56 protein-coding genes and 1 tRNA gene (1 of these 57 running past the window's edge) are annotated in these 57671 nt (G+C 33.5%); 15 read left to right on the forward strand and 42 right to left on the reverse strand.

The features are described 5' to 3' along the window. Positions 1–260, forward strand: a 260-nt coding sequence (locus LX95_RS09230) for a T9SS type B sorting domain-containing protein (RefSeq protein ID WP_146240762.1), incomplete at its 5' end; no start/stop codon positions are given. A gap of 148 nt (positions 261–408) precedes the next feature. Here the strand turns inward: LX95_RS09230 and LX95_RS09235 are convergent. Continuing rightward, on the reverse strand, positions 409–1266 hold the full coding sequence (locus LX95_RS09235) for a diacylglycerol/lipid kinase family protein (protein WP_111541172.1): 858 nt from the start codon (positions 1264–1266) through the stop codon (positions 409–411). A 69-nt stretch (positions 1267–1335) separates the two neighbouring features. Between LX95_RS09235 and LX95_RS09240 the strand changes: the two genes are divergently transcribed. Further along, entirely contained in the window at positions 1336–2298 is a 963-nt protein-coding gene (locus LX95_RS09240; protein WP_111541173.1) for an App1 family protein, read from the forward strand. A 59-nt stretch (positions 2299–2357) separates the two neighbouring features. Here LX95_RS09240 and LX95_RS09245 read toward each other — a convergent pair whose 3' ends face one another. Both LX95_RS09245 and LX95_RS09250 read right to left on the reverse strand, forming a co-directional pair. Next, positions 2358–2642, reverse strand: a complete 285-nt coding sequence (locus LX95_RS09245; protein ID WP_111541174.1) for a YtxH domain-containing protein — start codon at positions 2640–2642, stop codon at positions 2358–2360. Positions 2643–2784: 142 nt separating this feature from the next. Beyond that, positions 2785–4545, reverse strand: coding sequence for a mechanosensitive ion channel family protein (locus LX95_RS09250; RefSeq protein WP_111541175.1), 1761 nt, complete (start codon positions 4543–4545; stop codon positions 2785–2787). A 149-nt stretch (positions 4546–4694) separates the two neighbouring features. On the opposite strand from LX95_RS09250, the gene LX95_RS09255 reads away from it, so the two are divergent. The 3 genes from LX95_RS09255 to LX95_RS14770 are packed head-to-tail and all read left to right on the forward strand — an operon-like array spanning position 4695 to position 5960. Then, the gene (locus tag LX95_RS09255) at positions 4695–5207 is read left to right on the forward strand and encodes a hypothetical protein (RefSeq protein WP_111541176.1); all 513 of its coding nucleotides are present in this window, start codon (positions 4695–4697) and stop codon (positions 5205–5207) included. Positions 5208–5210: 3 nt separating this feature from the next. Beyond that, the gene (locus tag LX95_RS09260; RefSeq protein WP_245924755.1) at positions 5211–5750 is read left to right on the forward strand and encodes an LVIVD repeat-containing protein; all 540 of its coding nucleotides are present in this window, start codon (positions 5211–5213) and stop codon (positions 5748–5750) included. A gap of 3 nt (positions 5751–5753) precedes the next feature. Beyond that, the gene (locus LX95_RS14770) at positions 5754–5960 is read left to right on the forward strand and encodes a hypothetical protein (protein WP_245924756.1); all 207 of its coding nucleotides are present in this window, start codon (positions 5754–5756) and stop codon (positions 5958–5960) included. 78 nt (positions 5961–6038) lie between these two features. Here the strand turns inward: LX95_RS14770 and LX95_RS09265 are convergent, their stop codons facing one another. The 10 genes from LX95_RS09265 to LX95_RS09310 all read right to left on the reverse strand — a co-directional run bounded on the left by LX95_RS09265 (position 6039) and on the right by LX95_RS09310 (position 23329). Beyond that, positions 6039–7844, reverse strand: coding sequence for an acyl-CoA dehydrogenase family protein (locus tag LX95_RS09265; RefSeq protein ID WP_111541177.1), 1806 nt, complete (start codon positions 7842–7844; stop codon positions 6039–6041). A 27-nt stretch (positions 7845–7871) separates the two neighbouring features. After that, complete coding sequence (locus LX95_RS09270) at positions 7872–9062, reverse strand: acetyl-CoA C-acyltransferase (RefSeq protein ID WP_111541178.1); 1191 nt, start codon at positions 9060–9062, stop codon at positions 7872–7874. A 55-nt stretch (positions 9063–9117) separates the two neighbouring features. Then, a complete protein-coding gene (locus tag LX95_RS09275; RefSeq protein ID WP_111541179.1) occupies positions 9118–9483 on the reverse strand; it encodes a four helix bundle protein in 366 nt (121 codons plus the stop codon). Positions 9484–9536: 53 nt separating this feature from the next. Further along, positions 9537–11942 carry a 3-hydroxyacyl-CoA dehydrogenase/enoyl-CoA hydratase family protein gene (locus LX95_RS09280; RefSeq protein ID WP_111541180.1) on the reverse strand — a complete coding sequence of 802 codons (2406 nt, stop codon included), beginning with the start codon at positions 11940–11942 and terminating at the stop codon, positions 9537–9539. Positions 11943–11944: 2 nt separating this feature from the next. Further along, positions 11945–12397: a MarR family winged helix-turn-helix transcriptional regulator gene (locus tag LX95_RS09285; RefSeq protein WP_111541181.1), complete on the reverse strand. Its 453-nt coding sequence runs from the start codon at positions 12395–12397 to the stop codon at positions 11945–11947. A 457-nt stretch (positions 12398–12854) separates the two neighbouring features. Continuing rightward, entirely contained in the window at positions 12855–14636 is a 1782-nt protein-coding gene (locus tag LX95_RS09290) for an AMP-dependent synthetase/ligase (RefSeq protein WP_111541182.1), read from the reverse strand. A 129-nt stretch (positions 14637–14765) separates the two neighbouring features. After that, on the reverse strand, positions 14766–16205 hold the full coding sequence (locus LX95_RS09295) for a glycosyltransferase (RefSeq protein WP_111541183.1): 1440 nt from the start codon (positions 16203–16205) through the stop codon (positions 14766–14768). 250 nt (positions 16206–16455) lie between these two features. After that, positions 16456–20118: a phosphoribosylformylglycinamidine synthase gene (gene purL / locus LX95_RS09300; protein WP_111541436.1), complete on the reverse strand. Its 3663-nt coding sequence runs from the start codon at positions 20116–20118 to the stop codon at positions 16456–16458. A 110-nt stretch (positions 20119–20228) separates the two neighbouring features. Beyond that, positions 20229–22109 (reverse strand): endonuclease, encoded by a 1881-nt coding sequence (locus tag LX95_RS09305; protein ID WP_111541184.1) that lies wholly within the window; start codon positions 22107–22109, stop codon positions 20229–20231. Between the two features lie 8 nt (positions 22110–22117). Then, entirely contained in the window at positions 22118–23329 is a 1212-nt protein-coding gene (locus tag LX95_RS09310) for an RsmB/NOP family class I SAM-dependent RNA methyltransferase (protein ID WP_111541185.1), read from the reverse strand. A gap of 75 nt (positions 23330–23404) precedes the next feature. Between LX95_RS09310 and LX95_RS09315 the strand changes: the two genes are divergently transcribed. Further along, positions 23405–24484, forward strand: coding sequence for a sialidase family protein (locus LX95_RS09315; RefSeq protein ID WP_111541186.1), 1080 nt, complete (start codon positions 23405–23407; stop codon positions 24482–24484). A gap of 31 nt (positions 24485–24515) precedes the next feature. Here the strand turns inward: LX95_RS09315 and LX95_RS09320 are convergent, their stop codons facing one another. The 7 genes from LX95_RS09320 to LX95_RS09350 are packed head-to-tail and all read right to left on the reverse strand — an operon-like array spanning position 24516 to position 31153. Further along, complete coding sequence (locus LX95_RS09320; RefSeq protein ID WP_111541187.1) at positions 24516–24944, reverse strand: hypothetical protein; 429 nt, start codon at positions 24942–24944, stop codon at positions 24516–24518. Continuing rightward, a complete protein-coding gene (locus LX95_RS09325; protein WP_111541188.1) occupies positions 24941–25453 on the reverse strand; it encodes a hypothetical protein in 513 nt (170 codons plus the stop codon). Before LX95_RS09325 ends, LX95_RS09320 begins: the two co-directional genes overlap by 4 nt. An 18-nt stretch (positions 25454–25471) precedes the next feature. After that, complete coding sequence (locus LX95_RS09330) at positions 25472–26035, reverse strand: RNA polymerase sigma factor (protein ID WP_111541189.1); 564 nt, start codon at positions 26033–26035, stop codon at positions 25472–25474. 10 nt (positions 26036–26045) lie between these two features. After that, positions 26046–27875, reverse strand: a complete 1830-nt coding sequence (locus LX95_RS09335; protein ID WP_111541190.1) for an ABC transporter ATP-binding protein — start codon at positions 27873–27875, stop codon at positions 26046–26048. 12 nt (positions 27876–27887) lie between these two features. Next, entirely contained in the window at positions 27888–29600 is a 1713-nt protein-coding gene (locus LX95_RS09340) for a phospho-sugar mutase (protein ID WP_111541191.1), read from the reverse strand. 53 nt (positions 29601–29653) lie between these two features. Beyond that, positions 29654–30607, reverse strand: a complete 954-nt coding sequence (locus tag LX95_RS09345; protein ID WP_111541192.1) for a glycosyltransferase family 2 protein — start codon at positions 30605–30607, stop codon at positions 29654–29656. Positions 30608–30619: 12 nt separating this feature from the next. Then, the gene (locus tag LX95_RS09350) at positions 30620–31153 is read right to left on the reverse strand and encodes a DUF4199 domain-containing protein (protein ID WP_111541193.1); all 534 of its coding nucleotides are present in this window, start codon (positions 31151–31153) and stop codon (positions 30620–30622) included. 171 nt (positions 31154–31324) lie between these two features. Here LX95_RS09350 and LX95_RS09355 point away from each other — a divergent pair, with 171 nt between their 5' ends. Next, the gene (locus LX95_RS09355; RefSeq protein WP_111541194.1) at positions 31325–31576 is read left to right on the forward strand and encodes a type B 50S ribosomal protein L31; all 252 of its coding nucleotides are present in this window, start codon (positions 31325–31327) and stop codon (positions 31574–31576) included. Positions 31577–31730: 154 nt separating this feature from the next. On the opposite strand, the gene LX95_RS09360 is transcribed toward LX95_RS09355, so the two are convergent. From LX95_RS09360 to LX95_RS09385, 6 genes are all read right to left on the reverse strand, one after another. Beyond that, on the reverse strand, positions 31731–33953 hold the full coding sequence (locus LX95_RS09360) for an NADP-dependent isocitrate dehydrogenase (RefSeq protein ID WP_111541195.1): 2223 nt from the start codon (positions 33951–33953) through the stop codon (positions 31731–31733). A 181-nt stretch (positions 33954–34134) separates the two neighbouring features. Beyond that, a complete protein-coding gene (rplS, locus tag LX95_RS09365; RefSeq protein ID WP_111541196.1) occupies positions 34135–34491 on the reverse strand; it encodes a 50S ribosomal protein L19 in 357 nt (118 codons plus the stop codon). A gap of 113 nt (positions 34492–34604) precedes the next feature. Further along, entirely contained in the window at positions 34605–35282 is a 678-nt protein-coding gene (gene trmD, locus LX95_RS09370; protein ID WP_111541197.1) for a tRNA (guanosine(37)-N1)-methyltransferase TrmD, read from the reverse strand. Between the two features lie 17 nt (positions 35283–35299). Next, positions 35300–35890, reverse strand: coding sequence for a hypothetical protein (locus tag LX95_RS09375; RefSeq protein WP_111541198.1), 591 nt, complete (start codon positions 35888–35890; stop codon positions 35300–35302). A 162-nt stretch (positions 35891–36052) separates the two neighbouring features. Then, positions 36053–37498, reverse strand: coding sequence for a glyceraldehyde-3-phosphate dehydrogenase (locus LX95_RS09380; protein WP_111541199.1), 1446 nt, complete (start codon positions 37496–37498; stop codon positions 36053–36055). A 128-nt stretch (positions 37499–37626) separates the two neighbouring features. Then, positions 37627–39042 carry a S1C family serine protease gene (locus LX95_RS09385; protein ID WP_111541200.1) on the reverse strand — a complete coding sequence of 472 codons (1416 nt, stop codon included), beginning with the start codon at positions 39040–39042 and terminating at the stop codon, positions 37627–37629. A 124-nt stretch (positions 39043–39166) separates the two neighbouring features. Here LX95_RS09385 and dapF point away from each other — a divergent pair, with 124 nt between their 5' ends. From dapF to mltG, 3 genes are read left to right on the forward strand one after another with little or no spacing between them, the layout of a single operon-like run. Further along, positions 39167–39946 (forward strand): diaminopimelate epimerase, encoded by a 780-nt coding sequence (gene dapF, locus LX95_RS09390; RefSeq protein ID WP_111541201.1) that lies wholly within the window; start codon positions 39167–39169, stop codon positions 39944–39946. Further along, entirely contained in the window at positions 39940–40473 is a 534-nt protein-coding gene (locus LX95_RS09395; protein WP_111541202.1) for a GNAT family N-acetyltransferase, read from the forward strand. The genes dapF and LX95_RS09395 overlap by 7 nt, the downstream gene beginning before the upstream one ends. Beyond that, positions 40463–41506: an endolytic transglycosylase MltG gene (gene mltG, locus LX95_RS09400; RefSeq protein ID WP_111541203.1), complete on the forward strand. Its 1044-nt coding sequence runs from the start codon at positions 40463–40465 to the stop codon at positions 41504–41506. Before LX95_RS09395 ends, mltG begins: the two co-directional genes overlap by 11 nt. 97 nt (positions 41507–41603) lie before the next feature. On the opposite strand, the gene LX95_RS09405 is transcribed toward mltG, so the two are convergent. From LX95_RS09405 to LX95_RS09415, 3 genes are read right to left on the reverse strand one after another with little or no spacing between them, the layout of a single operon-like run. Beyond that, complete coding sequence (locus LX95_RS09405) at positions 41604–41987, reverse strand: DUF3037 domain-containing protein (RefSeq protein WP_111541204.1); 384 nt, start codon at positions 41985–41987, stop codon at positions 41604–41606. Beyond that, a complete protein-coding gene (locus LX95_RS09410) occupies positions 41965–42759 on the reverse strand; it encodes a HipA family kinase (RefSeq protein WP_111541205.1) in 795 nt (264 codons plus the stop codon). Before LX95_RS09410 ends, LX95_RS09405 begins: the two co-directional genes overlap by 23 nt. A gap of 44 nt (positions 42760–42803) precedes the next feature. Then, entirely contained in the window at positions 42804–44420 is a 1617-nt protein-coding gene (locus LX95_RS09415) for an ABC transporter substrate-binding protein (RefSeq protein ID WP_245924757.1), read from the reverse strand. 106 nt (positions 44421–44526) lie between these two features. Here LX95_RS09415 and mtaB point away from each other — a divergent pair, with 106 nt between their 5' ends. Further along, entirely contained in the window at positions 44527–45861 is a 1335-nt protein-coding gene (gene mtaB / locus LX95_RS09420) for a tRNA (N(6)-L-threonylcarbamoyladenosine(37)-C(2))-methylthiotransferase MtaB (protein ID WP_111541206.1), read from the forward strand. Here the strand turns inward: mtaB and LX95_RS09425 are convergent. Beyond that, positions 45858–46163 (reverse strand): GNAT family protein, encoded by a 306-nt coding sequence (locus tag LX95_RS09425; RefSeq protein ID WP_111541207.1) that lies wholly within the window; start codon positions 46161–46163, stop codon positions 45858–45860. The genes mtaB and LX95_RS09425 overlap by 4 nt on opposite strands. Before the next feature lie 160 nt (positions 46164–46323). Here LX95_RS09425 and LX95_RS09430 point away from each other — a divergent pair, with 160 nt between their 5' ends. From LX95_RS09430 to cls, 3 genes are read left to right on the forward strand one after another with little or no spacing between them, the layout of a single operon-like run. After that, the gene (locus LX95_RS09430) at positions 46324–47022 is read left to right on the forward strand and encodes an alpha/beta fold hydrolase (protein ID WP_245924758.1); all 699 of its coding nucleotides are present in this window, start codon (positions 46324–46326) and stop codon (positions 47020–47022) included. An 11-nt stretch (positions 47023–47033) separates the two neighbouring features. Next, complete coding sequence (locus LX95_RS09435; RefSeq protein ID WP_111541208.1) at positions 47034–47987, forward strand: lytic transglycosylase domain-containing protein; 954 nt, start codon at positions 47034–47036, stop codon at positions 47985–47987. Next, positions 47988–49442, forward strand: a complete 1455-nt coding sequence (cls, locus tag LX95_RS09440; protein ID WP_111541209.1) for a cardiolipin synthase — start codon at positions 47988–47990, stop codon at positions 49440–49442. Here the strand turns inward: cls and LX95_RS09445 are convergent, their stop codons facing one another. The 11 genes from LX95_RS09445 to LX95_RS09495 all read right to left on the reverse strand — a co-directional run bounded on the left by LX95_RS09445 (position 49443) and on the right by LX95_RS09495 (position 57022). Next, positions 49443–50141 (reverse strand): TlpA family protein disulfide reductase, encoded by a 699-nt coding sequence (locus LX95_RS09445; RefSeq protein WP_111541210.1) that lies wholly within the window; start codon positions 50139–50141, stop codon positions 49443–49445. Positions 50142–50243: 102 nt separating this feature from the next. Next, positions 50244–50759 carry an SEL1-like repeat protein gene (locus LX95_RS09450; RefSeq protein WP_111541211.1) on the reverse strand — a complete coding sequence of 172 codons (516 nt, stop codon included), beginning with the start codon at positions 50757–50759 and terminating at the stop codon, positions 50244–50246. Between the two features lie 85 nt (positions 50760–50844). Further along, positions 50845–51615: a class I SAM-dependent methyltransferase gene (locus tag LX95_RS09455; RefSeq protein WP_111541439.1), complete on the reverse strand. Its 771-nt coding sequence runs from the start codon at positions 51613–51615 to the stop codon at positions 50845–50847. Further along, positions 51615–52202, reverse strand: a complete 588-nt coding sequence (locus LX95_RS09460; protein WP_111541212.1) for an HNH endonuclease — start codon at positions 52200–52202, stop codon at positions 51615–51617. Before LX95_RS09460 ends, LX95_RS09455 begins: the two co-directional genes overlap by 1 nt. Next, on the reverse strand, positions 52177–52980 hold the full coding sequence (gene map, locus LX95_RS09465) for a type I methionyl aminopeptidase (RefSeq protein ID WP_111541213.1): 804 nt from the start codon (positions 52978–52980) through the stop codon (positions 52177–52179). Before map ends, LX95_RS09460 begins: the two co-directional genes overlap by 26 nt. 6 nt (positions 52981–52986) lie before the next feature. Further along, a complete protein-coding gene (locus LX95_RS09470; protein WP_111541214.1) occupies positions 52987–53397 on the reverse strand; it encodes a BT0820 family HAD-type phosphatase in 411 nt (136 codons plus the stop codon). Positions 53398–53403: 6 nt separating this feature from the next. Further along, positions 53404–53973, reverse strand: coding sequence for a TlpA family protein disulfide reductase (locus LX95_RS09475; RefSeq protein ID WP_111541215.1), 570 nt, complete (start codon positions 53971–53973; stop codon positions 53404–53406). Further along, complete coding sequence (gene gpmI, locus LX95_RS09480; protein WP_111541216.1) at positions 53970–55481, reverse strand: 2,3-bisphosphoglycerate-independent phosphoglycerate mutase; 1512 nt, start codon at positions 55479–55481, stop codon at positions 53970–53972. The genes LX95_RS09475 and gpmI overlap by 4 nt, the downstream gene beginning before the upstream one ends. A 68-nt stretch (positions 55482–55549) precedes the next feature. Further along, on the reverse strand, positions 55550–56290 hold the full coding sequence (locus LX95_RS09485) for a M15 family metallopeptidase (protein WP_111541217.1): 741 nt from the start codon (positions 56288–56290) through the stop codon (positions 55550–55552). Continuing rightward, complete coding sequence (locus LX95_RS09490) at positions 56287–56730, reverse strand: GNAT family N-acetyltransferase (RefSeq protein WP_146240773.1); 444 nt, start codon at positions 56728–56730, stop codon at positions 56287–56289. The genes LX95_RS09485 and LX95_RS09490 overlap by 4 nt, the downstream gene beginning before the upstream one ends. A gap of 4 nt (positions 56731–56734) precedes the next feature. Continuing rightward, positions 56735–57022 carry a GNAT family N-acetyltransferase gene (locus LX95_RS09495; protein WP_111541219.1) on the reverse strand — a complete coding sequence of 96 codons (288 nt, stop codon included), beginning with the start codon at positions 57020–57022 and terminating at the stop codon, positions 56735–56737. A 161-nt stretch (positions 57023–57183) separates the two neighbouring features. Between LX95_RS09495 and LX95_RS09500 the strand changes: the two genes are divergently transcribed. Continuing rightward, positions 57184–57256, forward strand: a tRNA-Gly gene (locus LX95_RS09500). Positions 57257–57289: 33 nt separating this feature from the next. On the opposite strand, the gene LX95_RS09505 is transcribed toward LX95_RS09500, so the two are convergent. Then, positions 57290–57671, reverse strand: partial view of a glutaminase gene (locus tag LX95_RS09505; RefSeq protein ID WP_111541220.1) — the final stretch only. It continues 530 nt past the right edge of the window; only the last 382 of its 912 coding nucleotides appear in the window; its start codon lies beyond the right edge, outside the window; the stop codon is at positions 57290–57292.

A 57671-nucleotide genomic window follows, 5' to 3' on the forward strand; every position in this document is an offset into this window, starting at 1 on the left:
CAGCTTTTTTCACGCCTAATGAAGATGGTTATAATGACCGTTGGAACATTCAAGGGATCTCAAACCAGTTAGACGCTAAGATTTATATTTTTGATCGTTACGGAAAGCTTTTAAAGCAGTTGAGTCCAAGCAGTGAAGGTTGGGACGGAACCTACAATGGTAACCCTATGCCATCTAATGATTATTGGTTCAGAGTGGAGTATACCGATACAGATGATAAACGCAAAGAGTTTAAGGCTAACTTCACCTTAAAGCGCTAAAAAGTTTATTTCCGCGAAAGCGAAAAACATCAAAATAAAACCCCACTACATCTTACAAGGTGTAGTGGGGTTTTTTGTTAATAAATGATTGTGAAATTGGGTGGAAGGAAAAGTTTATATGATGAAGCTCAAGAGTAAAAAGCTGATACTATCGAACAAAAACGGTCAAAGCTTGAGGCTCAATTATAGCCTCTACCTCACTTAAAGTTTTGCAGTATTCGCCATCTATTTGAAAATCTATCTTCTTTTTAGATTTAATAATGGCTTTTTTAGAAGGAATAACCTCTAGGAATTCTGGGGAAAATTTAGCTCCTTTATTGAATGTCTTAAAAACTTCGATAACATCTAATTTTTTAAATAAGAGAAGTTCGAATATACCATCGTCCATTTTTCCATCGGCATTTACAATGGCACCGGTTCCAAATTTTTTAGAATTTGCAATGGCCAACATAATTCCTTTTTTATTAAGGGTTTCGCCATTTACCTCTATAGTAAAATCGTAAGGCCCTTCTGTACTAAAAAGTGTAGGGATAGTTTGTATAGCATAACCAAATTTACCTCTAAAGCTTCCTTGTTCGTATTCTCGAATCAATTCCGCGTTAAGCCCAAGATCACTAATGTGTAAGCAGAGCTCACCATTAATTTTAATTGCATCAATAGATTTTTTGTGATCCCCTAATGCTATTTTAATAAACTCTTCTGGTTCTAAGGGAAGATCAAGATCATTTGCTAATCCATTGGCAGAACCCGCGGGTAAAATCCCGATAGGTAATGATTCTTGTTTTTTCATGGCTTCGGCAACTAATTTAATTGTACCATCACCTCCCGCTACCAGAATTCTTTCAAATTCATTAGAAGTAATAAGGTTTTGAATTTTTTTTATATCACCTTCTCCCGTAGTTTTAAAAATTTCAAAACCGGTTGTAATGTTTTCTCTTAATAAGTTTAAGATAGGACCTTTATCTGAATCACCACTTATAGGATTTATTACCAATAAAATTTTCATAACGACCTGTTTGTTGCGAGCTAATTTATTTATTTTTAAAATTATTATCTGTTATCGTTTTTATAATTTATGGCATTAGCATTAAAAATATATAGAGGTTACGCAAACGAAAGAAAAATTATGGTCTTTGGTCACGTCTTTGAAAAAGATGCGCCAGATGTTTTTAAGTTAGATAAAAAGTGGTACAAACACGCCTGGCAAGTTTTGCGGATTTTTAGAATCAAAACCGAAAGTAACGCAAGTGTAGTTTTTAAATTTAGAAACTTAGAGGTAAAAACGAAAACCTTAGATGATGGTCATTTTAGAATGATGATTCCATATGAAGATGATATTGAACCTGGGTGGCATAATTTTAAAGTGGAAGTTATTGATGATGAATCTAGACAAGAAGAAGTTGGGGAGTTTGTAAAACCTTACCCCGGAGAATATGGGGTGATTTCTGATATTGATGATACTTTTTTAGTTTCTCATTCTGGGAACATCTTTAAAAAACTTTATGTAATGTTGACGCGCAATGTCAATAAGAGAAAAGTGTTTGATAATGTGGTGGAGCATTATAGATTATTGAATCAATTGGGAAGAAAAGAGAGGTCTAAGAATAATGCCTTTTTTTATGTAAGCAGTAGCGAATGGAATTTATATAATTTTATTATTCAGTTTACTGAAATTCACCAATTCCCAAAAGCTGTTTTAAAGTTAAAGAAAATAAAATCGGGACTTCGAGATTTTCTGAATACTGGCGGAGGAGACCATAATCACAAATTTTTTAAAATAAGACATATTGTTGAGTTTTACCCAGAACTTCATTTTATTTTACTGGGTGATGATTCGCAGCAAGATCCTTATATCTACAGAGATATTTCTAAAATTTTCCCCCAGAATATAAGCACGATTTATATTAGACAAACTCAAAAAAGAAAAAAAGAGAAGGTAAAACAAATTCTATTAGAAATGAACATGAGTGGTTTTAAAACTTGTTATTTTAAAGGTAGTAGTGAGGCGATGAAGCATAGCTTGGATAACCTAAAATAAAAAAAACGCCAATTTTATTAGGCGTTTTTCTTTAATTCTATACTTTAAGCTTATTTATTTTAGCTTACTGCTTTATGTAAATCAGCTTTAGTGTTATAAGCAGCCTCTTCTACTTTGTTATTTGCTGTTGCAGCATTTTTCTTAGCTTTTAAAGATTCAAGCTTGTGCTCTAAAGAATTTTTTACACTATCTACTTTATTTTTAGCTCCGCTAACATAATCATTTGTAGAGTCTACAATTTCTTTTCTTGTTTCTGAACCTTTTTTAGGTGCAAACAATAACCCTGCTGCTGCTCCTGCAACTGCTCCAGATACTAAACCAACAATCAATTTTCCTACTTTCATAATCTTTTTAGTTTTTAAGTTTATAGCTTTTTTTGTTATTGTAAAGATATAAACTAGCTTTATTCAAAAACTAAGTTGCTAGTTAAGCTATTGATAAACTTTTGTTTAAAAACTTAAAGATTTAACAGTTGGTAATTAATAATTATTTTTCTTCATTTTCAGGTGAGTTCTTAATTACTACTCTAGATTTAGATAGGTGCATACCATCTTCCAGTTCACTAATAAATTTCACCAATTTTTCTCTGAGTACACAGTGCAAATCCCAAGTATGGCTAGCATCTTTAGAACTACAAAGCGCTCTTATTTGTATGGCTTTCTCGGTTACGTCTACCACTTGTACAACGGGAGGATGATCTTTATCCCAGCTTTCCTCTTGCTCTAAGAGTTCTTTAAATTTTTTTCTGACTTTTTCTACATCAATTCGATAATCTGCATACAAGTTAATAGGCCTTATTTGGTGTGCGCTTGTCATAGACCAATTTTCGAATGTATTAGAAATAATAAATTTAAGCGGAACTATAAGTCGGCGTAAATCCCAAGTTCTTACCACCATATAGGTAAACCGAATATCTTCTACGTAACCCCAATCGTCTTCAATAATTATGGTGTCCCCAATTCTTGCAGGTCTTGTAATTGCAATTTGTATACCTGCTATAATATTTCCTAATGTACTTTGCGCAGCAATACCTAAAATTACGGTGGCAACTCCGGCGGAAGCCAACAGAGAAATCCCTAATTTTTCTAATGACCTAAACTGTGATAATATAATACTAGCCCCAACAATAATAACTACAAAGGTGACAATTCTCCTAGCTACAGAAATATAAGTAAGCATCATTCTAGCTTCAGAGTTTTCTTCGGGATTGGTATCACCAATTTTATTTTCGGCTACGTGCACCATTAAAAAATCTATAAGTCTCATGATTAACCAAGTAATAGAGCCTATGACGATAATGAGAAGGATAGCGTATAAAGTTGTTGCAAAAGAACCGGTAAAAGATATTAATTCATTTAAGAGAATGTAAAAAATGAGTATCCCAAACGTAATACCTGCCGGCTTAGATAAGCGGTTAGAGATATTATTAACCCACATTTTATCTGATTTTAAAAATAATTTCCTAAATGCATATATAAGGCACTTTCCTAAAAAGTAAGATAATAATATTAAAACAAGAGTGCCTACGGGTTTCCAAATAGGCATTCCTAATATCTTTATTCGAGCCCAGTGGGGCATCATTCTATCTAGTTTTCTAGGACCATAAAACTCATAAAGAGGTTCGATATTCTCTACAGTATTCGCAGAAATCAGCCAAAAAGCTCCATAGTCTTTAAATTTTACCCGTTGTAACCTTAAAACAATATCCTTATTATTTAAATCAATTTCTCCAAATACGATGCTCCTTCTAGGCTTACCAGCAACAGCTTGATTGGTAGTAGTGCTTATGTCTATTTGACCATCGGGACGATCCGATAAGTCACTCCAATTAATTTTGACCCTTTGATTAAGTACAAAGTATAATTTTTCAGCTAAAATACCAGCGTCTTTTTTTGAGAGGTTGCTAGGAAATAAATTAAAATTGAGAGCATAAGCAGCTTCCTCATACTTTTCATTTCTAGCGTGGGCTACAAAATGTTCTAAAGTAGCTTGCGGAGTTTGCAAATTGTATTCACTCGCAGGCAAACCAATGCTTTCATTTAACCTTCCCAAAACATAATAGGCTTCGTTATATTCTTCTATAGGGTTAGACCTATAGTTTTCCTTATCGGAATTAATAACGCTTTCCTTTTTGGGGAGGTTTGTTTTTTCGAGATGAGTAGAATCTTCTTCCTGGTGTGCTTGTATATGAATACTAAATACAACAAAAATGATTGTTAATAAGATAGAAAAGTAAGAATGCTTCATAGAAACGTAATTTACAAGCTTTTAAAAAAGTAGATTCTTAGGAATTTGTTAAATATATATTTTATCGCACATTATTATAATGTAAACATTTTAAGAAAAAAGCAACCCTTTTTAAAATGAATCATCTACTTAATAAACCTATCTAATTTATGAAAACTATAAAAATTCTTTTATTTTCTATTATTGCCTTTTGTTTTTCATCTTGTATTTATTGGAATAACGATGATGACATTCCTAGTCAAGAAAGTCAATATGAACCTATAACACAAACTAGGTCTTTTTTTGAGAATGACATAGAACTTCAAACTTCTAGGCCCATTAGTGATGCAGGTAAAATCTATATAAAAGACGAGTATATTTTAATAAATGAGAATGAAGAAGGTTTCCATTTATATGATAATACAAACGCTGAATCTCCAGAACCTATAGCTTATTTGAAGGTAAAAGGCGCAACAGACTTAGCCATTCGAGAAAACACCATGTATATACACCATTTAGTAGATTTGGTAGCAATAGATTATAATTTTCATACCAATTCTATCGAAAATATAAACAGGTCTCCTAATGTTTTTCCACGTTTAATTTCTCCAGATGGTTTTCAAGCCGAGTATTTTAATGTACCAGAAAATGAAGTCATTACAGGTTATCAACTTAAAAACTAAATCATGAAAAAAATTATATTATTCTGTTTAATTGTTATAGCAGCTTCATGCAGCTCAGATAGTAATAGTAGTTCCGCTAATTCTGCAGATTCTGGAGGAGATGGAATGGGAGGGAGTTTAGCTAGATTTGCCCTTGCAGGAAATTATTTATATACTGTGGGAGAAGAATCGCTTAGTGTTTTTGAAATTACCAACCCCAATCAGCCTATTTTTAAAGGAAGTACCTATATAGGATTCGATATTGAAACTTTATTCGCTTTAAATGATAAATTATATGTAGGGAGTAGATTGGGAATGTTTATTTATGATATATCAGCTCCAGAAAATCCTTTGCAATTAGCAGAGGTAAGCCATATTAGAAGTTGTGATCCTGTAGTTTCATCGGGAGACTTTACGTATGTCACTTTGCATACCAATGCAGCATGTCAGGGAAATATTAATCAATTAGAAATTTATAAAACAGAAAATCCTTTGTATCCTGAATTATTAACTACAGTACAAATGAATCAGCCTATCGGATTAGGGCTTTACGGAAATTATTAGTTAGTGGCCGATTTAAATGTGGTTAGAGTTTTAGATGTATCAGAACCTCAATATCCAAATTTCGTTTCTTCAATTCCCATTACCGGATTTGATTTGATCATAAGAGAAGACGAACTTTTTGTAATTGGAGAAGAACAGTTAACGCAATATGAATTAGGAGTATTTAACGATGAGTTCACCTCTACGGAAATAAGCGAAATCACTTTTTAAAGTTTTACCTGAAATAAAAAAGCCACATCTATTTAAATGATGTGGCTTTTATCAACTAACTTAACCTAACTTAAATTTTTAAAAACAATATTCATTTTCTGAAGTAAGTTTTTCTGCAATCGTATTTCTAAGTGCCACGACATTAGACATATTTTGATATTTTGTAAAACGCTTAAGTCCCATTAACATCATACGCTGCTCATCGCCTGTAGCGAAAGAAACTATACCTTCTTTTGCTTTTTGAGTTACGATATCTACAGCATTGTATAAGTAAAGTTTACTCATCGCAATTTGTTCTTTTTGAGATTCCTCACCGTTTCTTTTTGCATTCTTTTCGGTTCTTAAGATAGTAGATTCTGCCATATAAACCTCAATAAGAATATCAGATGCAGCCAATAATAGCTGTTGGTGCTCTTCTAAATCTGGTCCAAATTTTTGAACAGCGCTTCCAGCCACCATTAAAAATACTTTCTTTAAATTGGCTACCATCTCTTTTTCTTCAGCAAACAACTCAGAATAATCTGGCTTGTCGAAAGAAGGAATTCCTGTTAATTCATCGGCTACAGCTTGAGCTGGACCTAATAAATCTACGTGACCTTTCATCGCTTTTTTAACGAGCATTCCCACGGCTAGCATTCTGTTAATCTCGTTGGTTCCTTCGTAAATTCTAGAAATACGAGCATCTCTCCAAGCAGATTCCATTGGAGTATCTGCAGAGAATCCCATACCACCATAAACTTGTATTCCTTCATCACTACAGTTTTGTATGTCTTCAGAACAAGCTACTTTTAATATAGAACATTCTATAGCATATTCCTCTACACCTTTTAATTCCGCTTCAGCGTGAGAGCTTCCTTCCGCTTGACGGATAGCAATACGATCTTCCACATTTTTAGCAGCTCTGTAAGATGCTGATTCTCCTGCATAGGCAGAAGTAGCCATTTCAGCTAACTTATATTTTATGGCACCAAAATTGGCAATAGGCGTTTTAAATTGAACACGATCGTTAGCATATTTAACTGCGCTATTGGTTACTCTACGTTGCGCATCTAAACAAGCCGCAGCTAATTTGATTCTACCAACATTTAAGGCGTTCATAGCGATTTTAAAACCGTTGCCTCTTTCTGAAAGCATATTTTCTACCGGAACTTTTGTTTCGTTAAAAAATACTTGTCGGGTAGAAGAGGAGTGAATTCCTAACTTCTTTTCTTCTTCTCCAAAAGAAATTCCGTTCTCTTTATCGTTTTCTACAATGAAACCCGTAATATTTTTATCATCTTCAATTCTGGCAAATACAATGAATACGTTAGCGAACCCTGCATTAGAGATCCACATTTTTTGCCCAGAAATACTGTAGTACTTTCCATCGTCTGAAAGTACTGCTTTTGTTTTACCAGAATTGGCGTCACTACCTGCTCCAGGTTCAGTTAAACAATAAGCACCAAACCACTCACCAGTTGCTAATTTAGGAACGTATTTTTTCTTTTGCTCGTCATTACCATAAAGTGTTATAGGCATTGTACCTATTCCTGTGTGTGCTCCAAAAGCGGTGGCGATAGAACCTGTTGCTCCAGAAATATAATCACATACCAGCATAGTAGATACAAACCCCATCCCTAAACCATCATATTCTTCGGGAACTGCTATGCCTAAGAAACCAAGTTCTCCAGCTTTGCGCATAACCTTCTCGGTTAGATCATAATTCTTATTTTCGAACTCCTCTTTTTTTGGCCAAATTTCACGGTCTACAAACTCTTTTACCGAGTCTTTCATCATTTTCTGCTCCTCATTAAAATCTTCTGGAGTAAAAACGTCTTCACATTTGGTTTCCTTTACAAGAAACTGTCCGCCGCGAAGGATATCTTTTTTATTTTCTGTGCTCATTTTTATTTAGTTATTGTGTTGTGTTTTTTAATTTAAGAATTCATAAACTCCAGCTGCACCTTGTCCTGTACCTACGCACATGGTAACCATAGCGTGTTTATTTTGAAGATTACGCTTACGCATCTCATCAAAGATTTGAACAGAAAGTTTAGCTCCCGTACAACCCAAGGGATGTCCCATAGAAATGGCTCCTCCGTTAACGTTAAGTCGGTCTGTGTTAATGCCTAGTTCTCGAATTACAGCTAATGACTGAGAAGCAAATGCTTCATTCAACTCAATAAGCTCCATATCGTCTAATTTTAATCCAGCTTGTTTTAAAGCTTTTGGAATGGCTTTTACAGGTCCGATACCCATAATTCTAGGCTCTACACCTACTGCGGTAAAACTTACCAGTCTTGCAATAGGTTCTAGCTTAAGTTCTTTTACCATTGCTTCACTCATTACTAAAGTAAAAGCAGCACCATCACTCGTTTGTGATGAATTACCCGCAGTTACGCTTCCGCCTTCAGCGAATACAGGACGTAATCGAGCTAATGCTTCTATAGAAGTATCGGCACGAGGTCCTTCATCTTTAGTTACCGTATAAGAACGCGTTTTCTTTTTCCCATCTTCTACATAAGTCTCGTCTATGTTAATGGGTACAATTTGATCTTGAAAACGATCTTCAGCTTGAGCTTTTAAAGACTTTTGATGCGATTGAAAAGCAAATTCATCTTGATCTTCACGAGAAACTTTATACTTGTTGGCTACAGCTTCTGCCGTTAATCCCATTCCCCAATAATAATCTTCGTTACCCTCTTTCGCTACTTTATAATCAGGAACTGGCTTGTAACCTCCCATAGGGATGTAACTCATACTTTCAACACCTCCAGCGATAATACATTCGGCTTGACCGCTTTGTATTTTTGCTGAAGCGATGGCGATAGTTTCTAATCCAGAGGCACAGTAACGGTTAACAGTTACACCTGCTACATCTTCAGTCTTTAATCCCATAAGAGAAACTAGACGTCCCATATTTAAACCTTGTTCGGCTTCGGGCATCGCGTTTCCTACAATAACATCATCGATTCTTGTTTTGTCAAAATCTGGTAACTGCTCCATCATATACTGAATGGTTTCTGCAGCTAATTCATCTGGTCGTTTGAACCTAAAAACTCCTCTAGAGGATTTTCCTACAGCGGTTCTATATGCTTTTACTATATATGCGGTTTTATTCATCGTTTTGTTTTTTGACTTAAGATGATAGGACTTATGAGATAAGACTTTCTCCTGTTTATGAGTTCTTTATCTTTTCCATAAATCTTGTAATCATCCCTTGAATTATTTGAATTTTATTTTCTAAATGTTTAAATGTATTTTCGGAAATATAATTAATTTCAAATGCGATAATTAACTGTGTTTCCCACTCAAAAGCTGAACCCAAAGCGGTTTCTAAATATTGTAAAAAATGCTTATTAGTACTTTTACTTGTTCCCTCAGCAATATTAGAGGGAATGGAAATTGCAGAACGTTGAATTTGACTTATAAGTGAATATGTTTCTGTTTTAGGGAATTTTTTAGTTATAGAATAAGTTTCTTTAACTAGTTCTATTGTTTCCGTCCAGATCATCAATTTTCTAAAGTTATGATTTGCAGCCATAATATTAATTATCTTAAGTCATAAGTCATTTTTTCAATAGTCTACTTTAAAGATTAATTTCTAAGCGGTTTCCCTTTTTTCAACATATGTTGTAATCTCTCTAGAGTTTTTCTTTCTCCCGTTAGTGATAAGAAAGCTTCCCGTTCTAGATCTAATAAATATTGCTCACTTACGTGTGATGCAGCAGATAGATCTCCTCCTGCCATTACATAAGCCAATTTATTAGCGATTTTTTTATCGTGTTCACTAATATATTTTCCAGCATACATTTGGTCTGTACCTACATAAAAAGCTCCGAGTGCTTGTTTTCCTAATACTTTAATATCTGTCCGGTGGATTGGTTTTGTATATCCATTTTCAGCCATTAATAAAGCGTGTTTTTTAGCCATAGCTAATTGCCTTTCTTTATTTACTACGATTATATCTTTTCCTTTTTGAAGAATATTCGTGTCAAAAGCTTCGTATGCCGAAGTTGATACTTTAGCCATTCCAATAGTTAAGAAATGTTCTCTAAGTCTATTAAGTTCTACATCATCTTTTTGAAAAGTATCAGCCGCTCTCACCGTCATTTCTTTAGAACCACCACCACCAGGGATCACACCAACACCAAACTCTACTAGGCCAATATAAGTTTCGGCATGAGCTACAACTTTATCCGCGTGAAGCGAAAGTTCACAGCCACCTCCTAAAGTCATATTGTGAGGAGCCGCTACGGTTGGTATCGAGGAATAACGCATACGCATCATCGTGTCTTGGAAATATTTTATCGCCATATTGAGCTCATCATACTCTTGCTCTACGGCCATCATAAAAATCATCCCAATATTGGCACCTACAGAGAAATTTTGTCCGTCGTTGGCAACTACTAAACCTTGATAATCTTTTTCGGCTATATCGATGGCTTTATTAATTCCGTCAAGGACATCTCCTCCAATAGAATTCATTTTACTGCGGAATTCTACGTTTAAGATTCCGTCTCCTAAATCTTCTACAACAACACCACTGTTTTTGAAAACTTCTTTAGATTCTCTAATATTATCTAGAATGATAAAAGCATCTTGTCCAGGAACTTTTACTTGTTCTTTTTGAGGGATGTCGTAATAGTAAGTGTTACCTTCCTTTACGGAATAAAAAGACTTGCTACCTGTTTCTAGCATTTCATTTACCCAAGCTGCAGGTTCGTACCCTTGCTCTTTCATCATTTCGATTCCTTTCTCTACGCCAATTGCATCCCAAATTTGAAAAGGACCGTGTTCCCATCCAAAACCAGCTTTCATAGCATCATCTATTTTGTAAAGCTCATCTGATATTTCTGGAATACGATTAGATACATAAGCAAAAAGAGCAGAAAAGTTCTTACGGTAGAATTCTCCTGCTTTATCTTTTCCTTTAATAAGAACTTCAAAACGATCGCTTACATTATCAATTGTCTTAGTGAGTTCTAACGTAGCAAATGATGCACTTTTTCTTTCTCTATATTCTAAAGTATTTAGGTCTAGTGATTTTATTTCGCTAGAACCATCTTTCTTTTTTTCTTTTTTATAGAAACCCTGTCCCGTTTTACTTCCGAGCCATTTGTTCTCCATCATCGTATTAATGAAACCAGGCAACTTAAAGAGGTCGTGCTGCTCATCATCGGGTACATTTTCATAGAGACCATTGGCAACGTGAACTAGCGTATCTAAACCAACAACATCTACTGTACGGAAAGTGGCTGATTTTTGTCTACCAATTACTGGTCCTGTAAGTTTATCAACTTCTTCAATAGTCATATCCATATCTTTTACCATATGGAAAAGGCTCATAATACTAAAAATACCAACTCTATTTCCAATAAATGCAGGAGTATCTTTCGCTACTACAGATTTTTTTCCAAGGAATTTTTTTCCATAGTCATTTAAGAATTCTAATACATCAGTAGAAGTTTTAGGTCCGGGTATGATCTCGAATAATCTTAAATACCTTGGCGGATTAAAAAAGTGAGTTCCGCAAAAGTGTTTTTGAAAATCTTCACTTCTACCTTCATTCATAAATTTAATTGGAATACCAGAAGTATTTGAAGTAATTAAGGTTCCAGGTTTACGATGCTTTTCTAAGTTATCAAAAACCTGTTTTTTAATATCTAATCTTTCTACAACAACCTCTATAATCCAATCTACTTCAGAAACTTTATGAATGTCATCTTCTAAGTTACCTGTAGTAATTCTATTTGCGAATTTTTGATGATAGATAGGAGAGGGTTTTGATTTTAAAGAAGCTTGTAAAGCTTCGTTTACAATCCTGTTTCTTACCGTCTTATCTTCTAGGCTTAAACCTTTTTTCTTTTCTTTATCATTTAATTCTCTAGGAACAATGTCTAGTAACAGGACTTCTACACCAATATTGGCGAAATGACAAGCGATACCGCTTCCCATAATTCCTGATCCTATGACAGCTACTTTATTAATGTTTCTTTTCATAATTATTTTACAGGAGTTTCTGATTTATAAATTTTTTTGTTGTTGATTAATTCCATAATTGTATTGGCTACGCGATTAAAAGTCTTAAGATCTTCTTGCGGAATAACTTCATTTACAGCTTCATCAAAAGTGAGAACTACTTCTTTAGAAAAAGCTCTCATTTCTCGTCCAAATTCAGTCAGCTGGATGATAACACTTCTCCCATCTTCTGGGTTTCGTTGTCTTGTAATTAAGCCCTTATCTTCCATAGTTCTTAAGGTTCTAGACAAACTTGTTGCTTCCATTCCCATTTTTGGACCCAAAGAAGTAGAAGGAGTACCTTCATCTGGATCTATATTCAATAAGGCAAATCCTGTAGCCATAGTGCTACCTTTTCTGCTTGCTTCTTCATTATACATTTTAGCAACTGCAATCCAAGTAGCTCTTAGTACATAATCTATTGTTTTCTCTTTCATATATTATACTTGTCATCCAAATATAATGAATTTTATTATGCACGCATAATGTTATCGTGTTAAATTTTATATCGAGATGCAGAAATGGAAAAATTTTAACAAAAAATAGAGTTATAATGAATATAAATATAGGAATAAATAAATAATAAAATGTTATTTGTAATTTATATTAAAAGAATAAACTACTGAAAATATGTATATACTGTACAATTATAGAGTAGAAGAATTGTGGTGTTTAGCTTTGTTTTTTGATGAAGAAAATTGGGGATCTAAATGTGATGAGTGATTAAAAAATAACCTTAGTATTAAATGAGAAAAGATCATTTACACTCAAGTTGTAATTTTAAATTAAAGTGTCGTAATTAAAAATTAGAAAAGATGAATTTTTAAATCGTATTAATTTCAAATAAAAAGCTCTAGAGTTTATCTAGAGCTTTTTATTAAAATTTTAAATTATTTATGATTGAACCTCATAGATTTTATTGTACAGGTCTAAATATTTCTCTTTAATTATTTTTCTCTTCATTTTCATGGTAGGAGTAAGGTGGTTATCATCTACGGACCACACATCTGGAGTTAATTCGAATTTCTTAACCCTTTCCCATTTTCCAAATCGTTCATTGTAGAAATCTACTTCTCTTTGAATTCTATTAATAACCTCATTAGAGTTACATAATTCTTCTGTAGATGAACCAATATCTATGTTTTTTCTGCTAGCCCAATCTTCAATAAATTCAAAATTTGGTTGAATTAAAGCTGCAGGCATTTTTTGGCCTTCACCAATCACCATAATTTGTTCGATAAAACGAGATTGTTTCATCGTATTCTCAATCATTTGTGGAGCTACATATTTTCCACCAGATGTTTTAAACATTTCTTTTTTACGATCGGTAATTTTTAGGAAACCTTCGTTGTCAACTTCGCCAATATCACCTGTATGAAAATAATTATTTTTTAAGACTTCATCAGTTTTTTCTTGATCTTTATAATAACCAATCATCACCTGAGGTCCTTTTATTAGAATTTCTCCGTCTTCCGCAATTTTAACTTCAGTTTCTGGTAGAGGTTTACCAACTGTCCCTACTTTAAATCCTTTATTACGCATATCATTAACCGCTATAACAGGCGATGTTTCTGTAAGACCGTAACCTTCCATTACGCCGATTCCGGCTGCATTAAATACACGTGCTAATCGAGGTTGAAGCGCGGCACTACCAGAGGCAATTACTCCTAAATTTCCGCCAAGGGCTTCTTGCCATTTACTAAAGATTAATTTACGAGCTAATTTGAGTTTAGTTTCATACCACCAGCCATTTTGTCCGTAGGGTTCCCATTCTAGACCTAATTCTACCGCCCAGTAAAATAATTTCTTTTTAATCCCTTCTAAAGCGGTCCCTTTTGCAATAATCTTATCGTATACTTTTTCTAAGAGTCTAGGAACTGCAGACATAACATCAGGTTTAACCTCTTTTAAGTTTTCACTGATTTTATCTATAGATTCAGCAAAATAGATGCTTACTCCAGTGTATTGATACATATAAAGTAACATGCGTTCGTAAATATGACACACGGGTAGAAAGCTAATGGCAACACTTTCTTTTTCTTCTAGCGGAAGTCGAGTGGCACTATTAACAGCGTTACTCACTATATTTTTGTGAGATAACATCACTCCTTTAGGTTTTCCTGTAGTACCAGAAGTATAAATGATGGTAGCTAAATCATCTTCAGAAATTTGAGATTTAATATCTTCTACTTCTTTTTGATTACTGTCATCTTCTCCTAATTCTAGTAACTCTTTCCAGCTTTTAGCTCCTTCAATATCATCAAAACTATAGACCTCCTTTAACGAAGGAACTTGATTTTTAATTCTATTTACTTTATCTAAAACTTCTTTATCTGAAACAAAACAGTATATTGATTCGCTATGATTTAAAACATAGGCATACTCTTCTTCAGAAATGGTAGGATAAATAGGAACATCTTGTGCACCTGTTTGTAAAATACCAATATCCATAATATTCCACTCTGTGCGATTGCTGGTAGAAATGATGGCTATATTATCTTTTTTATTAACGCCTAAACGTAATAAAGCTCTACTAATTTTATTGGCTTTGTTGATATATTCTTCCGTAGAAGTGGCAATCCATTCGTTTCCGTACTTGGTTACCAGTGATTTTTGTAATTTGAAATTCTCTAATTGATAGTATGGAAAGTCAAAAAGGCGTTTTACTTCTGTCATAAGAAAAAGGAGTTATTATTATGCAAAATATAAAAATAACTCCTCTTTTTCTATTAAATTTTTACAAAAACTATTTATTTGTAAGATAAATGTTTGTCACACAGTTAAATATTAATAAAATATACTTTTTTAAACTTTTGGGGTAACTAAAGTAGCTTTAGTCTTGGGCAACTCTCTAGTTAACCACCCGCTTCTACTTGCAGTTGCGATAGCATAAGGAGTTATCCAGAATAAAGTAAATGTGTAAAATAAACTATAAGGATAAGCCCAAAAAGATTCGATAACCGTGTGTTTCTTAGCATAAAACAAAGCTTGAAAACTAGAGAATACTAAAATACTTACTAAAGCAGAAGTAATAAATAATAAGGGATAAGTAACAATGAAGAATAACATTAATAATAACATTGGGTAAGATAGTAATATCTTAGACCACTGGTTTAATAATAAAATTCTAGTTCCTGTCTTAGGTCCTTTTCTAAAGTCGCCAAAAGCAAATCTACTCATTGCAATATTCTCTCTTACATTACTTCTTTCCCAACGAATAAACATTTTGTATAGGTTTTTGTATCGCTCAGGAATATTAGTATACACAAAAGCATTTCTTTGAAATAATACTTTATAGCCTTGTTTTAAAATCATATTGGTCATCGCTCTATCTTCTCCAATATCTGAAGGTTGACCATTAAAGGTTTGATTAATCCATTCTGGTAAACAGTTTAAGACAGCATCTTTACGATATGCAGCCAAAGCACCAGGTGTACATAAAACCGATCCTAAAACACTTTGTGCAGATCTTACAAACTCAAAACTAAAAGCAAAACTAACATTTAGCATTTTCGGGATAAGAGCTTTTTTATTATTTAGTACTCTTACATTTCCAGCCACAGCTCCACATTCATCATTATTCACAAATGGACTTGCCATATTTCTCAAAGTGTCTTTTCTTACAATAGAATCACTATCCACAGTAATAAACACATCTCCTGTAGCTAGATGAAATCCGCGGTAAAGAGCGTGTCTTTTCCCTTTATTTTCAGGTTGTTGATAGATAGCTAAACGATCGCCTAATTGTTCTTTGGCTTTTTTCATCCATTCCCATGTATCATCTTTACTACCATCATCAATAGAAATTAATTGAATTTTTTCTTCAGGATAATTGCTTTCAGCTAAACTAATAAGTGTTTTCCATACCAGTTTACCTTCATTATAGGCCGGTACGATAATGGTGCAATTTGGTAATTCTTCATCTGAAACAGATTTAACTACTTTGTATTTAAAATATAAAACGATTAGATATACTAAAAAACCAATATGTGTTGCTAACAAAGCAATACCACCAATTCTTAAAGCTTTACCCCAAGCATTGTTCATTCTCTCTAAATGAATCGCTTCGAAATATGGGTAAAATAAAAAAGTAACCACTACAGCGCTGACTAATAGCAGAAACGTTCCTGCAAGAATTAATAACTTGGTTGAATTTGACTTGTCATTATCTGGTAATGACTTTTTTTGAGAACTTAAAAAATCGTGAGATTCAGTTGCTGAGTATTTTCTTGCTGTATTGCTCATATTCGTTTTTTTGGTTTACTCTTTATAAGCCAATATTGATGCCACGAGCTTAAACCTTGATAAACAATACTATTCTAAAGGATCGGTTTTATAATGTGTAGAAATTTTCTACAATTGTGTGGAATCTAATCTCATAAAAACCACATAAATTCTAATATTTAGGTCTAAAAAAACACTTCTAGAATTGACTAAAACAAAAAAGCTTGAAGTTGAAAAACTTCAAGCTTTTCTAAAAAATATAAATTTTACCTTATTTGTTTTCTAGCCACTTGCGTGCATTTACAAAGGCTTCTAACCAAGGTGTAACTTCATCATTACGATCTTTAGGGTAGTTAGCCCAATTCCACGTAAAAGTAGAACGCTCTAAGTGCGGCATCATCACTAAATGTCTTCCTGTATCGTCTGTTAACATAGCGGTATTAAAATCTGAGCCATTTGGGTTTGCAGGATAATTCTCGTAGCCATATTTACCCACAATATTATACTTTTCTTCTCCATAAGGGAAGCTAAACTTTCCTTCACCGTGAGCTGCCCAAATTCCTAATTTACTTCCGGCAAGACCAGATAACATAATAGATTTATTCTCTTTAATTTCTACCGATGTAAAATTACATTCAAATTTATGAGAATCATTGTGAAGCATTTTAGGCTTTTCGGTATGATCTGGGTTAATTAAGCCTAATTCTATAAATAGTTGACAGCCGTTACATACTCCTAATGAAAGCGTATCTTCTCTATCAAAGAATTTTTTAAGTGCAATATTAGCTTTTTCATTATATAAAAATGCACCAGCCCAACCTTTAGCACTTCCTAAAACATCTGAATTTGAGAAACCACCTACAGCCGCAATAAACTGAATGTCTTCTAGATTTTCCCGACCTGTAATTAAATCGGTCATATGAACATCTTTTACGTCAAAGCCAGCAAGGTGCATAGCACGAGCCATTTCACGCTCAGAGTTAGATCCTTTCTCTCTAATAATTGCCGCTTTTATTTTCGGTTTACCCGAATCAATTACAGGTAGTTTTCCTGTAAATTCTTTAGGGAATTGATAAGAAAGAGGTTGTTTTTTATAATTATCAAAACGCTCTTTTGCTTTAGTTTCTCCGCTTTGTTTCTGGTCTAATAAATAAGAAGTTTCAAACCAAGCATCACGATAAGTGGCAATATCAAACTCAAACTTATCAGTTTGGTTGGTGATTTCTAAGCTTCCTTTGCTTGTTACTTCACCTACTTTGAAAAACGAAACGTTAAGCTCTTCTAATATTGTTTCCGCGGAAGCGTCTTTAGTCTGAAATACAATTCCGCTATTTTCATTAAATAATACTTTAGCAGAGTCTTTTTCATTTAAAGCGCTTAAATCTATAGTAGCACCTAGATCTACATCAGCAAAGCACATTTCTAACAAAGTAGTGATCAATCCTCCTGAAGCAACATCGTGTCCAGCTAAAATATGATCTTCTTTAATTAATTTTTGTATCGCATTAAAGGTCTTGGCAAATTGCTCATCATCTTTAATCGTAGGAACTTCAGTCCCCACTTTATTTAAAATTTGAGCAAAAGAAGAACCTCCTAATTTAAAATTATCTTGAGATAAGTTGATGTAATAAATGTCACCGCCATTTTTTTGTAAAACTGGTTCTACTACTTTGGTGATTTGATTACAATTTGCTGCTGCGGAAATAATCACTGTACCCGGAGAAATTACCTCTTTATCTGGGTATTTTTGCTTCATCGATAAAGAATCTTTCCCTGTTGGGATGTTAATTCCTAAATTGATAGCAAAATCTGAAACCCCCTTTACAGCTTCATATAAGCGCGCGTCTTCACCTTCGTTATTACAAGGCCACATCCAGTTGGCAGAAAGAGAAACCGATTTTAATCCTTTTTCTAATGGTGCCCAAACTAAATTAGTCAATGACTCAGCTATTGAGTTTTTAGCTCCCGCAACCGGATCTACCAAACCAGAAATAGGGGAGTGCCCAATAGAAGTGGCCACCCCTTGATTTCCATTATAATCTAAGGCCATTACACCTACATTGTTTAAAGGTAATTGTAGAGGTCCTGCATTTTGTTGTTTGGCAACCCTTCCTGAGACACAACGGTCCACTTTATTGGTTAGCCAATCTTTACAAGCAACAGCTTCTAATTGTAATACTTGTTTTACATAATCGTAAATTTTATCTGTCTTATATTCTAAAGCAGAATAATTTTGTTGAACGGTTTTGTCGTTCATAATGGTTTGAGGCGAACTACCAAACATATCGGCTAGAGCCAAATCCATTGGTTTTTGTTTAGAAGTGCTTCCTTCAAAGGTAAATCTATTGTCATTCGTAACTTCACCTACTTGGTACATAGGAGAGCGTTCTCTATCTGCTACTCTTTTTAGGGTAGCAATTTGATCTTTACCAATCACTAATCCCATACGTTCTTGAGATTCGTTCCCAATAATTTCTTTGGCAGAAAGCGTAGGGTCACCTACGGGTAATTGGTCTAAATCTATTTTCCCTCCTGTTTCTTCGACTAATTCACTTAGACAATTTAAGTGACCTCCAGCGCCGTGATCGTGAATAGAAACAATAGGGTTTTCATCTGCCTCTACCATACCGCGAATTGCATTGGCAGCACGTTTTTGCATTTCTGGGTTAGAACGTTGTATAGCGTTAAGCTCTATACCGCTACTAAATTCTCCTGTATCTGCAGAAGAAACTGCAGCTCCTCCCATTCCAATTCTATAATTTTCACCTCCAAGAATAACAATTTGATCATCTTTCTTTGGAACATCTTTTAAAGCTTGGTCTTTTTTCCCGTAACCAATTCCGCCTGCGAGCATAATCACTTTGTCGAAACCTAAGTCACGATCATTCTCGGTATGTTCGAAGGTAAGAACAGATCCCGTAATAAGTGGCTGACCGAATTTATTTCCAAAATCTGAAGTTCCATTAGAAGCTTTGATAAGGATATCCATAGGAGTTTGATATAGCCATTTACGTTCTTGCATTCCTTTCTCCCAAGGTCTATCTTCATTAAGACGGCTGTAAGAAGTCATATAAACAGCAGTTCCTGCTAATGGTAAAGAACCTTTACCACCTGCAAGACGGTCTCTAATTTCTCCTCCGCTTCCAGTTGCAGCTCCGTTAAAAGGTTCTACAGTGGTAGGGAAGTTGTGAGTTTCTGCTTTAATAGAAATCACAGAATCGTAATCTTTATTTTGGTAATAATCTGGCTTGTCGGCCGATTTTGGAGCAAATTGCTCTACTCTGGGTCCGTTGATGAAAGCTACATTATCTTTATAAGCCGAAACGATTTCGTTAGGATGTTTTTCTGAAGTTTTTCTAATAAGTTTAAAAAGTGATGAGGGTTTTTCTTCCCCGTCAATCACAAATTTCCCATTAAATATCTTATGTCGGCAATGTTCTGAATTAACCTGAGAAAATCCAAAAACTTCTGAGTCGGTTAGCTTTCTTCCCAATTTTTCTGATAGTTCTTCAAGGTATTTTACCTCTTCTTCATTTAACGCTAAACCTTCTTGTTGGTTGTAAGCGTTAATATCATCTATACTTTTAATTTCTTCGGGTTGTATATGAATCTCAAAAATATCTTGATGCAATTCGTGATATTTTTGAGAAAGCATAGGATCAAAATCAGTAAAGTCTTTTTCTACTTCATGAAATTCTTCGATACGTAGAATGCCTTCGATTCCCATATTTTGAGTGATCTCTACCGCATTTGTACTCCAAGGAGTAATCATCGCTGCACGCGGACCTACAAAATCTCCTTTTAAAGATTCTTTATTGATTTGTTGAGCGTCACCAAAAAGCCAATTGAGTTTTTGTATGGCGTCCTCTTGTAATTTTTGTTGTGTTTGTACGGTATAAACCGTTTTTGAAGAGTTTCCGAAGAAAAGAATCATAATCGGGTGGTTTGTGTTGTGTTGAGCTGCAAATTTACTTTTTTCTTTCAATTATAGCTATAAAAAAAAGCGGCAATTAAAGCCGCTTTTTTTTGTAGTCTATTTAGAAATTAATGATTGATCACTAATTTTTTTGTAGCTGTTTTTCCTTCCGAGGTAAGCTTTAATAAATATAAGCCATTGCTAATGCTACTCACATTAATACTAGAAGTAGAAACTTGTTGAGCTTGCTGAATCAATCTTCCGTTAAGGTCATAGATTTCATATGAAAAATCAACATTATTATTCATTTGAACATTTAGGTTATTTCCTTTAACTGGGTTAGGATAAAAACTAAAATCTAATTCTTTGGTGTTAATCCTTAAATTGTCTTCACCAGTAATTTCGAAGCTATCTACCGTCCATCGAGTTGCATCATCTCCGTTAGAAGTATCATATTTGAAAGCTATATAAACAGAACCAGATATAGAGCTAATATCAATATTAGAATAAATGTTTTCTTCAATTGTACCAGATCCATCAGAATGTAAAGCGATATTTACATTAGGAACAGGTTGCCACGTAAAATTAGAAGGAGTTGCGCTTCCATCATAATCAGTTGAATATAAAAGCTGAAGCTCTGAGTCTCCATATGCAGCTGCAGTAAAGAATCTCAATTTTTCGTCTTGATACAAATCAAAATCTATAGCGTTGTAGGTGATAAGCCAATCTGTGCTAGGAACTTGTCCTTGAGAAAAACCGTTCATTTGAAAGCTCCCTGTGTTATTTTCTCCATATTGAGGTGAACATTCCCAATCTAAATCACTTAGCTCTGAAATCGCATTGAAAAGAACAGAATTACAACCTTCAAAATCTTCACTAAAAATAATGGTAGGGGCAGCTAGTGTTGTGACGTTAACCGTGTTGCTTAACGCTGATATATTTCCATAAGCATCTAATGCTTTTACAGCGAAAGAGTAATTGGTTTGTGGAGATAATCCTGAAATAGTAGTTTGTAGAGTAGTTACATTTTTAACTACTACACCGTCTTGTTCTACTTCATAAGAAACCACACCTACATCATCTGTAGCAGCATTCCAATCTAAATCTACAGAAGAAAAAGTGGTATTGGTTGCAACTAAATTTGTTGGAGCAGTTGGAGCTTGAGTGTCTGGATTAGGATTCCAAATTACGGCAACCCAAGATGGATTGTCAATATACGGGTTTCTGTTTCCTTGAAAACTATATGCAGCATTGTTACGATCGATTTCTTTTTGAGAAACAGGATCGTTATTGTGCCACTGGATAAGCATTTCTAACATCCAGTCTTCAAATACTTGATCTGAACTTCCATCTAATGTATTTTGACTTCCGTCGTTTACAGACTCCCATCCACCAATTTGATTTTGGTATCTTGTAGCCATGTAAAAATAAACTCTAGCAACATCACCTTTAAACTCATCTATAGGTTCAAAAACAGTCCCGTTATAAGCATTTGGGTGTGAATATACATTACTTCCTTTTTTAGATCCGTTGTTAGACGTGTAAGAAGCACTATTTACTTCACCAAAAGGAAGGTGTCCTCTTTGTCCGTTTACATAACCATCTGTAGGGTACACGTGGTGAATATCAGATTTCATAGGAGAAGCAGAGTTAAACCAGCTTTGAGGCATTAAATGCTCACGGTTATAACAAGATCCTTCTCCAGAATAATTTCCACATTGATCAGAACCTAGAGTAAAAGTGTAAGTGTCTGTTCCTGATGGGTTTTCAGAATAAATATCTAAAATTGTACCATCATTTTCATAATAATTGTCTATATCTGAAGAGCTGTACCCCGTCCATAAATCACCATAACTTTGAGAATTGTGACCACTGGTAATAATGTCTCTTAATTCTGACTTTAAAGTGTAACCACTTAAACCTTGCGCACTATTATAATAACCAGCAGGGGCTTGTGCGAAAGTAAATAGAGTTGCAAGTAGACAACCTAATAAAGTAATTTTTTTCATTTCTTATTTTAATTTTTAATTAATCGCGCCATATAAAAACCATCGTAGCCAGATTCGTGACTTAAGACTATTTTTTCATCTTCAAGTGAAAATTCTTGTCCAGCTTCTGAAGCTAAAAAGTTTTTTACCTGATTTTGATTCTCTGATGGTAGAATAGAACAAGTGGCGTATACCATTTTACCACCTTTCTTTAAAATTTTAGAATATTGATTTAAAATTTCTTGCTGCGTCTTTCTAATCTTATCTAAAAATTCTGGTTGAAGCTTCCATTTAGCATCTGGATTTCTACTTAAAACCCCTAATCCGCTACATGGAGCATCGATAAGAACTCTGTCGGCAGAGTTATATAATTTTTTAATCACTTTCGTACTGTCTATCTCCCGTGTTTCAATATTGTGAGCTCCAGCACGTTTAGCTCTTCGTTTTAGTTCTTTTAGTTTATTTCCGTAAATATCTAAAGCAATAATTGCTCCTTTGTTTTCCATTAAGGAAGCTAAATGCAAAGATTTTCCTCCAGCACCAGCACAAGTATCTACCACTCGCATTCCTGGTTCTACTTTTAAAAATGGTGCTACTAATTGAGAAGATGCATCTTGTACTTCAAATAACCCATCTTTAAATGTAGTGGTAGAAAATACATTTGCACGCTCATCTAATTGAATCGCAGAAGGATATTTTTTTAAGGAATGAGTTTCAACAGTTTCAGAAAATAAACTATCTATCAATTTTTTTGGTGTTGTTTTTAAGGTGTTAGTCCTTAACACTACAGGAGCAGTATGATTTAAAGCAGCGATCTCTTTAGTCCATTTTTGTTCACCTAATTCTTGAACTCCGAGCTCATCCATCCAATCTGGAATAGATTCTCTGTATTTTCTTATCTTAGAAAGTTCATCAAATCTTCCTTTAATTCTTCGAGTAGGAGTTTCTTCTAATTGTTTCCAATCTGGAAGCTGAATTCCCTTAAGTGTGGCCCAAACAGCAAAGAGTCTAAACAAGTTAGCTCTAGAAAAAGGTTCTTTTACTTCGGCTATTTCAGCATAAAGTCTTTTCCAACGTACAATGTCGTAAACTGTTTCAGCAATAAAACCACGATCTCTAGCACCCCAGCGTTTATCTCTTTTTAAAGCTTTTGATATTTCTTTATCGGCATATTTTCCTTCATTAAATATATAGTTTAATGTATCAACTACCGCAAAGACAAGATTTCTGTGTAAACGCATGTATAAAAAATTTAGCGCGCAAAGTTAATGAATTTTATGGGGGATTAATGTTATATTTGAATTTAAATCTATTTCATGAAGTGCCTAATTTCTATTTTGTTTTTATTTCTTTTTTGGGGATGCGTTAATGTATCGCAAAATGATAACTCTTTAAAAGATTTTAATGCTGTAAAAATAGAAACCATTTTAAAAAGACCAGAGAGTATTAGGGCTTTACACGTATGTGAAAATCACATTTTTTATGGGGCTTCTGGAGGTGAATTTGGTTATTTAAATACTGCAGATAATTCGGTGGCATATATTGGTCAAGTTGAAGAAGCCAAAGACTTAGAGTTTAGGGCTATTTCTAGAACTAAAGAAGCAGATTATATACTGTCTGCCGGAAATCCCGCCTTATTGTATAAAGTAAATTATTTTGGGAAGCGAAAACTTAGCTATAAAGAGGAAGGAGAGAAAGTATTTTATGATGCCATGGCTTTTTATGACGACCTTAACGGAATAGCAATGGGAGATCCCACTAAGGATTGTATTTCAATTTTAATAACGAAAGATGGTGGTGAGAACTGGGAAAAAGTCCCTTGTGAAAAATTACCTTCAATAATTGAAGGAGAAGCAGCTTTTGCAGCAAGCAATACTAATATTTCTATTATAGAGGATAAAGTTTGGATAGCAACTGGAGGTAAAACCTCTCGAATCTATTTTTCTGAAAATATGGGAGAGTCGTGGGAGGTGTATGAAACTCCAATAATTTCAGGCAAATCAACTACAGGAATTTATAGTATTGATTTTTACAATGAAAGTACAGGTATTGTTATAGGTGGCGATTATACTAACCCAGATGGAAAACAACAAAATAAAGCTATTACTAAGGACGGAGGAAAAACTTGGAAAATAATTGCTGAAGGTGAAGAACCAAGTTATAAAAGCTGCATTAAGTTTGTTCCTAATAGTAACGCCAGAGAGATTGTTGCTGTAGGATTTACGGGAATATCTTATTCTTCAGATTATGGTAGAAGCTGGAAGCAATTAAGCGATGAACCATTTTATACAATAAGTTTTTTAAATGATTATACCGCTTATGCTGCTGGAAAAGGAAGAATTGTAAAATTAGTTTTTATAGAAAATGGCCCAAAACAAGAAGTCTTGAGCCATTAACGAATTAACACTAACCAAAAATTATGAATCTTTAATCCTTTTTATATTGTTCTAGAAGAATTCTATGAAAATCCCTCTCTGCCTTTTTTAACATCAATATTTTTTTATAAGATATTACTTGATGTAATTTTTCAACAAACTCCCCTTTAAGGTCTGCACTTTCTTTTTTAAGGCTTACGTATTGCTCAATTAAAGTTTTAGCTGTTGCTTCATCTATTTCTTCAATTAAATCAATTCCGTTTTTTACATCACACCATTTTGCTTCATAGAGCTTATCGGTTTTTTCCTCAAACTGATTATAAATAGGCCAAAAGCTTTCCGCTTCTTTTTGAGAAAGATCTAGTGCCTTAGTAATGTGCGATATTTTAAGCGCTTTTATTTTTTCGTCATCATTATCTTGTGCTGAAATGAGCTGAGACGAAAAAAGAAAAATAAAGGCTATGTATATTATTTTTTTCATTCTTCAATTAATGTGATTAGTTCTGCATTTTCTGAAAGGTAATCTAAGATAGCATCTTCATCTATACTTTTCAGTTCCTTTTCATCTACGGTATTATTTCCGTTAAGGGAGACATCAAAATCTCTGAATTCAATGTCAAAATAATCTTTCTCTAGTTGTTCTTCTAGAGCTATTGGATTAATGTCTACTTCGTTTGAAAATTGATTTATAGCGAATTGACTTTTAAAAACAAAAAATCCGATAAGGAAAATGGCAGCAATGGCTGATACTTTAGAAATAGTTTTAACGCTAAATAACGAAATAACTTTTCCTTTCTTGTTTTCTTGAGGTAATTCTACTTTAAAGTTTTCAAAATAATTTTGCGGAACTTTAAACCCTGAATCTATACTTTTGTTTTCAATCTCTATCTCTTCACGGAATGAGGGCATATTCACTTGAAAATCTTCAAAGTAATTCTCTGGAGTTTTAAATCCTGTTTTATGTTTTAATATGTGCTTCTTTTTGCTCATTCTCTAATTTAGACTCTTTTAATCTATTAAGGTTTGATCATGCTGTAAAAAAATTTTAATTTTTTTTACAGCATGATGATAATTAGATTTTAAAGCACCTTCACTTATCTCTAGAATCTCTGCAATCTCTTTATATTTTAAATCTTGAAAATACTTCATATTAAAGACTTGCTTTTGCTTTTCTGGTAGTTGGGCGATAGCTCTTTGCAGGGCGAGCTGTATTTTATCACCTTCAAAATAGGTGTCGCTTTCTAAATTGGTAAGAAGGTGATCTTGTAATTCTTGGTTAGAAATATTTAGCTTTTTAGCTTTTTTATTTAAGAAAGTAATAGATTCATTGGTAGCAATACGATACATCCAACTGTATAATTTACTTTCTTCTTTAAAGTTTTTAATATACTTAAAGACCTTTATAAATGTATTTTGAAGCACGTCGTGAGTATCTTCATGGTTTTTTAGTATATTCCTAATATGCCAATAAAGAGGCTCCTTGTATAAATTTACAAGTTCTTGAAAAGCGGCATCAGGATTTTTATTCTCCTTCAGTTTTTTTACAATTTCTCTCTCCTTATCTGTAAGCATATAAAATCACTTATTCTAAAGACTGCATATCAACTAAACCTTTATATGCACCATTGATTGCTAAAAGTTCATGATGTTTTCCTTGCTCTATGATTTTACCTTTTCTCATTACCACAATATGATCTGCGTTTTGAATGGTAGAAAGTCGGTGAGCAATAACAATAGAAGTTCTATTCTTCATCATGTTTTCTAAAGCTTTCTGTACCAACTGCTCACTTTCAGTATCTAATGCAGAAGTTGCTTCGTCCAAAATCATTATCGGCGGATTTTTAAGTACAGCTCGAGCGATTGATAAACGTTGTTGCTGTCCGCCACTTAGTTTTCCTCCGCCATCACCCACATTGGTGTCTAATCCATTCGGTAACTCTGAAACAAATTCCCAGGCATTGGCAATTTTTAATGCATCGATAATTTCATCCTCGGTGGCATTATCTTTACCTAATGCAATATTGTTTCTAACAGTATCATTAAAAAGAATAGAATCTTGAGTAACTAAACCTGTTAAGCTACGTAAAGATGCTTTAGAAAGTTCTTTTATGTCTACGCCGTCCACTTGTATACTTCCTTCATTTACATCGTAAAAACGAGTCACTAAATTAGCAATAGTAGATTTACCACTACCAGATTGTCCCACTAAAGCAACGGTTTCTCCTTTTTTTACATTCAAAGAAAAATCTTTAAGAACATATTCTTCTTCATAACCAAATGAGATATTCTTGATAGAGATCTCTTTTTCAAAATCTTCTTTTTTAATCGCTTGAACGTGTTCTTTTACAGTAGTTTCTGTTTCTATGATATGATGAATACGTTCTGCACTAGCATTTCCTTTTTGTATACTATAAGTAGCTTTTGAAATTGCTTTCGCTGGAGTTAAAATATTGTAGGTTAGAACTAAGAATCCTATAAATGTTGAAGCGTCCATAGTTTCATCAATTAAAACCATGTTTCCTCCAAACCATAAAATAATAGTAATCACTAAAACACCTAAAAATTCACTCATAGGTGAAGCTAAATTTTGACGATGTAATAAAGAGTTTAGTATGTTGTTTAACCTTCCTGTACTTTCTTCAAATTTATTTCTAAACTTTCTTTCTGCATTAAATCCCTTAATAATTTTTAAACTGGATAGGGTTTCTTCTACAATAGAAAGAAAATTAGCATTTTCTTGCTGAGCTTTATTCGATTTCGATTTTAATTTTTTACCAATACTAGAGATTATAAGTCCAGAAATGGGTAAGAAAATCAATACAAACACTGTTAGCTTTACGCTAAGTATCAACATTGAAGAAAGTGTAAAAATAATAGTTAAAGGTTCTTTAATAAACATCTCTAGCATGCTTAAAAAAGAAGATTGTATTTCTTGCACATCACTTGTAATTCTTGAAATGACATCTCCTTTTTTCTTTTCAGAAAAGAAAGAAATAGGAAGCTCTGTTATTTTTTCATAAATTTTGTTTCTAATGTCTTTTAGCATACCATTTCTTAAGGAAGCAATAAAATACATAGCTAGGTAATTAAAGAAGTTTTTAAGAAAAAACAATATTACAACTAAAGCGCAAATGGTAATTAATGCAGATATTTGTCCGTATTCTTCAACCCTTTGGTTTAAGAAAAAATTGGCATAATCTCCGGCAAAATCTTTCAAGCCCGATAGGTTTCCATCCCAAACAGGTTTTTCAAGAATAGGATCTTCTTCTTGAAAAAGTACTTGTAACATTGGGATAAATGCTAAAAATGATAAGGTGCTAAAAAGAGCGTAAAAAATATTACAAATAATATTCAGGATAGCGTAGCGCTTGTAGGGCTTGGCAAACTGAAGTACTTTTTTAAAATAACTCATTAAATAATTTTGTTAAAAATTGAAATAAGATAAAGCGGCATCTATTTTTTGATCTAAATCGCTTTTTACCTTATCGTAATCTTGTAGGTCTTCTAATTTAGCGTTTGCACTAACATAAAATTTTATCTTAGGTTCTGTACCACTTGGTCTAGCGGCGATCTGGGTGCCGTCTTCTAAGTGATAAATAAGAACGTTAGATTTTGGAATCTCTAAGATTGTTTTCTCATTGGTTAGTAATTCTTGCGCCTCAGAGATTTGATAATCTTCAACTCTTTTTACAGCAACCTCACCAAAATGGGTAGGAGTTTCTGATCGAAGTTTTTTAAGCATGTTTTCAATTTCTTGAGCGCCTTCAATTCCTTTTTTAACTAAAGAAATAAGTCGTTCTTGGTAAACACCGTGTGTTTTATATAATTGCAACAGCTGTTCGTAAACCGAGCTTTTATTGCTTTTAGCTTCAGCTGCAATTTCACAAATAAGTAGGGTAGAGGTAACCGCATCTTTATCTCGCACAAAATCACCTACCATAAAACCAAAACTCTCTTCCCCGCCGCCGATAAAATTTTGGTTAGGGAAATCTTTTATCATTTTAGCAATCCACTTAAAACCAGTTAATCCTAATTTACATTCAACGCCATAATATTGGGCAAGTTGCAGCATCATAGGAGTAGAAACAATGGTAGAAGCTATAAAGTTTCCATCATTAAAACCTTTCTTCTTTTGCTCTTTTAAAAGAAAATCGGTCATTAAAACCATGGCTTGATTTCCGTTAAGTAAAATCATCTTGCCTTCTTGGTTTCTTACAGCGATTCCTAATCTATCACTATCAGGATCTGTACCAATAACAATGTCAGCTTGTTCCTTATCGGCTAACTCTAAGGCCAGTTTTAAAGCTTCGGGCTCTTCTGGGTTAGGAGATTTCACCGTTGGGAAGTCTCCGTTTGGTTCGGCTTGTTCTTCAACTACTTTTACATTGGTATAACCTGCACGTTTTAATACTTCTGGAATTAAGGTTATAGAAGTACCGTGAAGAGAAGTGAAAACAATTTTTAATGCCGATTTTGCTTCCGCGGAAGCGTTAAAACTACCATTTTTTATCGATGCTGTAATAAATGCTTCATCTACATCTTTATCAATAAACTGAATGAGTTCTTTTTTTGCTTCAAAATTTATGTGCTGATATTCTAAATTTTCAATCTCCTGAATAATTTCTTCGTCCTGAGGAGGAACTAGCTGTCCGCCGTCTTTCCAATACACTTTGTAGCCATTATACTCGGGCGGATTGTGACTAGCGGTAAGTACAATGCCGCATTGGCAATTAAGATGTTTTACTGCAAAAGAAAGTTCTGGCGTAGGTCTTAGGTCTGAAAATAAAAAGACTTTAATACCGTTAGCCGAAAACACATTTGCTACGATTTGCGCCAGTTCTTTACTATTATGTCTACAATCGTAAGCAATCGCTACTTGTAGTTGTTCATTAGGGAATTGTTTTTTAAGGTAACTAGAAATCCCTTGAGTGTTTTTTCCTAAGGTGTATTTGTTAATTCTATTGGTGCCTACGCCCATTATACCGCGCATACCGCCTGTGCCAAAAGCTAAGTTCTTATAGAAGCTATCTTTTAATTCTTTTGCATCGTTTTCTATTAGATGTTGAGTTTGCTGTCTTGTGTGGGTATCAAAAGTGTCTGATAACCAATTTTTGGCTTTAGATAGTATTTCTTCCATAAGATTAGATAATTATAGAGTGCAAAAGTAAAGAATATTACTGAAGCGAGTACTTATTTAAGTATTTTACTGATTTTGTAACGTTGCGGATTTTTTTGAGTTCGTAGGATAAGTTCTCCCAGAAATCCAGCAATAAAAAGTAATGTTCCTAAAACCATCACGGTTAACGCGATATAGAACCAAGGATTTTGAGTAACTAAAATATCTGGAATATGATGCCAGAGTTTGTAAAGCTTAGAAGCGCCAACCCAAATAGCGGTTATAAAGCCAATAGCAAACATAATGACTCCCCAAGCGCCAAATAAATGCATGGGTCTTTTTCCAAATTTTGATAAAAACCAAATAGAGATAAGATCTAGAAAACCATGAACAAAGCGTTCGGCTCCAAATTTAGTCGAGCCATATTTTCTAGCTTGGTGTTTTACTACTTTTTCATCAATTTTAGAGAAACCTGCATTTTTAGCTAAAAGCGGAATATACCGATGCATTTCCCCGTAGACATCGATATTTTTAACCACCTCTTTTTTATAAGCTTTTAAGCCACAGTTAAAATCGTGTAGTTTAACGCCTGAAACTTTTCTAGCAGCTGCATTAAATAGTTTAGATGGAATGTTTTTAGTTAAAACATCATCATAGCGTTTCTTTTTCCAGCCAGAGATAATATCAAAGTTTTCATTTTTTATAAGCTCAAATAACTCTGGAATTTCTTCAGGATTGTCTTGCAGGTCGGCATCCATGGTAATGATCACTTCTCCTTGAACCATTTCAAAACCTGCGTGTAAAGCTTGTGATTTACCGTAATTTTTTAAAAACTGTATGGCTTTTATATGCTCATCTTTAGCGACTATATTCTGAATTTCTTGCCACGAACTATCGCTACTGCCATCATCTATAAAAATTACCTCATAACTATATTGGTTGGTTTTCATTACAGAAGTGATCCAACGGTATAACTCGGGAATAGATTCTTGCTCGTTTAAAAGGGGAATAACGATAGAAATTTGCATAAAATAAATTGTTTATCCTTCTAAGGCAGGATTTTTTCTTTTCATAATTAAACCAACAATTAGAGAGATTATAAATCCGAAAAATAAAGAAGAAACAAGAGTCATTGTTGTTAAAAAACCAGCTGAACGAGTGAAACTTGTCATTTCCATACTTTGCTCTATTTGGGCATCAGTCACCTGCCCACTTTCAATCATACTCATTCGTTGTTGCTCACCCATTAAATCTATGAATTCTGGATAAATGTACGAATAATGAAAATATGCATATATGCCTACGATAATTCCTCCAATAGCTGCTACGGCTAAACCAACTTTTAATGCTTGTGATAAGCTAAGAAATCCGTTATTTTTCTTTTTAAATTCTTTAATTGCATACATAAAAATTGCAATATTAAGTAGGATGCTGACAACACTTATAATATAATTACCAGTGCTATCAGGGTTTATATTGAATACGTATACAATGACTAACATTAATATACCTATTAAAGCTAAGCTTCCGCCATAATTATAGGCTATGGGTTTAATTGAAGGAGAGTTTTCCATGGTTGTTCTTTTAAGTTTCTGATTGGTTAGTACACAAATATAGAAAAAGGTTACATAGTCTTGATGAAAAGTTTATATTTGTAGGAATAATTTTTAGAAAAAGATTGTTTTATTCTAAGAATTGTTTAAATTTGCACCTCGAAAAAATCATAAGATTTAAAGATTAAGAAGATGAAACAAGGAATCCATCCAGAAAATTATAGACTTGTAGCTTTTAAAGATATGTCTAACGACGAGATTTTTTTAACAAAGTCTACCGTAAATACAAAAGAAACAATCGACGTAGAAGGAACTGAATATCCTTTGGTGAAGTTAGAAATCTCTAGAACTTCTCACCCGTTTTATACTGGTAAGACGAAGTTAATCGATTCAGCTGGTCGTATTGACAAGTTTAAAAACAAATACGCTAAGTTTAAGAAGTAATTCTTTACTTATTTTGATATATAAAAAGCCTTCAAATTTATTTGAAGGCTTTTTCTGTTTCCTCTGACTTTAATATGTTTTATAGGTTTATATTTATAATAAAAAAGCCTGCAATGTTAATTGCAGGCTTTTTTGTTAAGAATGGTGATTGAGATTATTTATTGATAATCTTATTTAAAGTTTCACTAGCTCTCATTTCTTTATAAACAAGTGCCTCATTAGGATTGTAATATCCCTCAATATTTACAGGGCTCCCTTGAGCTGCATTTAATTCGGATATGATTTTTTCTTCATTGTCTTTCATAGCTTTGGCTATTTGAGAGAATTCAGTTTTTAAATCATTGTCTTTATCTTGATTGGCAAGAGCTTCTGCCCAGTACATCGCTAGATAAAAGTGGCTACCGCGATTATCTAATTCATTTACTTTACGAGATGGAGATTTATTGGTGTCTAAAAACTTATCTGTAGCTTCATCAAGTGCATCTGCTAAAATCAATGCTTTGGTGTTATTGTATTTTTTACCTAAGTGTTCTAAAGAAACTGCGAGCGCTAAAAATTCACCTAAAGAATCCCAACGTAAATGACCTTCTTCTGTAAATTGTTCAACGTGCTTAGGAGCAGAGCCTCCAGCTCCGGTTTCAAATAAACCTCCGCCATTCATTAGAGGAACAATAGATAGCATTTTTGCGCTTGTACCTAATTCTAAAATTGGGAAAAGGTCTGTTAAATAATCACGTAAAACATTACCAGTAACTGATATTGTATTTTCACCAGCTTTTACTCTTTTCAAAGTATATGTGGTAGCATCTGCAGTAGACATAATTTGTATGTCTAAACCTTCGGTATCATGATCTTTTAAGTAGGTGTTTACTTTTTTGATTAATTCAGCGTCGTGAGCTCTTTCTTTATCTAACCAAAAAATAGCAGGCCATCCTGTATCTTTAGCTCGGTTAACAGCAAGCTTTACCCAATCTTGAATTGGAGCGTCTTTAACTTGACACATTCTCCAAATGTCTCCCGCTTCTACAGTGTGTTCAATAAGAACTGTTCCGTCTGCATCTATTACTTGAACTTTTCCGTCTCTAGGAATTTCAAAAGTTTTATCGTGAGAACCATATTCTTCGGCCTTTTGAGCCATTAGCCCAACATTGGGGACTGTTCCCATGGTGGTAGGGTCAAAAGCGCCATTCTTTTTACAGAACTCTATGGTTGCATCATATAAAGGTGCGTAACTACTATCAGGAATTACGGCTTTTGTGTCTTGAGTTTCATTATTTTTATTCCACATTTGACCAGATGTTCTAATCATAGCGGGCATGGAAGCATCAATAATTACATCACTTGGTACGTGAAGGTTGGTAATTCCTTTGTCAGAATTAACCATAGCCATATCGGGACCATTTTCTAAATCTCTCTGAATATCTGCTTCAATTGCTTGTTTTTTGTCTTCAGGAAGATTATTGATAGCATTTAATACAGATCCCAATCCGCTAGTAGCATCAGCTCCAGCTTCTTTTAATTCGGTAGCATATTTTTCAAAAACGTCGCTAAAGAATGCTTCTACCGCATGACCAAAAATAATAGGGTCAGAGACCTTCATCATGGTCGCTTTCATATGAAGAGAGAAAAGTACGCCTTGTTCTTTAGCTTCTGTAATTTGCTCTTTTAAAAACTTTAAAAGAGCTTTTTTGCTCATAAAAGTTCCATCTATTACTTCTCCTTCTAATACGTGAGTTTTTTCTTTTAATACAGAAGTGTTTCCGTCAGTACCAACCAACTGAATTTTTACATCTCCTTCTTTATTAATGGTAACCGATTTTTCATTAGCTTTAAAATCTCCGCTTTGCATAGTGGAAACATGAGACTTTGAGTCTGCGCTCCATTTCCCCATACGGTGAGGGTTTTTCTTAGCGTAGTTTTTTACCGCTTTTGGAGCTCTACGATCGGAATTTCCTTCTCTTAATACTGGGTTAACAGCGCTTCCTTTAACGCTATCATATTTTTTCTTTATAACTTCTTCTTCTTTATTTGAAGCTTCAGCTGGATAATCTGGTAAATTGTATCCTTGAGATTGTAATTCTTTAATAGCTTCTTTTAATTGTGGAATTGAAGCACTAATATTTGGTAATTTAATGATGTTAGCTTCAGGGGTTTTTGCTAATTCACCTAATTCAGCTAACGCATCTGGTACTTTTTGTTCTTCAGTAAGTACTTCAGGGAAAACCGCTAAAATCCTTCCTGCTAAAGAAATATCTTTAGTTTGAATGTTTATTCCAGAAGATTTGGTGTAAGATTCTATAATTGGTAACAAAGAATGAGTTGCTAAAAAAGGAGCTTCATCAGTTTTTGTATAAATAATTTTGGGTTGGTCTGCCATGGTTATTTGTTTGTGTTAGAAGTTAATTTTAGTAATAGATAAAAGCTAAAAACTGCTTTTTATGTAATTTTTCACAAATATAAGGAATTAGCGCTCTTAGTGAAAGTGGTATGCTATTAGAATATTGTTAATAAAAAAAGTCTCCCATTATGGAAGACTTTTTTTATTAAGATTAAAAAGCTTATTGCTTTAAGCGACGCTCTTTAATTCTTGCTTTTTTACCAGTAAGTTCTCTAAAGTAGTAAATTCTAGCTCTACGAACTTTACCTCTTTTATTGATCTCTACTTTTTGAAGAGCAGGTAAGTTAAGTGGGAAGATACGCTCTACACCAACAGTTCCACTCATCTTGCGAATCGTGAAAGTTTGAGATGATCCTGTACCTTTCATTTGAATTACTACTCCTCTAAAAAACTGCGTACGAGTTTTTTGACCCTCTTTAATTTCGTAGTATACAGTAATTGTATCTCCGGCACCAAATTTTGGGAATTCTTTTTTTGTAACGAATTCGTCTTGTACAAATTTAATTAACGATTCCATATTTTCTATAGTGTTTAAGTAAAACTAAAACAACGTTCGCGATTTTCGCCAGAGGTTGATTTAGAAGCGAGTGCAAAAATAATATTTATTTTTAAACCAACAAGTTTATTAATTTATTCTTTTAACAAGTCTGGTCTTTTTTCTTGTGTTCTTTGGTAAGCTTTTTCTTCTCTCCAAGCTTCAATTTTAGGAAAATTTCCGCTGGTTAAAATTTCAGGTACTTTCCATCCTTTATAGTCTGCCGGTCTGGTGTAAATAGGAGGAGCTAACAAATCATCCTGAAAAGAATCTGTTAAGGCTGAAGTTTCATTACCTAGCACTCCTGGGATGAGGCGAATTACGGCGTCACATAAAATAGCCGCTCCTAATTCTCCTCCAGAAAGCACATAATCTCCTACAGAAATTTCTCTAGTTATGAAATGATCTCGTACACGTTGATCGACACCTTTATAATGTCCGCAAAGAATGATAATATTTCCTTTTAGAGAAAGTTGATTGGCTATACTTTGATTAAGCGTCTCCCCGTCTGGAGTCATATAAATGACCTCGTCATAATCTCGTTTTGATTTTAAATCAGAAATGCATTTATCAATAGGTTCGATCATCATGACCATTCCTGCGCCACCGCCAAATTGATAATCATCAATTTGCTTGTAATTATCGGTTACATAATCTCTTAAATTATGTAGTTGAACCTCTACAAGTCCTTTTTCTATTGAACGTTTTAAGATAGAAGCTTCAAACGGACTTTTAAGAATATCGGGAACGACCGTGATGATATCAATACGCATAAGTAAGGATTAATTTCTTAGCTTTTATTAGCTTGTTTATTCTTTTCGTCTTGAAGCATTCTTCCTAATTTTTGCTGCTTTTCTAAGGCAGTTTTACGATATTCTTCAAATTCAGCTTCATTTTCGGCTAAATTCTTCCTAGCTTCTTTGGTTAAGACATTACTGTTTTTAAACTTATAAATAAAGAATAAAAGTATTAAAACAAGAGCTAGAATAATCACCCACATGGTAGTTTGATACGTGCCTTTATCGGTAGCCATCCCTAAAAAGCTAATGTCATCCTTTTCCTGAGTTACATTTTCTAAATCTTCTTTAGTCTGATTTAGCTTTTGTTGAAGTTGAGCAACTTCTTTTCTTTGGTTTTGTATGGTGTCGCTTGAAGACTGAATGGTTTTATTAAGGCCCTCAATTTCGTTAACCGTATTTTTTTGCAATTGAAGAAGGCTGTTGTGTTTTACGACTTTGTATTCTTGGTAGTTATTGGCATCTTCAATAAGCTCTGTAAATTGAGCGTTAATTGAATTATCGGTATTTTGAGAATCTTCTTGCGCAAAGATACTTCCGCAAAGGAATAAAAAAAGAATAAGGCTAGATAGCGATTTTTTCATTTCAAGGTTTTTATAGTTTGTAAGCACAACGTCTTAGAATAATTACTTATTGTATGATATGCGATACAATTTTGAAGCGACAAATATACTAATTAAATGTAGCTTTATAGAATTAAAAAACCTACTGCGAAAACAGTAGGTTTGAAGAATTTTTTATAACTACTAGTAGTAAGTAAATCTTCTTACTTTAGCAATGTATTTTGCTAGTCTTATAACTTGATGACTGTAACCATACTCGTTATCATACCAAATATAAAGGATAATATTTTTACCATCTTCAGTAACTATAGTAGCATTACTGTCGTAGATTGAAGGAGCAGAAGATCCCACAATATCTGATGATACTAATTCATTATCTACAGAGTATTTTATTTGTTCAACTAAATCACCTTCTAAGGCATACTTCTTTAAAATATCATTTAGTTCTTCTAAGGTAACTTCTTTTTTAACGTTTAAGTTAAGAATCGCTAAAGATCCATTAGGAACAGGAACTCTAATAGCGTTAGAAGTTAGTTTTCCTTCTAAAACAGGTAATGCTTTAGCCACTGCTTTTCCAGCACCAGTTTCGGTTATTACCATATTTAATGCGGCAGCACGACCTCTTCTATATTTTTTGTGCATATTATCCACCAAGTTCTGGTCATTAGTATATGCGTGGATAGTTTCCAAATGTCCATGTTCTACACCTAATGAATCTTCAATGGCTTTTAAAACTGGAGTAATAGCATTTGTAGTACAAGAAGCAGCAGAAAAGATTGAAACTTCATCTGGGTTATGCTCTTTTTGATTAACTCCGTGTACAATATTAGGAACACCTTTCCCTGGAGCAGTCAATAAAACTTTACTTGCTCCTTTTGTTAAGTGTCTTTTTAATGCCACGTCGTCTCTAAATGCACCGGTATTATCAATAATAAGGGCGTCGTTAATTCCGTAGGCTGTATAATCAATATCTTCTGGTTGGTTAGCAGAAATAATATGTACCGTGGTTCCATTAATAATTAAGGCACTTTTTTCTACGTTATAAGAAACGGTACCTAAGAAATCTCCGTGAACAGAATCACTTCTTAAAAGAGAAGCTCTTTTTTCTAAAACAGTCTCATCTACACTTCCTCTAACTACAATAGCTCTTAAGCGAAGCTGACTTCCTTTACCAGTTTTAGACATTAACTCACGAGCCAATAATCTACCAATTCTTCCAAAACCATATAAAACCACATCTTTAGGCTCTATATTCTCATAGTTTTTAGCTTCTCCTAACTTTCCGTTTACAAAAGCTGTAGCATTGTTATAGTTTTCAGCTTCTTTTTGATATTCGTAAGTTAACTTTCCAATATCTAATTTTGCAGGTGGAAGATCAATAGTCTTAATTGCTTGTGCAATTTCTACAGAATCGAAGATAGAAATAGGTTTTTGAACAAATTCTCCTGCATATTCATGAAGGTTAAGAATTTCACTAACACTCTTATCTATCAATTGGTTTTTAAAAAGAACAAGCTCTATCGCTTTATCATACCATAAATCATTTACGGTTTTAATAAACTCTACCGTAGCTTTCCTTCTATCTGCTTGAAAAGCAAGTTCTTTTTCGTAAGTTTCGTTTTGACTCATTATTTGTTGTGTTAAGATTTAAGGTCGTGCAAAAATAATTATTTAAAACATATTTATACCTTAAAAAATGAAAATCCTCTTACAGAATTCTATAAGAGGATTTTTTATTAGTGTATGAAAATAACTTATTACCTAAAAATATAACTTTCTTCGTGACCTCGTTTGTTTTTAAAGGTTAGTTTGACCGCTTGATTTTTACTTTTGTTTTTAAAAACTTTCTTTACATCTTCTACATTATTAACTATTTGATCATTTATTTTTGTAATGATAAATTCGTTAACCGGAATTTCTATTTTATCAGATAAAGGTCTATAGATTCTAACTCCTGTATTAGAGTTAAACTGAGCTAAAAAAGCATCTTCTGCATTTGTAATTTCAATTCCCGCAGCTTCAATAGCAAACGTTTCAAACTTCGTTAATTTAACCTTGCTGATTTTCTCACTTCCATCACGTAAATAATTAATTTGTACTTCATCATTAGGGCGTTTAGTTTGTATGTAAGAAGTAAGGTCTTCTAATTTCCTCACTCTAATTCCGTCTATATTTGTTATCAAATCCCCTTCTTTAAGTCCTGCTTTTTTAGCACCGTCATCGGTAGAACTTATATAAACTCCTTGAGAAATACTTAGATTATTTTGTTTGGCAGCTTCAGGATTTAAGGTTCCTCCTGTAATCCCCAAAATAGCTTGTTGTACATCCCCAAACTCTAGGAGGTCTTCAATAATTTTTCTTGCATTGTTGCTAGGTACGGCAAAACCATAACCAATATAACTTCCAGTTTGAGAAGTGATGGCAGTATTAATTCCGATAAGTTCACCATTAATATTTACTAAAGCTCCACCGCTGTTTCCTGGGTTAATTGCAGCATCGGTTTGTATAAAAGATTGCATACGTTGGTCTCCTTGATTAAGGTCTCTTCCTTTAGCACTTACAATACCAGCAGTTACTGTAGAAGTTAAATTAAAAGGATTACCTACCGCAAGTACCCATTCTCCTGTTTTAACATAATTACTATCGCCAAATGGGAGGTAATCTAAACCATCTTCATTAATTTTTATTAGAGCAATATCTGCACTTTCATCGGTGCCTATAACTTCAGCTTTATAAGTTAAGTTATTATTAAGCGTTACTTCAATTTCTGAAGCTCCTTTAATGACATGGTTGTTGGTTACAATATAGCCGTCTTCAGTAATAATGACTCCAGATCCTGCCCCTTGTATAGCGCGTTGTGTTTGTCCGCTTGCTCTTCCTGTTCGCATGTATTCCATATATTCTGCAATACTACTAGGGGAGCGTCCTATAGCAACATTTTTAACGTGTACAACGGCGTGTACTGTTTTATCGGCAGCTTCAGTAAAGTCTACATCTGCACTGTTAAATTTTTTTCCGTAATCGGAATGATTAACAAAGCTAGTTGCTGTTTGTTGGGTTGGGGCCGAGGTTATCATTTGTTGATTTTCCTCTTCCAAAAACAGTTTGTATGTTCCTAAAGTGATAGCACCGCCAAGAACAGATACCATTACTAAGCTTAGAATTTTTTTCATAGAGATTTAAATTTTTAAGATTAAAATTAAAAGATTCACTTTCTATTTCTTCTTTGGTTAACGTGATTTTAACGTGTTTTTCTTCGTAAGTAAATTGTATCTTTGTTTTTTATAAAACGAAAAAATGACGCTAAAATTTTATAAATATCAAGGAACTGGTAATGATTTTATCATGATTGATAACCGAGAAAAACTTTTCAAAAATGATACCAAACTTATAGCGTTTTTATGTGACAGAAAGTTTGGCATAGGAGCAGACGGATTGATACTTTTAGAACATTCTGAAGATGCCGAGGATGATTTTAAAATGGTATATTTTAATTCTGATGGAAACGAAAGTACAATGTGCGGTAATGGAGGAAGATGTTTGGTGAAATTTGCTCAATTTTTAGAAATTATAGAAGACAAGGCTACATTTACTGCCATAGATGGAAAACATCACGCAAGTATAGATAGACATCTAGTAAGTCTACAAATGCAAGATGTATATGAAATAAAGAACGTTGATGATACTTATTTTTTAAATACGGGATCTCCACATCACATTAGTTTTGTAGAAAATGTTGATCAATTGCACGTCAAAGAGGAGGGAGCAAAAATCCGTTATAACGAAACTTATAAAGAGGAAGGTGTAAATGTAAATTTTGTGACACCACAAGAAGATTATTTACAGGTAAGAACGTACGAAAGAGGAGTGGAAGATGAAACTTTATCCTGCGGCACAGGAGTAACCGCTGTTGCCATTGCAGCACATCGCTCAAAGTTAATTTTAGATCATAAGATCGCTATTGTAGCTCAAGGCGGAAGTCTCTCTGTAAGTTTTGACGAAAGTGAAGGTAATTATACAAACGTATGGCTTACGGGACCAGCTCAATATGTTTTTGAAGGTTTTATACCATGCTAACATTAAAAGGAGAACATATTTATTTAAGAGCTTTAGAGCCAGAAGACCTTCTTTTTCTTGAAAAAGTTGAAAATGATGAGCACTTATGGGAAGTAAGTTCTACACAAGTACCCTTTTCTAGATTTATACTTAAAAAATATTTAGAAAACAGTCATTTAGATATTTATGAAACCAAACAATTACGATTAGCAATTGTTTCACAAGAAAGCTCTACCGCTTTAGGATTCATAGATTTATTTGACTTTAACCCTTCTCATCGTAGAGTCGGAGTAGGGATTGTTATTGCATCTACAACCATGCGCAATAAAGGATACGCTTTAGAGAGTTTACAATTGCTCGCTAATTATGCCTTTACACATTTAAAAGTTCATCAATTGTATGCCAATATTCCTGAAGATAATACTGCGAGTAAAAAACTTTTTGAAAAAGCAGGGTATATTCAAGCGGGAGTTAAAAAAGATTGGGTGCTTACTCAAGGAGAATATAAAAACGAAATATTATACCAATTAATCAAACATGTATATTAAAAAGATATTACTAACTATTGCTTTGTTAGGAATTGTAGCTGTCGGAATATTTAGCTATGTAATTTATAACACTATTTTTTCTCCTAATACTCAATTTGAAAGTGAAGAAGCGTCAGTTTATGTGGCGAGTGACACTAATTATAAGGAGTTATTAAAGCAAATTCAACCCTTGGTAAAAGATATAAATGACTTTGATCAAGTTGCTAAAAGAAAAGGTTATGCTACCAATCTTAAATCGGGGAGATTTATTCTTAAACAAGGAATGAATAACAATGAAATCATTAATACACTTAGAAGTAAAAACGAGCCTGTTTCAGTCATCTTTAATAATCAAGAACGTATAGAAGATCTTGCAGGAAGAGTGGCACAGCAAATAGAAGCCGATAGCATCTCTTTACTCAATTCGATGAAAGATGAGGTTTTTTTAAAGAAGAATGACTTCAATCTAGAGAATGCGCTAAGTATGTATATTCCTAATCAATATGAATTGTATTGGAATACTTCCGCGGAAGCGTTTAGAGAAAGAATGTTAAAGGAGTATCATCGTTTTTGGACTGAGTCTCGTTTACAACAAGCAAAAAAAGCAAATTTAACTCCGCAAGAAGTAAGCGTGGTAGCTTCTATTGTTCAAAAAGAAACAGCCAAAGTAGACGAGCGTAAAAGAGTCGCTGGGGTTTATATGAACCGCTATCTAAACGGTTGGAAATTAGATGCCGATCCTACTGTTATTTATGCTATAAAGAAAGAAAGTAAGGATTTTGATACCGTTATTAAGCGTGTTTTGTACAAAGACTTAGAAATCGAATCGCCTTATAATACTTATAAGTATAAAGAACTGCCTCCAGGACCTATTGCTATGCCCGATATATCATCAATCAATGCAGTACTTAATTTCGAAAAGCACGACTACTATTATTTTGTAGCCAATCCAGAAAACCCAGGCTACCATATGTTCGCTAAAACTTTAAGGCAGCACAATAATAACAGACAAGCTTACGTACGTTGGATTAACAAAATGGGAATTAATAGGTAATTTTCTGGGGCGTTTCCCTATCGGGTCGGGCTTTTCACTACAATCTTTTTCTGAAAAAAGAAAAAGGATTTTCGTTACAATCCCTAACGCAAAAAACTCATAATACCAATTCATTAAAAAGACAAGTCATCGTTTCTGTTAGAGAATCACTAAAACCAGGATGTGTTTTAGAAGTTTGTATTACAGAACTTCGTGTAGCTGTAAGCCATCTAAAACGAGAAGCGATATCCATTTCGGCAATGCGACCTCCATCTTTTTCTCCTAAACTAATAGATTTAAATGCAGCAAGGTTTCTTTCAATTTGCTCTGCATCCAATTCTGGACAAAAAGCTTTTAATTTTTTAGTGTCTAAATGATATTGCATATCAATAAACTTAGACTGTTTAGCATATAATATAACGCCCACATTAAAAAACTCCTCCCGTTCTACTTTAGGAACAATTCGAACAATTGTATATTCATATAAGTGCTTCCCTTGCATGCTGTGCTTCTTTTATAAATAAATTTGAATAATTTAAACGTGTGTGCAGAAAATTAAAATACACGGTTCTAATTTCTTCCGGAGTTTCTGTATACCCTTCCCAGTCCAACCATTCTAAAGGAATAAGATTTACTATTTTTTGGAGTACATCTGAAGTTAGAATTTTTTTAAATTCTACATCAACTGTGGTTAGATCGCTGGCTTGTGGTAATAAAACATGATCTTTAATAAACGGAAATGGAGTTTGAGCAGTCTTCTCCCAATTGGTCCAAGAATGATGAAAATACAAAGCAGCTCCGTGGTCGATAAGCCATACTTCTTTATTCCAAATTAGCATATTTGTATTTCTAAACGTACGATCAATATTGGTGAGAAAAGCATCTAGCCACACAATTTTAGAGGCTAACTTGTTCTCCACTTGAGTTACTACAGGATCAAAATTAATGGCACTCGAAAGAAAATGCAACCCCAAATTTAATCCTTGACTACCCTTAAGTAAATCCTGTATTTCTTCATCGGCTTCTGTTCTTCCAAAGGCTTCATCTAGTTGAGCAAATACTAACTCTGGTACTTTAAATCCTAATACTCTAGCCACCTCTGCACCAATTAAATCGGCTATTAAAGCTTTAACACCGTGACCTGCACCTCTAAACTTTATGACATATTTAAAACCATCATCTGCATCTGCAACCGCAGGTAAAGAACCTCCTTCTCTAAGAGGAGTGATGTAACGGGTTACATTTACAGTTCTTAAATCTGCTTTAAAACTCATTTTTGGTTCGTTTGTGTGTAAAAATACATAGTTAAGATTTCATTTTAATTTTTTGCTTTCTTTACCCGTTTTAAATCTAATAAATTAATCGGGTTAATACCTAAACCGTTTACATTGTTTTGAGTGAACCTAATCACTTCATCATAATACAATGGTACTACAGCGGCATTCGTCATAATTAGAGAATCCATTTCTTGATATAGAGGAATTCTTTGTTTTAAATCTCCTAAATTTAAGGATTGCTCGTATAAGCTATCATATTTTTTAGAAGAGAAATGAGTGTAATTTGGACCTTGAGGAGAAAAATTTTCACTGTAAAACAGAGATAGATAATTTTCGGCATCAGGATAATCTGCTATCCAACTGGCACGAAAAGAAGCTAATTTTCCAGCAGATCGTTGTTGTCTAAGTGTAGAAGGTGGCATAACATCTATTTCAACTTGCAATCCTACTTTTTGTAATTCACGTTGTATATACTCACACAAATCTAAATAAGAAGCGTTAGTACTAATACTTATTTTGGGGTTTTGATTACCCGTTTCAATTTTGTAATCTTCAATAAGTTTTTTCGCTTTACGCGGATTGTATTCGTAATAGCTAGCATCTGAGAACCCAGGTAAACCTTTAGGGATAAAACCCCCAGAAGCCGGTGTGCCAATACCGTTTCTTAGGTAGGTGATCATGGTATTTCTGTCAAACCCATAATTTATGGCTTGTCTAATTTTTTTTGATTTGATTTCCGAGGAAGGGTGGTCTAAGTATATGCCTAGATATTCAGTATTTAAATAAGGTGCTCTTAGCATTTGAATACGCTCTTCGTAGTTCGCTTGCAATTCTCCTTTGGCGTTTAGCAATTCATCTTTATACGACGGATCTAATCCGCTAAGAAAATCTATCTTTCCTTGTGCAAATTGAAGAAATTCACTCTGTTTATCAGGTAAAAATGTGATAGCAACAGCTTCTAGGTAGGGGAGTTGCTTTCCGTTTTTATCCTTTTCAAAATAAAGGTCATTTTTTCTAAATACTAGTTTTTCATTGGCTTCCCAGCGTTTAAAATGAAAAGCACCCGTACCGATAGGGTTTTCTCGAAAATCTGAATTTTCCATCTCCATCGGGACAATGCTGGTATATTTCATAGAGAGCAAACCTAAAAAAGCAGGAAAAGCTTGATTTAATTCAATAACTACAACCGAATCATTTTTAGCAGAGATATTTTTTACTTGTTGCATGACCCAACTTCCGGGAGATGCAATTTTAGTATCGGTTAACCTAGTAAGACTGTAAACTACATCTTTAGCCTTTACTTTTCTTGTCTTTTGTTTTCCGAAAATTTCACTTTCGTGGAAAAAAACATCGTCTCTTAGTACAAAAGTGTAGGTTTTTGCGTCTTTTGAAACTTGCCAGGATTTAGCAATGTCGGGTTGTGTATTCAGTTGGTCATCTAATTGAATTAAACTATTGTATAGTTGATTGCAAGCCCAAATATTACGTTGATCCTTTGCAAAAGCAGGATCTAAAGAAGTAATATTAGCGTGTTCATTATATCTAAAAACTAGATGATCATTTTGATCAGTAGAAGTGTTTCCACAAGCATAGAAAAGCAATGGTAAAAGTAATAATGCCAGAGAGTCGATTTTTAAAACAAGTGGGGATCTATTCAATTTGAGTATAACAGTTTAAGGTCGTATATTTGCAGCCCTTTAAGGAAAAATAAACTACTTCTTTAGTATCACACAATATTACTAAAAGAATACGAAAGAGCTTATGATGCACGAAAATAAAAAAGTCGCTTTTTATACCCTAGGGTGTAAATTAAATTTTTCTGAAACTTCTACGATTGCTAGATCTTTTGAAAATGAAGGATTTTCTAGAGTGGAGTTTAATGAAGAAGCCGATATTTACGTAATAAATACGTGCAGTGTAACCGAAAATGCAGACAAGCGATTTAAGACGATCGTTAAGCAAGCGCAGAAAGTAAATAGTGATGCTTTTGTAATTGCTATAGGCTGTTATGCACAACTAAAACCAGAAGAACTGGCCGATGTGAATGGGGTAGATTTAGTTCTTGGAGCTACCGAAAAATTTAAAATCACCGATTACCTTAATGATCTCTCTAAAAATGACATGGGGGAGGTTCATTCTTGCGAAATCGAGGAAGCCGATTTTTATGTAGGTTCTTACAGTATAGGAGATCGTACTCGAGCTTTTCTAAAAGTACAGGATGGTTGCGATTATAAATGTACATATTGTACGATACCTTTAGCAAGAGGTATTTCTAGGAGTGATACCTTAGAAAATGTATTAAAAAATGCTAAAGAAATTTCAGAACAAAATATAAAGGAAATTGTTCTCACAGGTGTAAATATTGGTGATTATGGAAAAGGAGAATTTGGTAATAAGCGCCATGAGCACACTTTTTTAGATTTAGTAAAGGCCTTAGATGAGGTAAATGGAATTGAACGTTTACGTATTTCTTCTATAGAACCCAATCTTTTAAAAAATGAAACTATAGATTTTGTGGCGCAAAGCAATACGTTTGTTCCGCATTTTCATATTCCGTTACAAAGTGGTAGCGATACTCTATTAAAAAAGATGAAGCGTCGTTATATGAGTGGCTTGTATGTAGATCGCGTAACTCAAATTAAGCGAGTAATGCCAAATGCGTGTATTGGAGTAGATGTTATTGTAGGCTTTCCTGGAGAGACAGATGAACTTTTCCTAGAAACTTACAATTTTTTAAATGAGCTTGATATTTCTTATTTACATGTATTTACTTATTCAGAAAGGGACAATACCCCAGCTGCAGAAATGGAAGGAGCAGTGCCATTAAAAGTCAGAAAGAAAAGAAGTAAAATGCTTAGAGGTCTTTCGGCTAAAAAGCGTCGTGCTTTTTACGAAAGTCAGTTAGGGAATACATTAGAAGTTCTTTTTGAAGGGGAAAATAAAGAAGGTTACATCCACGGTTTTACAGAAAACTATGTAAAAGTAAAGATGCCTTGGGATCCCTCTTATGTCAATACACTTCATCAAGTTACCTTATCTGAAATTGATGAAGATGGATTGGTTCGCTTTAATTTTGCTTCAGAAAAAATAACAGCTTAGATATTCATTCCTATAGGAAGCAGATCGCTGTATTTAGATTTGTTGGCTCTAAAAAATTTAGCCACATCTTTACCTGTAGGTACAATTCTTATTCTGCCTTTATCTAATATATAATCGAAAATTGCAGTTAAGAATTTTTCTAGTGTACCGTCATTTCTCCTTTCTTCTGAAATGGTGAGCTTAGAGAGAAAAATTTTTCTTTCTTGTGAGGAATATTCGAGTTTAATCAATTCATTTTCAATATTAGTTTCAAACTGTCTTAGAAATTCATTGTCTTTAAGTTCGATGGTGTCATCTTCCATAATGGTTTAATTTAGGATACAGGTTTAAATGAAGTAGAGTAAAAATAAAATTGCTTTAGTTTTAACCTTTTATATGAGGTAAAACCATTTTTATAAAATATTTTTACCTAGTAAATTTACTGTATATTTTAATAGGTTACTGTTAGACCGTTGTTAAAAGATGATTCAAGACAATTTAATTCACGTTTATTTTATGCCAGGGATGGCGGCTAATCCAAGTATTTTTGAACATATTAAATTGCCAAGAGAAAATTTTAAAATACATTGGCTGGCGTGGAAAATCCCTTTGAAAAACGAATCTTTAAACGATTATACCAAAAGAATGTTGCAAGATGTTCATCATGAGAATCCTGTTTTAATTGGGGTTTCTTTTGGCGGGGTAATTGTACAAGAGATGAGTAAGCAAATCCGCGTAAAGCGTTTAATTTTAATCTCTACGGTAAAGAATAAGTTTGAGTTGCCTAGAAGAATGCAATTTGCTAGGAAAACGGCAATTTATAAGATTTTCCCAACGAGTTTAGTCGATAAGTTGGGAAACCTCGAAAAACTACCAGTTAGCAAATTTTTTAAAAAAAGGGCAGCCTTATACCGCCAATACTTATCAGTAAGTGATAAACGTTATATAGATTGGGCGGTAAAACAAATGTTGTGTTGGGATCAAGAAGAAACGATTCCTAATGTAATTCATATTCATGGGGACAAGGATATTGTTTTTCCGTATAAAAATATTAGAAATTGCATTACCATAAAAAATGGTACCCATATTATGATTATCGATAGATTTAGATGGTTTAATGAACACCTACCTGAACTTATTTTAGAAGGTGAATTAAAAAATAAAAATAAAGAACAAGATTAAAAAAAAAGCAAATGAAAAATATAAAAAACATATTAACGATAGCAGGGGCGGTTGCCGTGGCCGGAATAGGAATACAAGGAGTGAGCTCGGTTTCAAAAGAAGAGAAAGTACAAGTTGAGAAAACCAATATAGACCCAGATAAGGTGGTACAAGATTATAATATTTATGCTCTGCCTATTCCAGAAAATTTAAATTTCGCAGGAGAAAGAGTGCCTACAGAAAACCCTGATATAAAAGAGAGAATGGATAGAGAATTGCTGGTAAACACCTATTGGCAATCTAATGGTTTGTTGCTTATAAAAAGAGCTCATAAGTATTTTCCAATCATCGAACCTATTTTAAAAAAATACGGAATTCCTGAAGATTTTAAATATTTAGCTGTAGCGGAAAGCGGACTTACGCAAGTTGTTTCTCCAGCAGGAGCAACTGGTTTTTGGCAAATTATGAAATCTACAGCAAAAGAATATGGGTTAGAAGTAAACGATAATGTAGATGAACGTTATCATATAGAAAAATCTACCATAGCAGCTTGTAAATATTTATTAGAGTCAAAAAAGAAATTTGATAGTTGGACATTAGCTGCAGCAGCTTACAATGCAGGCAACTATGGGATTACTAGACAGCAAGACCGTCAAGACGTTCACGAATATTACGATTTGCTTTTAAATGCAGAAACCGGTAGATATGTATTTAGAATATTAGCATTAAAAACCATACTTGATAATCCAGAAAACTACGGATTCAACTTTACGGAAGATAATTTATATAAAACTCTTTCAGTTAAAGAAGTGAAGGTAGATACTGCAGTTACCGACTTTGCTAAGTTTGCAAAAGAATTTGGAATCAATTATAAGATTTTAAAAATTCATAATCCTTGGTTAAGAGAAGCACACCTTAATAACAAATCTAGAAAAGCTTACCGAATAGAAATTCCCGAAAAAGGAACATATACTTATAACCCATAAATGTTAGATTTTGTTCAAAACAATATATTTTTTACACTGCTTATCATTAACTATGTGATAGCAATTGGTACTGCATTTTTTATTATTTTAAATAATAGAAACCCTGTCACTACCGTCTCTTATATTTTATCGCTTATTGTTTTGCCATTTGTAGGTTTACTTATCTACTTTTTCTTTGGACAAGAGTATCGAAAAGATAAGATGTTTAAACGCCGAAAAGTTTTTAATAATGAAAAGGTAAAACAATGGGAGAAGAAATTATTACTAGGAGAGCAAGAGCTAGATAAGTATGAAGATAAATTTCTAGACAATCAAGTAAATATTGTTAAACTGCTTCAACATAATCAAAAGAAACCACTCACCTTCGGGAATGATGTAAAAATTTTGATTAACGGAGAGAAGAAGTTTGAATCTCTTTTTAAAGATTTAGAAAAAGCGAAAGATCATATTCATTTAGAATATTATATTCTTAATTCAGATAATATCGGACTTCAGCTTATTGATATTCTTTGTAAAAAGGCTCAAGAGGGAATTTATGTTAGAGTTATCTATGATTATGTAGGAAGTGACCTTAGCGGAAAACAAGTAAAACGCATGCAATCTTGCGGAATAGAGATTTTCCCATTTATGCCTGTTTGGTTTCCTAATTTAACTAGAAAACTGAATTATAGAGATCATCGTAAAATTGTAATCATTGATGGAACGTTAGGTTATGTAGGAGGTGTAAATGTGTCTGATGATTATGTAAACCCATGTGAAAAAGGTTACTGGCGTGACACGCATCTCCGTATTGAAGGAAATGCTATAAAATCTCTACAATCACACTTTTTATTGAATTGGAATTTTGTGAGTAAACAAGAGATAAAAATAATTGATCCCTTTTTTCCTCAAATGGATAATTGCGGTGAAGTGGCTGTCCAAATCGCTGCTAGTGGACCAGACTCTAGTTGGCCACATATTATGGAAGCTATTTTTACAGCGATCAATTCCGCTAAGGAAAGTATTTATATCACCACTCCTTATTTTATACCCAACGAACAAATTTTAACATCCCTAAAAACTGCTAGTAGGAGAGGGGTTAAGGTAAGAATTCTAGTTCCTAAAGAAGGGGATTCTTGGGCCGCAAAGTATGCTACTAATTCGTATGTGTTAGATATTTTAGAATCTGGAATTCAGGTATACCATTACTGTAAAGGGATGGTGCACGCAAAAACAATGGTGGTAGATGGAGAATTTACAACCGTGGGAACTTCTAATATGGATTATCGTAGTTTTGAGATCAATTTTGAGGTAAATGCATTGGTATATAATAAAGAAATCAGTCAGCAGTTAATTCGCATTTTTAAAAACGATGTAGAGCATTGTGATAAAGTTTCATTAGAACAGTGGAAAGAAAGAGATTTTTCTGAAAAACTAAAAGAATCATTTTGTAGACTTTGGGCGCCTTTGCTTTAGTTAATTTAAAGTAAAGGGCATAGAAGATAACAACTCTTCTTCGTGAGCTAAAATTTCAGAAATACCAGATGAAAGATTGTTGAAGTTGAGGTTATAAGATTTCTCAAAAGGATCTGTAAAAGGAAGTTTTGCTGTACGATCTATATGAATTATTTTTTTATCTGAACCTATATAAAATGTGGTAGGGAAACCTAATGAATGTTTCATAGTCTTTACAATATAGGCATCTTTATTCTTCAATTCATCTACATATACAATATCAATATATCCTTTATAATCAGAAATTACTTCTTTCACATTTTTCTTTTCGTCCCAAAAAAGCACAATAAAATCTATTTTATCTTTATATTTTTTTGCTAGTTCATTAAGTGCAGGGATCTCACCTTTCCCTGGTACGCACCAAGAAGCATAAGTGGTTAAATAAATAGGTTTTTTATAATCGTTAAAGCACTTTTTTGCTTTGCCGATACAATTGATATTGAAGTTATCTATATAGGTTCCAGAGAGGTGATTTTTCACTAAAGAATCAAACAAGAACTCAGCATATTGAGCATTATCATTTCGGTAAGCTTTTTTTGCCTTCTTCTTGTATTTAGGTATATGAATTCCTACAGCTTCAGAAAAATAGACTTTTCTACCTTGTCCGAAAACCGAATAGCTAATTAAGAAAATAAATAGAAATGGTAGAAATAATTTCATACGCTTTTCTTTTATGTTTTCTTAAAAATACATAAAAAAATCCCGAAAAATCGGGATTAGTTGTTAAATAAATAACTTTTATATTTGTTTTTGTGAAATATATTATATTTTTTTCATTTGCTGCTTCATCATTTTAATTTGATCAGCAAGCATATTATGCTTATCTGCATTCTTTGCTTCTTTCAAATACATTTGTGCTTCTCTTTTCCTTCTTTTAGTCATAGAAATTCCTGCCAAATTAAGTTTAGCCATTGCTAAATCTTGACTCATAGAAAGACCAAGCTTGATTGCTTTTTTGAAGTACTTCTCAGCTTTAGTAATATTCTTTTGTGAGTACATTAACCCGTGTAAGTACCAGTAATAACCTTGTTGCTTAGTAACTAAAGCAGCTTCTGGATTTTTTATTTTATCTAACCATTTTTTTGCTCCCTCAAAATCTTGTTTTCTTAAGCGCATAAACGCTAACAAAATCATTTCGTTTTTAAAATATAAGAAGATAAAAATAGCGGCAAGGAGTATAAAACAAATTCCGTTTCCTATATTTCCTTCAATAAATTGATAAACTGCAAAAGCAAAAGTGGCTACTGCTAAAACGAGTTTTATATTTTTGTTATACATATTGTTTTTTTAAGAAGCGCAAAGGTATAAAAGAAATGAAAATTTTGAGTAATTATTTTATAAGGATTCTTAAAGTAGGCTAACTTTAAACGGGTTTATAACAAACAGGTAAAATTTCGGTAGGATTAATGCGGTAACGGTCAATTTCTCCTTTACTGAGTTGATCGGCAAGAAGTATTTGTTTTACCACAAAACCTTTTTCTTCTAGCTTTTTAAAGTAATCTTTTCCGTAAATTCTCACGTGGTCATATTGACCAAATATTTTAGCTCTTTCTTTAGGATCGGTAATACTATCGTCTTCAAAAGTTTTAGCTCTATTTAAATCTTGGGGTACTTGCAAAATTGCGAAACCATTAGGTTTTAAAATACGGTAGAGTTCTTGCATTGCCAAGTCATCATCTGGGATATGTTCTAACACATGATTGCAGAAAATCACATCGTAACTATTACCTTTAAATGGAAGTTTGCAGATATCAGCTTTAACATCAGCAAGCGGTGAATTTAAATCTGTAGTTGTATAATCCAGATGCTCCATATTCCTGAATCGTTTATAAAAGGCTTGCTCGGGAGCAAAATGAAGCATTTTTCTAGGTTGTGTAAAAAAATCGGTTTGTTGTTCCAAATACAACCACAGTAACCTATGTCTTTCTAGAGAGAGGGTAGAAGGAGATAAAACATTAGGGCGTTGAGTAACATATCCATAAGGAAGAAAAGTAGAAAAACTTTTTTTGTCTATAGGATCTATATATTTTTTCCCGCGGAGTGCAGTAGCTAAAATAGGTCTAGCAACATAACTCAATTTTATAAGTAAAGGTCTTGGTATGTGGTTAAGAATAAACCGGAATCCTTTTTTAATCATACTTTTATGTCGGCCCAGTTTTCTCCAGTTTTAATACGATGAAGCTGCATTTCTGAAACTCCAAATTGTTTAGCTAAAACTTTTAATCTTGTTCGTCTATTAGGATCTAATAACTTTTTCTTTAAAATAGTAGCTTGGGCGTAACTTAATTTAGCGAAGCTTCTACTTTTATTCTTTCTTTTAGCAATAACCTTAGGGTTTTTATCTTGATGACGCTCCCATTCTTTTCGGTTAACCCATTGAAGGTTATTTAGATTATTATCTGTCTTATCATAATTTTTATGAATGACAAAAAGAGCATCTTCAGGTTTTTCTTGAAATGCTTTTGCGATTAATTTATGGGTGTAGAAATTATTTCTTTTACCATTCTTTAATCTTGTATTGAAAATAGGGTAGCCATTAATAGTGCTTCCCTTTAAAATTTTTCCGTGCTTACTTTTTACAAAGTTCATTACACGACCTTTGCTAGAAAGGGCTACTTCATAACCTTCTGCCCAGTTTTCTTCGTAGTAAAATTTCCACTCCTCTAATAAATTATTATTGAGGTAAAAACTTTCTTTATTTTTTAAACTCTCTTTCTTCATCATTTTCAATTCCTAACGATTCATAAATATATTCAAACGTTGATAGTAGTTGTGGCTTACCATCTATTAATGCTACATCATGCTCAAAATGAGCACTAGGCTTTCCGTCACGAGTAAGGATTGTCCAGCCGTCTTTAAGTTGTTTAATGCTTTTAGTACCCATATTAATCATAGGTTCTATTGCGACAACCATACCTTCAACAAATTTCTTACCTCTTCCTCTTTTTCCGTAGTTGGGCATTTCTGGATCTTCATGCATGGTTCTACCTAAACCGTGGCCTACCAATTCTCTTACTACTCCGTAACCATGGTCCTCGGCGTGTTTTTGAATAGCATAACCTACATCACCAACACGGTTACCTATTTTAAATTCTTTTATTCCTTTATAGAGTGATTCTTTGGTCACTCTTAATAATTCAGATGTTTCTTTGTCTACCTCTCCAACAGGAAACGTGTAAGCATGATCTCCATAAAAACCATTTTTTATAGCTCCACAATCTATAGAAATGATATCTCCTTCTTGCAAAGGCTGGTCATTTGGGATTCCATGAACAACTTGAGCATTGGGGCTCATGCATAATGAATTAGGGAAATCGTAAAGACCTAAAAAACCAGGAATAGCACCTTCAGATCTTATAAAATCTTCCGCAAGTTTATCTAGTTGTAAAGTGGTAACTCCAGGTTTTACTTCTTTAGCAATCATTCCTAAGGTTTTAGAAACTACTAAAGCACTTTCTCTCATTAATTCAATTTCTTCGCTATTTTTTGGTATAATCATATGCTTTTATTTGAGAAAGGAAAATAAACCTTTCTTTTTTGTAGGCTTTAAATGTTCTGGTTCTTCGTTTATTATTTGCTGATATATTTCTCCCCATCCTAAAAGACCTCCTATATTTCTATCATCAATAAAGACATCTGCATTGATCTTTCTACTTACTCTAGGGTCAAATTCTTCTTCAGGAAAACTTTGATTGACTGCGTAGAATTTAATCCCTCGCTCTTCGCAAAAAGCAACGGCATCATCCAGTTCTTTTCCGTAACGGTAGGTCCAGAGAATTAACCGATGTCCTATTTCTTCTATCTTTTTTAAAGTTTCGAAAGCAAAGATCATAGGTTCTCCTATTTTAGGGTATTTATTTTCTACAATAGTTCCGTCAAAATCTACGGCTATCAATAAAGATTTACTGTTTTTCATAAGTAATTAATCTGCGTAACTATTTTTATAAGGCTGATCGGTTACAATATTTAAAATATCTTCTTCTAAAGTTTCTTGTGGAAACTCAACGAATCTATTTATTTCTTTTCCATTTTTATCTATAAATATAATGGTAGGTACAAACTGTATGTCGTAGTTTTTTTCGTAACCTTGCGTGGTAGTTTTACTTCTATCTACTGCAATTACTTCAAGTTGATCTTGGTTATAATCAATTTTATCAAGTAAACTATAAAGTTTTGGAATTTCTCTTCGACTATCTGAACACCAAATACCCATAAAAACCTTAATTTTATACTCGTCGATGTTTCTATTGATTTTTTCTACAATTTCTTCTTCTGGCTCGTAGGCTTCATATCCAGGCGTAAACCACTCTTTTAGATTTCCAGATTTGAAGTCTTCTTCTGTAATTTTTCCTGAATAATTATTGTCTTGCGGAGTTAACTCTGAAGTTGAAACAACGGTATTTTGAGTAGTAGTATTAGTTGATGTTTTTTCTTGAGCTTTACAAGAAATTAGAGTTAACAGCGCAACTAAAAAGGTGAATGTTACTTTCATATCAAAAGGCTTTTTTGAGTCATTAACTCGGGTTTATCAATATTCATAAGATCTAGAATAGTAGGAGCAATATCCCCTAAAATACCATTTTTAATTTTTTTGTTTTCAGAAGAAATCAAAATAACGGGAACAGGATTCGTGGTGTGTGCGGTATTCATCGATCCATCTTCATTTTTCATTTTCTCGCTATTTCCATGATCAGCTAAAATAATAAAGTTGTAATTTTCTTTTCCGGCTTCAACTATTCTCTTTAAGCAGGCATCTACAGTTTCACAAGCTTTAATTGCAGCTTCAAAAACCCCTGTATGACCCACCATATCTGGGTTGGCGAAATTAATACAAAAAAAGTCTTTATCGTTATCTTCAATCTTATCAACTAACTTATCTGTAAGTTCAATCGCACTCATCTCGGGTTTTAGATCATAAGTGGCAACTTTAGGAGAGTGAACAAGAATTCGTTCTTCTCCCTTAAATGGAACTTCTCTTCCGCCAGAGAAAAAGAAAGTAACATGAGGGTATTTCTCTGTTTCGGCAGCTCTTACTTGAGTTTTTCCTACATATTCTAGGGTTTCTCCTAACGTAGCATTAATGTTTTTTTTATTAAAAACAACATTAATATTGGAGAAGGTATTGTCGTAATTTGTCATCGTTACAAAGTACAACGGAAGTTTCTTTAAATTGTATTCAGTAATATCTTCTTGTGAAAGAACTTGAGTAAGTTGACGTCCTCTATCTGTTCTAAAGTTAAAGAAGATTACGACATCTCCTTTTTCTATCGTATGAGTTTTACCTTGAGTATTCACCAAAATTGGTTCTAAAAACTCATCGGTAATTCCGTTATTATAACTTTTTTGAATATGATTTACTACAGAAGATGTTTCTTCTCCAACGCCGTGAACTAATAAATCATACGCTTTTTTTGTTCTCTCCCAGCGGTTATCACGATCCATTGCATAATATCTTCCCACAACCGATGCTAGAGTACTTTGAGTTTCTTCTAAAGAATTTTCGATTTCTTCTATAAAACCTAAACCAGATTTTGGATCTACATCTCTACCGTCTGTAAAAGCATGAATGTACTTATCTTTTACGCCAAATTCATTAGCAGCTTCTAATAAACCTTTTAGGTGATTAATGTGAGAATGCACACCACCGTCACTAACTAAGCCAATAAAATGGATAGGTTTTTTATGATTTACAGCATAATCAAAAGCTTGTTCTAAAACAGGTTCTGTAGATAATGACTTATGTTCTACAGCTCTATTTATTTTTGCTAGATCTTGGTAAACTATTCTTCCAGCGCCTAGATTAAGGTGTCCAACTTCACTATTTCCCATTTGCCCGTGAGGCAGCCCCACGTGTTCTCCATCGGTTCTCAATAAAGCATGCGGATGGTTTTTATATAAAGAGTCTATAAATGGGGTGCTAGCTTGGTCTACAGCAGATACACTTTTATCTTTTGTCTCACCCCAGCCATCTAAAATGACTAAAATAGCTTTGTTCGACATGATATTGTTTTGCAGCAAAGTTAAAGAAGTTAGCTATCTTTTTTTTATAAAGTTATGCTAAATTTCCTTTACTGAAGTAATGCTGGGTTAATATCAAAAATATTGTCGTTTTTATAACGGTCTATAAAAGCTGTACTTAAAAAATTTCTTCCTTTAAGATTGGTATCGTTGGTTATAATTTTATGAATATCAATTTTTTGATAAGCCTTTAACATAGGTAAAGCAATTTTCCGATAAGAAAAATGCCAAGGCTCTGGGTAGAAGCCTTTTCGGTTAGGGTTATTAGTATACACTATATAAAATCCAAATTTTTCACTATGTTCATTTAACCACATTTTCATTTTATAATATACACCTTCTAATTCATAATTTTTAGGAAGTAAAACGTTCTTAGGATGAGTAGCGTTAGCATCGATAATATCAATATCGGTGCCCCAATGATGTCTAGAAGTTCCTGGAATAGTAGAGTATTCAATAATCTTATTAATGGCTTCTATTTCACTTAATCCTTGATGGGTGAAGCGAGTAAACTTAGCATTAAAAATTTGTTTTTGACGTTTGTAACCACGATAAGCAGATACAATTTGAATGTTAATATTTTCTTTCTTCGCAGCAGCTTGCATTTTTATAAATGCTTCATTTACTTCTTTTCTAACTAGATAACCATTGCCGTAAAATTTAGTATTGGCTTTACCGGTAAGTTCTTCAATGGTAAATTCTTCGGAATCTAATGAGTTCCAAAAAGATAGAGGAAGCAAACTTGCGCTTGCTGTAAGAACACTTTTATTTATAAAACTTCTTCTGTTCATAAACTTTTATACATAAGAAAATGTGGACCAACATCTTCAATTATAAATACATTTCCCTTTATTGAAAACCCAAATTTTTGATAAAAGCCAACAGCAATTTCTCTGGCGTTGAACCATAAGATTTTGTAGTTCTGTGATTTTGCAATTTGTATAGCTTTTTCTAGCAATAAGTTACCTAATTGTTTTTTTTGATAATCGGGTAACACTGCCATTCCGCGTAAGCGTAATTGAGAATTTTTAAATGAAAAATCTGGATGATCATCAATCATTAAAGTAGCAATGCCTGCTAAAACATTATTAAAATAGACGCCCAAATGAATTGTCGAGTTGTCATCATCGCCAGGCATTTTGCAAAATTCTAAAGCTTTACCATCTCTTAAAACTTTTTGCCGTATAGGAAGAACTGTATTGCTTTCTACTTCTTTAATCTGAATATTCAACAAATTAAGCTTTTAGTTTTTGATACTCTTCGTTTTCATCAAATTTTACTTCGGCAAAAGGACAAAGCGGATCTATTTTAAAATTATTCTCTTTAGCATAATTTACCGTATGATCTAATAATTTTGAAGCTAAACCTTTACCTTCTTCTCCTTTTTTAGTTTCGGTATGATCAATTACTAAAATATTATTGTCTTTTTTAATGTAGGTAAGTTCAGAGAGTATTCCATTATCATCTTCAAGGTAAAACATACCGTTAGTTTGGTTTTCTTTATGTTTAATTGATTGGCTCATAGGGAGAAACTGTTTTGTGGTTGAAAATAATTTCTAACTTTAAAATTAAAATTATTTTATGAATGTAACTTATTGTATTTAAAAATTAATTGAATTCTTTAAAAAAAATAAATTTTTATTTGTTTAGAACTAAAGATATATACTATATTTGCCTCCGCAATGCGGGAGTAGCTCAGTTGGTAGAGCGTCAGCCTTCCAAGCTGAATGTCGCCAGTTCGAACCTGGTCTCCCGCTCAAAAGCCTCTTTTTTAAGAGGCTTTTTTTATTTTAAAAAATTGAAAGCCCTGTAAGTGTAGTCAATTCTTCTAAAGCTCGCATTCCTTTTTCTGAATTCCCTTTTTCATTTAATAATGGGCTCCAAACTGCTACCGCGTACTGATGAGGGTGTATGGCTACAATGCCTCCACCAACACCACTTTTACCTGGTAGACCTACTCTAAAGCTAAACTCTCCAGCTTCATCATAAAAACCACAAGTCTGCATAATAGCGTTTATGCGTTTGGTGCTATTAGATTTTATTGCTTTTTCTTCAGTTCCCATAATTCTTCCTTCGTTAGCAAAAATCATAAATGCTTTTGCTAATTGGTGGCAAGACATAGATATAGAACATTGGTAAAAGTAAAAATCTAAAATATCATCTACATCGTTA

Origin of the sequence: Mesonia algae, assembly GCF_003253545.1 — a bacterium.
Classification (GTDB): domain Bacteria; phylum Bacteroidota; class Bacteroidia; order Flavobacteriales; family Flavobacteriaceae; genus Mesonia; species Mesonia algae.

Excerpts from the sequence above, each read along its gene's own strand:
- LX95_RS09340 (WP_111541191.1), bottom strand. The coding sequence starts at position 29,600 with ATGGAAGAAATACTATCTAAAGCCAAAAATTGGTTATCAGACACTTTT.
- gpmI (WP_111541216.1), bottom strand. The coding sequence starts at position 55,481 with ATGTCGAACAAAGCTATTTTAGTCATTTTAGATGGCTGGGGTGAGACA.
- LX95_RS09235 (WP_111541172.1), bottom strand. The coding sequence starts at position 1,266 with ATGAAAATTTTATTGGTAATAAATCCTATAAGTGGTGATTCAGATAAA.
- LX95_RS09260 (WP_245924755.1), top strand. The coding sequence starts at position 5,211 with ATGAAAAAAATTATATTATTCTGTTTAATTGTTATAGCAGCTTCATGC.
- LX95_RS09485 (WP_111541217.1), bottom strand. The coding sequence starts at position 56,290 with ATGAACAGAAGAAGTTTTATAAATAAAAGTGTTCTTACAGCAAGCGCA.
- LX95_RS09445 (WP_111541210.1), bottom strand. The coding sequence starts at position 50,141 with ATGAAATTATTTCTACCATTTCTATTTATTTTCTTAATTAGCTATTCG.
- cls (WP_111541209.1), top strand. The coding sequence starts at position 47,988 with ATGTTAGATTTTGTTCAAAACAATATATTTTTTACACTGCTTATCATT.
- LX95_RS09305 (WP_111541184.1), bottom strand. The coding sequence starts at position 22,109 with ATGAAAAAAATTACTTTATTAGGTTGTCTACTTGCAACTCTATTTACT.
- map (WP_111541213.1), bottom strand. The coding sequence starts at position 52,980 with ATGATTATACCAAAAAATAGCGAAGAAATTGAATTAATGAGAGAAAGT.
- LX95_RS09270 (WP_111541178.1), bottom strand. The coding sequence starts at position 9,062 with ATGAATAAAACCGCATATATAGTAAAAGCATATAGAACCGCTGTAGGA.
- LX95_RS09350 (WP_111541193.1), bottom strand. The coding sequence starts at position 31,153 with ATGGAAAACTCTCCTTCAATTAAACCCATAGCCTATAATTATGGCGGA.
- LX95_RS09275 (WP_111541179.1), bottom strand. The coding sequence starts at position 9,483 with ATGGCTGCAAATCATAACTTTAGAAAATTGATGATCTGGACGGAAACA.
- LX95_RS09320 (WP_111541187.1), bottom strand. The coding sequence starts at position 24,944 with ATGAAAAAAATAATATACATAGCCTTTATTTTTCTTTTTTCGTCTCAG.
- LX95_RS09285 (WP_111541181.1), bottom strand. The coding sequence starts at position 12,397 with ATGAAAGAGAAAACAATAGATTATGTACTAAGAGCTACTTGGATTGCA.
- LX95_RS09410 (WP_111541205.1), bottom strand. The coding sequence starts at position 42,759 with ATGAGTTTTAAAGCAGATTTAAGAACTGTAAATGTAACCCGTTACATC.
- rplS (WP_111541196.1), bottom strand. The coding sequence starts at position 34,491 with ATGGAATCGTTAATTAAATTTGTACAAGACGAATTCGTTACAAAAAAA.
- LX95_RS09425 (WP_111541207.1), bottom strand. The coding sequence starts at position 46,163 with ATGGAAGATGACACCATCGAACTTAAAGACAATGAATTTCTAAGACAG.
- LX95_RS09380 (WP_111541199.1), bottom strand. The coding sequence starts at position 37,498 with ATGAGTCAAAACGAAACTTACGAAAAAGAACTTGCTTTTCAAGCAGAT.
- LX95_RS09250 (WP_111541175.1), bottom strand. The coding sequence starts at position 4,545 with ATGAAGCATTCTTACTTTTCTATCTTATTAACAATCATTTTTGTTGTA.
- LX95_RS09435 (WP_111541208.1), top strand. The coding sequence starts at position 47,034 with ATGAAAAATATAAAAAACATATTAACGATAGCAGGGGCGGTTGCCGTG.
- purL (WP_111541436.1), bottom strand. The coding sequence starts at position 20,118 with ATGATTCTTTTCTTCGGAAACTCTTCAAAAACGGTTTATACCGTACAA.
- LX95_RS09495 (WP_111541219.1), bottom strand. The coding sequence starts at position 57,022 with ATGAGCCAATCAATTAAACATAAAGAAAACCAAACTAACGGTATGTTT.
- LX95_RS09375 (WP_111541198.1), bottom strand. The coding sequence starts at position 35,890 with ATGAAAAAATCGCTATCTAGCCTTATTCTTTTTTTATTCCTTTGCGGA.
- LX95_RS09240 (WP_111541173.1), top strand. The coding sequence starts at position 1,336 with ATGGCATTAGCATTAAAAATATATAGAGGTTACGCAAACGAAAGAAAA.
- LX95_RS09295 (WP_111541183.1), bottom strand. The coding sequence starts at position 16,205 with ATGAGCAATACAGCAAGAAAATACTCAGCAACTGAATCTCACGATTTT.
- mltG (WP_111541203.1), top strand. The coding sequence starts at position 40,463 with ATGTATATTAAAAAGATATTACTAACTATTGCTTTGTTAGGAATTGTA.
- LX95_RS09345 (WP_111541192.1), bottom strand. The coding sequence starts at position 30,607 with ATGCAAATTTCTATCGTTATTCCCCTTTTAAACGAGCAAGAATCTATT.
- LX95_RS09460 (WP_111541212.1), bottom strand. The coding sequence starts at position 52,202 with ATGAAGAAAGAGAGTTTAAAAAATAAAGAAAGTTTTTACCTCAATAAT.
- dapF (WP_111541201.1), top strand. The coding sequence starts at position 39,167 with ATGACGCTAAAATTTTATAAATATCAAGGAACTGGTAATGATTTTATC.
- mtaB (WP_111541206.1), top strand. The coding sequence starts at position 44,527 with ATGCACGAAAATAAAAAAGTCGCTTTTTATACCCTAGGGTGTAAATTA.
- LX95_RS09335 (WP_111541190.1), bottom strand. The coding sequence starts at position 27,875 with ATGAGTTATTTTAAAAAAGTACTTCAGTTTGCCAAGCCCTACAAGCGC.
- LX95_RS09405 (WP_111541204.1), bottom strand. The coding sequence starts at position 41,987 with ATGCAAGGGAAGCACTTATATGAATATACAATTGTTCGAATTGTTCCT.
- LX95_RS09310 (WP_111541185.1), bottom strand. The coding sequence starts at position 23,329 with ATGCGTTTACACAGAAATCTTGTCTTTGCGGTAGTTGATACATTAAAC.
- LX95_RS09360 (WP_111541195.1), bottom strand. The coding sequence starts at position 33,953 with ATGGCAGACCAACCCAAAATTATTTATACAAAAACTGATGAAGCTCCT.
- LX95_RS09470 (WP_111541214.1), bottom strand. The coding sequence starts at position 53,397 with ATGAAAAACAGTAAATCTTTATTGATAGCCGTAGATTTTGACGGAACT.
- LX95_RS09245 (WP_111541174.1), bottom strand. The coding sequence starts at position 2,642 with ATGAAAGTAGGAAAATTGATTGTTGGTTTAGTATCTGGAGCAGTTGCA.
- LX95_RS09385 (WP_111541200.1), bottom strand. The coding sequence starts at position 39,042 with ATGAAAAAAATTCTAAGCTTAGTAATGGTATCTGTTCTTGGCGGTGCT.
- LX95_RS09280 (WP_111541180.1), bottom strand. The coding sequence starts at position 11,942 with ATGAAAAGAAACATTAATAAAGTAGCTGTCATAGGATCAGGAATTATG.
- LX95_RS09255 (WP_111541176.1), top strand. The coding sequence starts at position 4,695 with ATGAAAACTATAAAAATTCTTTTATTTTCTATTATTGCCTTTTGTTTT.
- LX95_RS09395 (WP_111541202.1), top strand. The coding sequence starts at position 39,940 with ATGCTAACATTAAAAGGAGAACATATTTATTTAAGAGCTTTAGAGCCA.
- LX95_RS09430 (WP_245924758.1), top strand. The coding sequence starts at position 46,324 with ATGATTCAAGACAATTTAATTCACGTTTATTTTATGCCAGGGATGGCG.
- LX95_RS09325 (WP_111541188.1), bottom strand. The coding sequence starts at position 25,453 with ATGAGCAAAAAGAAGCACATATTAAAACATAAAACAGGATTTAAAACT.
- trmD (WP_111541197.1), bottom strand. The coding sequence starts at position 35,282 with ATGCGTATTGATATCATCACGGTCGTTCCCGATATTCTTAAAAGTCCG.
- LX95_RS09330 (WP_111541189.1), bottom strand. The coding sequence starts at position 26,035 with ATGCTTACAGATAAGGAGAGAGAAATTGTAAAAAAACTGAAGGAGAAT.
- LX95_RS09315 (WP_111541186.1), top strand. The coding sequence starts at position 23,405 with ATGAAGTGCCTAATTTCTATTTTGTTTTTATTTCTTTTTTGGGGATGC.
- LX95_RS09355 (WP_111541194.1), top strand. The coding sequence starts at position 31,325 with ATGAAACAAGGAATCCATCCAGAAAATTATAGACTTGTAGCTTTTAAA.
- LX95_RS09450 (WP_111541211.1), bottom strand. The coding sequence starts at position 50,759 with ATGTATAACAAAAATATAAAACTCGTTTTAGCAGTAGCCACTTTTGCT.
- LX95_RS09475 (WP_111541215.1), bottom strand. The coding sequence starts at position 53,973 with ATGAAAGTAACATTCACCTTTTTAGTTGCGCTGTTAACTCTAATTTCT.
- LX95_RS09290 (WP_111541182.1), bottom strand. The coding sequence starts at position 14,636 with ATGACAGAAGTAAAACGCCTTTTTGACTTTCCATACTATCAATTAGAG.
- LX95_RS09265 (WP_111541177.1), bottom strand. The coding sequence starts at position 7,844 with ATGAGCACAGAAAATAAAAAAGATATCCTTCGCGGCGGACAGTTTCTT.